Source organism: Pantoea sp. LS15 (assembly GCF_012241585.1).
In the GTDB taxonomy this organism is placed as follows: Bacteria; Pseudomonadota; Gammaproteobacteria; order Enterobacterales; family Enterobacteriaceae; genus Enterobacter.
In genome coordinates, this window is record NZ_JAAVXA010000002.1 from 344644 (window position 1) to 402314 (window position 57671).

The 57671-nt window shown below is 52.8% G+C and carries 52 protein-coding genes, 1 tRNA gene and 1 pseudogene; 23 read left to right on the forward strand and 31 right to left on the reverse strand.

Annotated features, from left to right (window positions below):
• Positions 1-53: 53 nt before the first annotated feature.
• The 7 genes and pseudogenes from HED65_RS05065 to HED65_RS05090 all read right to left on the reverse strand — a co-directional run bounded on the left by HED65_RS05065 (position 54) and on the right by HED65_RS05090 (position 4069).
• The gene (locus tag HED65_RS05065; RefSeq protein ID WP_114977683.1) at positions 54-539 is read right to left on the reverse strand and encodes an Hcp family type VI secretion system effector; all 486 of its coding nucleotides are present in this window, start codon (positions 537-539) and stop codon (positions 54-56) included.
• 13 nt (positions 540-552) lie between these two features.
• Positions 553-990 (reverse strand): hypothetical protein, encoded by a 438-nt coding sequence (locus tag HED65_RS05070; RefSeq protein WP_114977684.1) that lies wholly within the window; start codon positions 988-990, stop codon positions 553-555.
• Entirely contained in the window at positions 968-1360 is a 393-nt protein-coding gene (locus HED65_RS05075; protein ID WP_114977685.1) for a polymorphic toxin type 44 domain-containing protein, read from the reverse strand. Before HED65_RS05075 ends, HED65_RS05070 begins: the two co-directional genes overlap by 23 nt.
• Before the next feature lie 208 nt (positions 1361-1568).
• Positions 1569-1703 (reverse strand): annotated as a pseudogene (locus HED65_RS22625) (recombinase); the annotation flags it as partial.
• Positions 1704-1912: 209 nt separating this feature from the next.
• Positions 1913-1989: transfer RNA gene (locus HED65_RS05080), tRNA-Pro, on the reverse strand.
• Positions 1990-2061: 72 nt separating this feature from the next.
• Complete coding sequence (yejM, locus tag HED65_RS05085) at positions 2062-3822, reverse strand: LPS biosynthesis-modulating metalloenzyme YejM (protein WP_114977686.1); 1761 nt, start codon at positions 3820-3822, stop codon at positions 2062-2064.
• Positions 3823-3841: 19 nt separating this feature from the next.
• Positions 3842-4069, reverse strand: coding sequence for a YejL family protein (locus HED65_RS05090; RefSeq protein WP_014884596.1), 228 nt, complete (start codon positions 4067-4069; stop codon positions 3842-3844).
• Between the two features lie 134 nt (positions 4070-4203).
• On the opposite strand from HED65_RS05090, the gene yejK reads away from it, so the two are divergent.
• Positions 4204-5211, forward strand: coding sequence for a nucleoid-associated protein YejK (gene yejK / locus HED65_RS05095; protein WP_028016284.1), 1008 nt, complete (start codon positions 4204-4206; stop codon positions 5209-5211).
• A gap of 50 nt (positions 5212-5261) precedes the next feature.
• Here the strand turns inward: yejK and rplY are convergent, their stop codons facing one another.
• Both rplY and radD read right to left on the reverse strand, forming a co-directional pair.
• Positions 5262-5546, reverse strand: a complete 285-nt coding sequence (rplY, locus tag HED65_RS05100; protein WP_023312497.1) for a 50S ribosomal protein L25 — start codon at positions 5544-5546, stop codon at positions 5262-5264.
• Between the two features lie 125 nt (positions 5547-5671).
• A complete protein-coding gene (radD, locus tag HED65_RS05105) occupies positions 5672-7432 on the reverse strand; it encodes a DNA repair helicase RadD (RefSeq protein WP_114977687.1) in 1761 nt (586 codons plus the stop codon).
• Between the two features lie 151 nt (positions 7433-7583).
• Between radD and rsuA the strand changes: the two genes are divergently transcribed.
• The 3 genes from rsuA (at position 7584) to HED65_RS05120 (ending at position 10127) form a co-directional block, all read left to right on the forward strand.
• Complete coding sequence (gene rsuA, locus HED65_RS05110; RefSeq protein WP_028016286.1) at positions 7584-8291, forward strand: 16S rRNA pseudouridine(516) synthase RsuA; 708 nt, start codon at positions 7584-7586, stop codon at positions 8289-8291.
• A gap of 15 nt (positions 8292-8306) precedes the next feature.
• Positions 8307-9503 carry a Bcr/CflA family multidrug efflux MFS transporter gene (locus tag HED65_RS05115; protein ID WP_114977688.1) on the forward strand — a complete coding sequence of 399 codons (1197 nt, stop codon included), beginning with the start codon at positions 8307-8309 and terminating at the stop codon, positions 9501-9503.
• Positions 9504-9782: 279 nt separating this feature from the next.
• Positions 9783-10127, forward strand: coding sequence for a YejG family protein (locus tag HED65_RS05120; RefSeq protein WP_114977689.1), 345 nt, complete (start codon positions 9783-9785; stop codon positions 10125-10127).
• A gap of 3 nt (positions 10128-10130) precedes the next feature.
• Here the strand turns inward: HED65_RS05120 and yejF are convergent, their stop codons facing one another.
• The 9 genes from yejF to HED65_RS05165 all read right to left on the reverse strand — a co-directional run bounded on the left by yejF (position 10131) and on the right by HED65_RS05165 (position 21723).
• Positions 10131-11720 (reverse strand): microcin C ABC transporter ATP-binding protein YejF, encoded by a 1590-nt coding sequence (gene yejF, locus HED65_RS05125; protein ID WP_114977690.1) that lies wholly within the window; start codon positions 11718-11720, stop codon positions 10131-10133.
• Position 11721: 1 nt separating this feature from the next.
• Positions 11722-12747, reverse strand: a complete 1026-nt coding sequence (locus HED65_RS05130; protein WP_114977691.1) for an ABC transporter permease — start codon at positions 12745-12747, stop codon at positions 11722-11724.
• A complete protein-coding gene (locus HED65_RS05135) occupies positions 12747-13841 on the reverse strand; it encodes a microcin C ABC transporter permease YejB (RefSeq protein WP_114977692.1) in 1095 nt (364 codons plus the stop codon). Before HED65_RS05135 ends, HED65_RS05130 begins: the two co-directional genes overlap by 1 nt.
• 9 nt (positions 13842-13850) lie before the next feature.
• Entirely contained in the window at positions 13851-15656 is a 1806-nt protein-coding gene (locus tag HED65_RS05140) for an extracellular solute-binding protein (protein WP_114977693.1), read from the reverse strand.
• Positions 15657-15730: 74 nt separating this feature from the next.
• On the reverse strand, positions 15731-17287 hold the full coding sequence (gene pdeN / locus HED65_RS05145) for a cyclic di-3',5'-guanosine monophosphate phosphodiesterase PdeN (RefSeq protein ID WP_114977694.1): 1557 nt from the start codon (positions 17285-17287) through the stop codon (positions 15731-15733).
• A gap of 127 nt (positions 17288-17414) precedes the next feature.
• On the reverse strand, positions 17415-17984 hold the full coding sequence (mepS, locus tag HED65_RS05150; RefSeq protein WP_008500946.1) for a bifunctional murein DD-endopeptidase/murein LD-carboxypeptidase: 570 nt from the start codon (positions 17982-17984) through the stop codon (positions 17415-17417).
• Positions 17985-18399: 415 nt separating this feature from the next.
• A complete protein-coding gene (locus HED65_RS05155) occupies positions 18400-19113 on the reverse strand; it encodes a phosphatase PAP2 family protein (protein WP_114977695.1) in 714 nt (237 codons plus the stop codon).
• 33 nt (positions 19114-19146) lie between these two features.
• Positions 19147-20133: a CobW family GTP-binding protein gene (locus tag HED65_RS05160; protein WP_114977696.1), complete on the reverse strand. Its 987-nt coding sequence runs from the start codon at positions 20131-20133 to the stop codon at positions 19147-19149.
• Positions 20134-20256: 123 nt separating this feature from the next.
• Positions 20257-21723 carry a mannitol dehydrogenase family protein gene (locus HED65_RS05165; protein WP_114977697.1) on the reverse strand — a complete coding sequence of 489 codons (1467 nt, stop codon included), beginning with the start codon at positions 21721-21723 and terminating at the stop codon, positions 20257-20259.
• Between the two features lie 203 nt (positions 21724-21926).
• Here HED65_RS05165 and uxuA point away from each other — a divergent pair, with 203 nt between their 5' ends.
• Positions 21927-23117: a mannonate dehydratase gene (uxuA, locus tag HED65_RS05170; RefSeq protein ID WP_114977698.1), complete on the forward strand. Its 1191-nt coding sequence runs from the start codon at positions 21927-21929 to the stop codon at positions 23115-23117.
• Between the two features lie 34 nt (positions 23118-23151).
• On the opposite strand, the gene yeiP is transcribed toward uxuA, so the two are convergent.
• Complete coding sequence (gene yeiP / locus HED65_RS05175; RefSeq protein ID WP_008500940.1) at positions 23152-23724, reverse strand: elongation factor P-like protein YeiP; 573 nt, start codon at positions 23722-23724, stop codon at positions 23152-23154.
• A gap of 164 nt (positions 23725-23888) precedes the next feature.
• Here yeiP and HED65_RS05180 point away from each other — a divergent pair, with 164 nt between their 5' ends.
• Complete coding sequence (locus HED65_RS05180; RefSeq protein WP_032666680.1) at positions 23889-24143, forward strand: YkgJ family cysteine cluster protein; 255 nt, start codon at positions 23889-23891, stop codon at positions 24141-24143.
• Here HED65_RS05180 and setB read toward each other — a convergent pair.
• The gene (gene setB, locus HED65_RS05185; RefSeq protein ID WP_114977699.1) at positions 24140-25321 is read right to left on the reverse strand and encodes a sugar efflux transporter SetB; all 1182 of its coding nucleotides are present in this window, start codon (positions 25319-25321) and stop codon (positions 24140-24142) included. The two genes, HED65_RS05180 and setB, sit on opposite strands and share 4 nt — an antisense overlap.
• 361 nt (positions 25322-25682) lie before the next feature.
• Here setB and fruB point away from each other — a divergent pair, with 361 nt between their 5' ends.
• From fruB to fruA, 3 genes are read left to right on the forward strand one after another with little or no spacing between them, the layout of a single operon-like run.
• Complete coding sequence (fruB, locus tag HED65_RS05190) at positions 25683-26813, forward strand: fused PTS fructose transporter subunit IIA/HPr protein (protein WP_114977700.1); 1131 nt, start codon at positions 25683-25685, stop codon at positions 26811-26813.
• Positions 26813-27751: a 1-phosphofructokinase gene (gene fruK, locus HED65_RS05195; protein ID WP_014170919.1), complete on the forward strand. Its 939-nt coding sequence runs from the start codon at positions 26813-26815 to the stop codon at positions 27749-27751. Before fruB ends, fruK begins: the two co-directional genes overlap by 1 nt.
• Positions 27752-27767: 16 nt before the next feature.
• Positions 27768-29453 carry a PTS fructose transporter subunit IIBC gene (gene fruA / locus HED65_RS05200; protein WP_114977701.1) on the forward strand — a complete coding sequence of 562 codons (1686 nt, stop codon included), beginning with the start codon at positions 27768-27770 and terminating at the stop codon, positions 29451-29453.
• A 46-nt stretch (positions 29454-29499) separates the two neighbouring features.
• Here the strand turns inward: fruA and nfo are convergent, their stop codons facing one another.
• Together nfo and HED65_RS05210 are read right to left on the reverse strand one after the other, a co-directional pair.
• A complete protein-coding gene (nfo, locus tag HED65_RS05205; protein ID WP_114977702.1) occupies positions 29500-30357 on the reverse strand; it encodes a deoxyribonuclease IV in 858 nt (285 codons plus the stop codon).
• 64 nt (positions 30358-30421) lie between these two features.
• The gene (locus tag HED65_RS05210) at positions 30422-31468 is read right to left on the reverse strand and encodes a YeiH family protein (protein ID WP_114977703.1); all 1047 of its coding nucleotides are present in this window, start codon (positions 31466-31468) and stop codon (positions 30422-30424) included.
• Positions 31469-31565: 97 nt separating this feature from the next.
• Between HED65_RS05210 and yieE the strand changes: the two genes are divergently transcribed.
• The 3 genes from yieE (at position 31566) to cirA (ending at position 36261) form a co-directional block, all read left to right on the forward strand.
• Positions 31566-32432, forward strand: a complete 867-nt coding sequence (gene yieE / locus HED65_RS05215; RefSeq protein WP_114977704.1) for a DNA-binding transcriptional regulator YeiE — start codon at positions 31566-31568, stop codon at positions 32430-32432.
• A gap of 165 nt (positions 32433-32597) precedes the next feature.
• A complete protein-coding gene (locus HED65_RS05220; protein ID WP_114977705.1) occupies positions 32598-34067 on the forward strand; it encodes an amino acid permease in 1470 nt (489 codons plus the stop codon).
• A gap of 223 nt (positions 34068-34290) precedes the next feature.
• A complete protein-coding gene (cirA, locus tag HED65_RS05225) occupies positions 34291-36261 on the forward strand; it encodes a catecholate siderophore receptor CirA (RefSeq protein WP_114977706.1) in 1971 nt (656 codons plus the stop codon).
• 98 nt (positions 36262-36359) lie between these two features.
• Here the strand turns inward: cirA and fghA are convergent, their stop codons facing one another.
• Positions 36360-37187, reverse strand: coding sequence for an S-formylglutathione hydrolase (gene fghA, locus HED65_RS05230; protein WP_114977707.1), 828 nt, complete (start codon positions 37185-37187; stop codon positions 36360-36362).
• A gap of 138 nt (positions 37188-37325) precedes the next feature.
• Here fghA and HED65_RS05235 point away from each other — a divergent pair, with 138 nt between their 5' ends.
• The 7 genes from HED65_RS05235 (at position 37326) to mglC (ending at position 45520) form a co-directional block, all read left to right on the forward strand.
• Positions 37326-38474, forward strand: coding sequence for a YbfB/YjiJ family MFS transporter (locus HED65_RS05235; protein ID WP_114977708.1), 1149 nt, complete (start codon positions 37326-37328; stop codon positions 38472-38474).
• Between the two features lie 102 nt (positions 38475-38576).
• Complete coding sequence (folE, locus tag HED65_RS05240) at positions 38577-39245, forward strand: GTP cyclohydrolase I FolE (RefSeq protein WP_114977709.1); 669 nt, start codon at positions 38577-38579, stop codon at positions 39243-39245.
• A 19-nt stretch (positions 39246-39264) separates the two neighbouring features.
• On the forward strand, positions 39265-40422 hold the full coding sequence (gene yeiB / locus HED65_RS05245; RefSeq protein ID WP_114977710.1) for a DUF418 domain-containing protein YeiB: 1158 nt from the start codon (positions 39265-39267) through the stop codon (positions 40420-40422).
• A gap of 155 nt (positions 40423-40577) precedes the next feature.
• Positions 40578-41600, forward strand: coding sequence for an HTH-type transcriptional regulator GalS (galS, locus tag HED65_RS05250; protein WP_114977711.1), 1023 nt, complete (start codon positions 40578-40580; stop codon positions 41598-41600).
• A 295-nt stretch (positions 41601-41895) separates the two neighbouring features.
• Entirely contained in the window at positions 41896-42894 is a 999-nt protein-coding gene (mglB, locus tag HED65_RS05255; protein WP_008500923.1) for a galactose/glucose ABC transporter substrate-binding protein MglB, read from the forward strand.
• Between the two features lie 79 nt (positions 42895-42973).
• Entirely contained in the window at positions 42974-44494 is a 1521-nt protein-coding gene (mglA, locus tag HED65_RS05260; protein ID WP_114977712.1) for a galactose/methyl galactoside ABC transporter ATP-binding protein MglA, read from the forward strand.
• A gap of 15 nt (positions 44495-44509) precedes the next feature.
• Positions 44510-45520 (forward strand): galactose/methyl galactoside ABC transporter permease MglC, encoded by a 1011-nt coding sequence (gene mglC, locus HED65_RS05265; RefSeq protein WP_008500921.1) that lies wholly within the window; start codon positions 44510-44512, stop codon positions 45518-45520.
• 49 nt (positions 45521-45569) lie between these two features.
• On the opposite strand, the gene HED65_RS05270 is transcribed toward mglC, so the two are convergent.
• The 5 genes from HED65_RS05270 to HED65_RS05290 form a co-directional block, all read right to left on the reverse strand.
• Positions 45570-46958, reverse strand: coding sequence for a glutamine synthetase family protein (locus tag HED65_RS05270; protein WP_114977819.1), 1389 nt, complete (start codon positions 46956-46958; stop codon positions 45570-45572).
• Between the two features lie 121 nt (positions 46959-47079).
• Positions 47080-47799, reverse strand: coding sequence for an outer membrane permeability protein SanA (gene sanA / locus HED65_RS05275; RefSeq protein ID WP_014884561.1), 720 nt, complete (start codon positions 47797-47799; stop codon positions 47080-47082).
• A gap of 127 nt (positions 47800-47926) precedes the next feature.
• Positions 47927-48811 carry a cytidine deaminase gene (gene cdd, locus HED65_RS05280; RefSeq protein WP_114977713.1) on the reverse strand — a complete coding sequence of 295 codons (885 nt, stop codon included), beginning with the start codon at positions 48809-48811 and terminating at the stop codon, positions 47927-47929.
• Between the two features lie 129 nt (positions 48812-48940).
• Entirely contained in the window at positions 48941-49636 is a 696-nt protein-coding gene (locus HED65_RS05285; RefSeq protein ID WP_025756257.1) for a CidB/LrgB family autolysis modulator, read from the reverse strand.
• Positions 49633-50028, reverse strand: a complete 396-nt coding sequence (locus tag HED65_RS05290) for a CidA/LrgA family protein (RefSeq protein WP_049008205.1) — start codon at positions 50026-50028, stop codon at positions 49633-49635. The genes HED65_RS05285 and HED65_RS05290 overlap by 4 nt, the downstream gene beginning before the upstream one ends.
• 167 nt (positions 50029-50195) lie before the next feature.
• Here HED65_RS05290 and dusC point away from each other — a divergent pair, with 167 nt between their 5' ends.
• Both dusC and mdtQ read left to right on the forward strand, forming a co-directional pair.
• On the forward strand, positions 50196-51128 hold the full coding sequence (dusC, locus tag HED65_RS05295) for a tRNA dihydrouridine(16) synthase DusC (protein WP_114977714.1): 933 nt from the start codon (positions 50196-50198) through the stop codon (positions 51126-51128).
• Positions 51129-51273: 145 nt separating this feature from the next.
• Positions 51274-52692, forward strand: coding sequence for a multidrug resistance outer membrane protein MdtQ (gene mdtQ / locus HED65_RS05300; protein ID WP_114977715.1), 1419 nt, complete (start codon positions 51274-51276; stop codon positions 52690-52692).
• A gap of 9 nt (positions 52693-52701) precedes the next feature.
• Here the strand turns inward: mdtQ and HED65_RS05305 are convergent, their stop codons facing one another.
• Positions 52702-53274, reverse strand: a complete 573-nt coding sequence (locus tag HED65_RS05305) for a DedA family protein (protein WP_114977716.1) — start codon at positions 53272-53274, stop codon at positions 52702-52704.
• Positions 53275-53431: 157 nt separating this feature from the next.
• On the opposite strand from HED65_RS05305, the gene HED65_RS05310 reads away from it, so the two are divergent.
• Together HED65_RS05310 and pbpG are read left to right on the forward strand one after the other, a co-directional pair.
• Positions 53432-54019 (forward strand): Yip1 family protein, encoded by a 588-nt coding sequence (locus HED65_RS05310; RefSeq protein WP_008500904.1) that lies wholly within the window; start codon positions 53432-53434, stop codon positions 54017-54019.
• A 166-nt stretch (positions 54020-54185) separates the two neighbouring features.
• A complete protein-coding gene (gene pbpG, locus HED65_RS05315; protein WP_028016319.1) occupies positions 54186-55109 on the forward strand; it encodes a D-alanyl-D-alanine endopeptidase in 924 nt (307 codons plus the stop codon).
• Positions 55110-55149: 40 nt separating this feature from the next.
• On the opposite strand, the gene HED65_RS05320 is transcribed toward pbpG, so the two are convergent.
• Positions 55150-55704: a GNAT family N-acetyltransferase gene (locus HED65_RS05320; RefSeq protein WP_114977717.1), complete on the reverse strand. Its 555-nt coding sequence runs from the start codon at positions 55702-55704 to the stop codon at positions 55150-55152.
• A gap of 136 nt (positions 55705-55840) precedes the next feature.
• On the reverse strand, positions 55841-57565 hold the full coding sequence (dld, locus tag HED65_RS05325) for a D-lactate dehydrogenase (RefSeq protein ID WP_114977718.1): 1725 nt from the start codon (positions 57563-57565) through the stop codon (positions 55841-55843).
• Positions 57566-57671: the final 106 nt, after the last annotated feature.

Consider the following 57671-nt stretch of genomic DNA (forward strand, 5'->3'; position numbering starts at 1 on the left):
ATTAGGCTCGATGCCCCTTTATTTACTTTTCTTAATTGCCAATCATTTAACGTTTAAGCTGTTGGGCGTTCGTTCCATGCGTCTGTATATTGGATGTTCCCATCTTTATAAAGCCAGGTGATTTTTTCATAACGTAGTTGCACATTTTCCATGTGACCAGTACCGGGGCAATCTCTTGTGTCGTGCATTACTGGAGTGATGGAAATAACTTTTACTCTTTCCATTTTTATATTGAAATATTCAACTTCCTGACCTGCATCGTTGATATGGTAAAACTTAAATTCAGCACTTTGCAGTGTCTGACCAGTGGCAACGGCTTTGTAAAGGTAGGGGGATGCAGAATCAATTGCTTTAGTCAGGCTGAAAGCGGAATGTTTACGAGTTCCGGTTAGCTTACCTGTTGCCCCGTCCGTTGGGATGCAGAGATTATGAATCAGATCCCTAAGCTCAATACTTCCTTCACGGCCTTCAACATCTGAACCACCGCGGATCATAGCTCCGCCGTCATCTTTCAAAAATAGGTGAACTGGTACAGCCATTTATCTAACTCCTTTAGTCTCGCGTGCCGTTGGCTATGAGGTTGATAACGGGTATCACAGCGATCCCGTCTGTGTAGAACAAATCTGAATTTGTGAAGTTATAAATTTTCCCATTTACTTTCAGGTTTACAGTGTTTCCGTAACCTGTGGCCGTATATGAGTTGGTTTTTGCTTCCATGAATGGAGTCCGTTTTTTAAGTGCCTCCATAACATCGGAATCGCCTTCATCTTTATCAAGATAGAAGCGGTAAAAATCCGACACAGTGGCGTTACCTTCATCGTACTTTGTGACGTACAACCAAACGCTATCAGATAGCTTTTGCTTACTCACAAAAACTTCTTTCGGTGGGAGATTGAACCAATATTGATATACACAATAACCACCAACTATCAGGAGTAGGGCGGCTGTCAGCATACAGTGAAGGGTTTTAATAACCGATCTTTCTTGCATAATCGATACCTTGTCTTATCCAGAACTGATCATGTGGGTCATCACCGTGTGGTGCTTGCTGATACCAATGACCCCATTCCTTTCGGCTAGTTCCTGCATGTTCCTGAGCAAATCCAGCACCCATTAAAAGAATTTCGGCAGGTATCCCGGCAGCATAACCAATAGCCCCATAGTGAAAGTTACCAAAATTTTCTAGTTCAGGGTGATGTTGCTTATAATCCCACGGCCCACGATTTCTAACCTGATAGTAAAACCATTTGTAAGTCATTGGGTTAGCCATATCTCTAGACATGCCGTGAGCGCGAGCAATGCGCATATGGTCTAAAACTAACCCTATTCCCTGTTGAGGGAGGAAAGGTATAACAGCCATGTTAACCCTTTAATTTGTAAGTGATTAACAATCATACGCTTAATGTAATCAGAAAGTGGAGATAATATGTCTTGAAAAATTCTTAAAAATCAGAGCGTTTTAAGTAAAGGCAAACGATTATTTTAGATTTTCTACAGTGCGTAGCCCCTGAAATTTTCGACACATAGCGCAACCTGAGAGCAAAGGTCTTTGGTCACCGTCTTATGAATGCAGTGAATGCTCGAATTAAATAATCTGGTGCGATCTGTGTGGGATGCGAGACCTCTTTGCTCCGTTTTACCTGCCGTTCTGGTCTCTGGTGAACTACTTACGGACTAGCAACATTATCTCGACTGTGATCAATTCAACTGTCGGGCGATTGAAACTACATGTGGCTGGGCCGTTATTAACATCAGCTTGAATTCAGAAAGAAGGGATAGGTTGCTGGTAAACATGGACGGAAGAAACCAGTTATGTAGCATGTAAATATCGGTTTTTTTCCCCCATTATTCCCCCACACAAAATTTAGCCATAAAAAAACCAGCCCTAAGAGGCTGGTTTTCAATGTGTTTTTGGTCGGCACGAGAGGATTTGAACCTCCGACCCCCGACACCCCATGACGGTGCGCTACCAGGCTGCGCTACGTGCCGACGCATAAAAAGAATACTACTCGATTCCGTTTTGAATGCAAGGGAATCTGTCGCTAACTGGTTTATTATTAATCAGTTAGCGATGAAGCGCTTCTCATCCGTCAGGACCTGCAGCAGCAGGCTTAACTGTGGTTTCTGGTCTTTCAACCGTTCGCCCTGCAGGTTATACGTCTGATAATTTCCGTTGCTGTTCAGCACCAGCGTCAGCTTAGGCGTAGTCACCACCAGGGTGTTATTCCCGGCAGCCGTGACCCAGCTATGACGGCGCGCAGCACTGAAGAGATCCTGCCCCTGCGAATATTCGTTCGCTGGCGTGCTGACATGCAGCAGGCGTTGCATCAGCGTGGTCATCACGTCTTTATGCTCGGTGAGCGTAGTGATGCGCTGAGCTGGCGTGCCCGGCCAGTGGATCACCAGCGGAACCTGCAGATTCGGACGAGACCAGCTCATACTCTTCGTCTCATCACCTAACGGCACGCCATGACCCGCTGTCACGATCACTACGGTGTTGTCCAGCTTGCCTGACTCACGTAGCGCGTCAAGCACGCGGCCTATTTGTGAATCAACGTCACTGGCCGCGCGACTGTAGCGGCGCGTAAAGCCATTCTGGTTACTGTCGTTGAGCGTGGTACCGTTAAACGCAACCCATGAGAACCAACGGTTATCTTCCTGGGCGTAGCGTTGCAGCCAGTTTATCCATTGGCTGGCGGTCTGCGCATCGGACTGATTTTGTGCCGCCGGCAGTGAGAAATCAGACAACAGCGCCTGGCGGTAAAGCGGGCTGTTAAAGCCATCAGAGGAGAACAACCCTAACTGATACCCTTGCTGATTCAGCCCGGTGATCAGTGCCGCAGGCGTACGGGCAGACAGCACGCCGTCCATGTATCCAGCTGAGATGCCATAGAACAGCCCAAAGATACCCGCATCTGTAGAATTACCAGAGCTCATATGCTGGGTGAACGTGACGTTTTTACTCGCGAAATCGGCCAGAGCAGGCATCTGCTTCTCATAACGGGAATAGTTCAGGCCATCGACGGTGATCAGCAAGACGTTTTGCCCGCGACCCATATCGCGATAACGCAGATCGCTCAGAGGATACTGAACGCTTACCGCCTCAGGATTACCCTGTTCGATCAGACGGCGCTGGTACTCCTGCGCATCAAGCAGACCGTGTTTTTCGAGGAAACGACGGGCGGTCATAGGATACGAGAGTGGCAGGTTAGCGCGCTGCATGGTAATAGGGCGATAGAAGTTCGCATCCGCCCAGATATACATGATATGCGAGCTGATAAATGAGACAAAAAAGAGTGTGGCGACGGGTTTGGCGTAATGCCGCCGCCGGGTCAGGCTGCGAAGTTTTTGCCAGCTCCAGGTAGCAAACAGCATCTCAATCAGCAGAATGACCGGAACGCTGATAAACATCAGTTGCCAGTCACGGGCCGTCTCGTTTTGGTCGGGGTTAATCACCAGTTCCCAGACGATAGGGTTGAGATGGAGGTGGAAGCGGGTGAACACTTCACTGTCGATAATCAACAGCGTCATCCCTGCTGTTGCAAGGATGGTCGACAAGAATCGCATCAAACGCTGCGACATGACGATAAACGTCAGAGGGAACAGGATCAGCAGATAGGTGGCGAAAACCAAAAAGCTAAAATGACCCACAACACTTATCCAGGAGTAGATACGCCCGGTTAGCGTTGTCGGCCAGTCCGCGACAAACAGATAACGACAGCCAATCACCGTCGCTAACAGAATGTTGAACAGGGCAAACCAGTGCCCCCAGCTGACCATCTGGGAGACTTTTTCACGGTAGCGCTGACGATTCGTCACCATAAACTGTTGTTCGTATCCCTTAATGGGCCTGGTCGTTGCTGACGGATGACTGTAAAGCCTGGGCGAAAGATTTGGCGATCGCCTGACGCTGAGCCGGAGCAACGCTGGTATTGATAAGGTTGGTGACCATATTTCCCAAAACCATCAGGGAGAGATCGGTCGGCGTTTTATGTTTTTCCAGTACGTTAACCAGCTCACTGAGCAGCTGTTCAACGTGTTCATCACTGTAGCGGGAATGTTGTGGCATAAATCAAAATCAGTTTGTTGATGAAAGGGCAACATATTACCGTAGCAACAGCTTTTTTTCCCCTTTTTTATCTGTTGTTGCACACATGCCCTGGTGGTGGTTGAATACCGCCCGGTCTAAAAGGAGAGTTTATCATGAGTCTGGAAATCAACCAGATTGCCTTGCACCAGCTTATCAAGCGTGATGAGCAAACCCTTGAAGTGGTGCTGCGCGATTCGTTACTGGAACCCACGCCTACCGTTGTAGAGATGATGGCAGAGTTACACCGTGTCTACAGCGCAAAAAATAAAGCCTATGGCCTGTTCAGTGAAGAGAGCGAACTGGCTGATAGCCTGCGTCTGCAACGTCAGGGCGAAGAAGATTTTCTGGCGTTCAGCCGCGCCGCGACCGGACGTCTGCGCGACGAACTGGCGAAATATCCGTTTGCTGACGGGGGGATCGTTCTGTTTTGCCATTACCGCTATCTGGCGGTAGAGTATCTTCTGGTGACGGTGCTGAATAACTTAAGCAGCATGCGCGTGAACGAGCAACTGGATATTAGCTCGACACATTATCTGGATATCAACCACGCGGATATTGTGGCACGCATTGATTTGACCGAGTGGGAAACCAACCCGGAGTCGACCCGCTACCTGACTTTCCTGAAGGGGCGTGTAGGCCGCAAAGTGGCGGATTTCTTTATGGACTTCCTCGGCGCCAGCGAAGGGCTGAACGCCAAAGCGCAGAACAAAGGTTTGCTCCAGGCGGTTGATGACTTCACGGCAGAAGCCCAGCTCGATAAATCTGAGCGCCAGAACGTGCGTCAGCAAGTCTATAGCTACTGCAACGAGCAGTTGCAGGCGGGGGAAGAGATTGAACTGGAGTCGCTGTCAAAAGAGCTGGCGGGCGTCAGCGAAGTCAGCTTCCAGGAATTCACCGCGGATAAAGGCTATGAGCTTGAAGAGAGTTTCCCGGCAGATCGCAGTACGTTGCGTCAGTTAACCAAGTTTGCCGGTAGCGGCGGCGGGTTAACCATTAACTTTGATGCGATGTTGCTGGGAGAACGCATTTTCTGGGATCCGGCCACAGATACGCTGACCATTAAAGGAACGCCGCCGAACTTGCGCGATCAGCTTCAGCGTCGTACTTCTGGCGGTAAATAGCAGGCACAAAAAACCCCGCAGAAGCGGGGTTTTTCTCGACGAGTTTGCGATTACGCGCGAACGAAGTCGATGTGAGTCAGTTTTGGCTTGAACGCGTGACGCTGAACAGCCTGAACTTTCACTTTTTCTTCTTTACCGCCAACAACGATGGTCAGAACTTCGCTGTAGAATTCAGCTTTGGTCTGCAGGTTCCACAGTTTGTCGTGATCCAGTTCGATTGCAACTGGAGCAGCTTCGCCACCGTAAACGATAGCCGGGAACTTGTTAGCGTTACGCAGGCGGCGGCTCGCACCCTTACCCTGCACGTTACGTACTTCTGCTTCGATAGTAAACATTGATTTCTCTCTGTATTTAAAACCCTACTACAGGCGACCCAGCAGCAGGTGAGTGTTCTGCCTCACGGATGTGAAGCGGGCGGCATTTTATACTCAAATGCTCCTCACATCAATGAAAAGTCCGGTTAACCGCGCAATTCGTTGGCGCGACGAAAGCGGCCTTCATAGTCAAAGACCTTCTCACGGACCTGCCAGAACTGACCTTTCTTGCGAGCAACAACAAAATCCGGATGGCGCAGTAACGCCTGCTGGTGCACGATATCGGCCACGGTTATCCAGCGCAGAGGAACGCCTGGCCTACGGGTGTGCGGGCGAATAAAGAGTTGCTCGAAGGCCGTGCGTTGAGCGGGAGTTTGTACCCTGAAGCGCTCACTGACGTCCGCCCCGTCCTCATCGTAGTAAGTGATTTTTAACCACTCGCCTTTGTCATCCGCACCGGGCTGTAGTGCCATGCCTGAGCAGCGGAGTACCAGTGCATCTTTTAACTTCAGTGCCGCTTTTAGCATGTCGTCAGGATCGACCAGTACCGTGTCACATTCCCGGCAGCGGCGTGCGGCAATGTCATTTTCGGCGTTGCATTGTGGGCAGTTCTTGAAGCGGAAACGGAAATCGCACTGCTCGCGATGCCCTTCGTCATCTTCAAACCAGCCCTGACAGCGGCGACCAAAATGCTCAATTAGCGTACCGTCGGCGGTGGTTTTACCCCAGAAAGTGTTGGCAAAACCGCAGGCAGGACAAAAGACCTGTACCGGCACATTGTCGCTTTTTCCTTTTGGTGTGCCCACTTCCGGGGAGTAGAGATCGTGAGGGTTACCGGCGTAATCGAGGATCAGGCAGTCGGTTTTACCGGGGGCCAGACGCAGGCCGCGGCCGACGATCTGTTGATACAGACTGACCGATTCGGTCGGACGTAAAATAGCGATCAGATCGACATGTGGGGCGTCAAAACCGGTGGTTAATACCGACACGTTAACCAGATAACGAAACTGCTGGGCTTTAAAGGCGTCAATCAGGCTGTCGCGTTCCGGGCCTGGGGTCTCGCCAGTAATTAATGCCGCGTCGTCAGGGGGCAGTAACCCGGTAATTTCTCGCGCGTGCTCAACGGTGGCGGCAAAGATCATCACCCCTTTACGTGTCGCGGCGAACTCCTCAATCTGGCTAATGATGTGCGGCGTAATGCGCTTTTGTTTTTTCAGTTCATGATTGAGGTCAGCCTCGCTGAATAGCCCGTTACTCTGCGCCTGTAATCGGCTGAAATCGTACTGTACCACGGGCATATCCAGCCGTTCAGGCGGCGTCAGGTAACCGTGTTTAATCATGTAGCGCAGCGGAAGTTCATAGATACAGTCCCTGAACAGCGCTTTTTCATCACCACGCACCATACCGTGATAATGAAAGCGATAGATCCAGCCTTTACCCAGACGAAACGGCGTGGCGGTCAGGCCGAGCAGACGTAAGTGAGGATTCACCTCTTTCAGGTGTGTAAGGATTTGCTGATACTGACTGTCGTCGTCATCGCTGATACGGTGACACTCGTCAACAATCAGCAGCGAAAATTCACTGCGAAACAGGTCAAGGTTGCGAGCTACCGACTGCACGCTGCCAAAGACCACTTTACCGTGGCTCTCTTTACGCTTTAGTCCGGCGGCGAATATGTCGGCTTCCAGTCCAAGGGCGCAATATTTGGCATGGTTCTGCGCGACCAGCTCTTTAACGTGCGCCAGGACCAGCACGCGACCACGGGCCAGACGTGCCAGTTCGGCGATGACCAGGCTCTTGCCTACGCCAGTCGGAAGCACAATCGCCGCGGGTTCACGGTGTTTACGGAACCAGGCGAGGGTGGCGTCGACGGCTTCCTGCTGATAGGGGCGAAGTGTAAAAGTCATGGGGTCTCGGTTTCATTATTCCGCACATAGTATGCCACGAAACTTTTTCCCTTGAGTGGCGCAACCAGACCATTATACTGAACCGTTCCAGACTGCTTCTTTTTCGGACGTACTGTTCGACTTCCAGCACCATTAAGGCTAAAAAGATTTCATGCGACTTGATAAGTTTATCGCTCAGCAACTCGGCGTAAGCCGCGCTATTGCCGGGCGTGAAATTCGCGCCAGCCGCGTTACCGTGGACGGCGACATTGTGAGAGACAGCGCTTTCAAACTGCAACCTGACCATCAGGTTGAGTATGACGGCAATCCGCTGACCCAGCAGCATGGCCCACGCTATTTCATGCTCAATAAGCCGGAAGGCTATGTCTGTTCAACGGACGATCCAGACCACCCGACAGTGCTCTATTTCCTCGACGAACCGGTTGCGCACAAGCTGCATGCCGCTGGTCGCCTGGATATCGACACCACCGGACTGGTACTGATGACTGACGACGGGCAGTGGTCGCACCGTATTACCTCTCCGCGCCATCATTGCGAGAAAACCTATCTGGTGACGCTGGAGTCTCCGGTGGCGGATGACACGGCAGAGCAATTCGCCAAAGGCGTTCAACTGCATAATGAGAAAGATCTTACCAAACCTGCTGTACTTGAGGTGATCACCCCGACCGAAGTTCGTCTGACCATCAGCGAAGGGCGATATCATCAGGTAAAACGGATGTTTGCTGCAGTGGGGAACCACGTTGTCGGCTTGCATCGTGAGCGGATTGGTGCGATTGAACTCGATCACGACCTGGCGCCAGGCGAATACCGCCCGTTAACGGAAGAAGAGATCGCCAGCGTCGGTCTGCCTTCGCATTAATCTCAGGAGAACTCTGTGACCACCAGGCCACACTCGTCGTTCAAAATTGTCTTCATTCTTGGCCTGCTGGCCATGTTGATGCCGCTGTCTATCGATATGTATCTGCCTGCGCTGCCGGTTATTGCCGCGCAGTTTGGTGTACCAGCAGGCAGCGCGCAGATGACACTCAGCACCTATATACTCGGCTTTGCTCTTGGACAGCTGTTTTATGGCCCGATGGCGGATAGCCTGGGACGCAAGCCTGTTATTCTGGGTGGGACGTTAGTCTTTGCGGCCGCGGCAGTTGCCTGTGCGCTGGCGCAGACCATCGATCATCTGATTATCATGCGCTTCTTCCACGGTCTGGCAGCTGCAGCGGCAAGTGTGGTGATTAACGCTCTGATGCGCGATATCTACCCGAAAGAAGAGTTCTCCCGCATGATGTCGTTCGTGATGCTGGTGACGACGATTGCACCTCTGGTGGCCCCGATGGCGGGTGGTGCGGTGCTGGTGTGGTTTAGCTGGCATGCGATTTTCTGGATCCTGGCGCTGGCCGCGCTGCTGGCCTCCGCGATGATTTTCTTCTTTATTGATGAAACGCTTCCCGTCGAGCGCCGTCAGAAATTTCACACCCGCACCACAATAGGCAACTTCGCCTCACTGTTTCGCCACAAGCGTGTGCTGAGTTATATGCTGGCGAGTGGGTTCAGCTTCGCCGGGATGTTCTCCTTCCTGAGCGCCGGGCCGTTTGTTTATATCGAACTGAACCATGTTTCACCGCAGCACTTCGGCTATTACTTTGCGCTTAACATCGTCTTCCTGTTCATCATGACCATCATCAACAGCCGTTTTGTCCGGCGGGTGGGGGCACTGAACATGTTCCGTGCCGGGCTGTGGATCCAGTTTGTGATGGCGATCTGGCTGGTGGTTAGCGCGGTTCTGGGCGTGGGCTTCTGGGCGCTGGTGGTGGGGGTGGCGGCCTTTGTCGGCTGCGTGTCGATGGTATCGTCGAATGCGATGGCGGTGATCCTTGATGAATTCCCGCATATGGCGGGAACGGCATCGTCACTGGCAGGAACCTTCCGCTTTGGTATTGGGGCGATTGTCGGGGCGTTGCTTTCTATGGCTACCTTTACGACGGCCTGGCCAATGTTGTGGGCGATGGCTTTTTGCGCAACCAGCTCCATACTCTTCTATCTTTACGCAAGTCGGCCGCGAAAAGCGGCTCACTAAAGCACAGAGAAGGCCCGACAGGGCCTTTTTTGTTGATGCATATCAACCAAACTCACGTTCACACACCCGGTGTTTGTTTCTTTTATGTAAAATCTATTTATGTAAAAAGTCACATCATTGTATTCAAAAAGGTTGAGTTAGATCGCAGAAACGGGTACATATAGCGCCGACGCAAGCCTGGATACCTATAAAAAAGCGCTGAATAGTGCAGGTTAGCGATGATGTGTTACTATAAATGTAAATAAATTGTGAAGTAAATTTTGCTTCCGGGGATCGAACGTGAATACATTACAACTCTCCATTGTCCATCGCTTGCCCCAGAGCTATCGCTGGTCAGCGGGTTTTGCAGGTTCGAAAGTTGAACCGATTCCGCAAAGTGCCGCGGGCTGCGATAATTGTCTGGTTGCGCTCAAACTGCTCAGCCCGAGCGACGAAGACGCATGGCCGGTTATGGAACGCTTAAGCCAGGCGTTGACGGATATCGAAGTAGACAGCTCTGTACTGGAGTGCGAAGGTGAGCCGTGCCTGTTTGTTAAAAGTCAGGATGAATTTGCCGCGACCTGCCGCCTGAAAAATTTTGGCGTTGCTATTGCGGAGCCTTTCTCTGGCCAGTATCCATTCTGAGCACTAGTCTGCTGACAGCAGCTGGCGCGTGTAGCTCTGCGTTGGCGCAGTAAATACGCGCTGGCACTCCCCCTGTTCGACCACTTCTCCCTGTCGCAACACAATTACCTGATGGCATAGCGCCCGAACCACCTGTAAATCATGGCTGATAAAGATATAGGCCAGCCGATGTTTTTCCTGTAACCCTTTGAGCAGTTTCAGGATCTGCGCCTGGACGGTTCTGTCCAGAGAGGAGGTCGGTTCATCCAGAATAATCAGTTCCGGTTTCAGGATCAGCGCACGGGCAATGGCGATACGCTGACGCTGCCCGCCAGAGAATTCTGCCGGATAGCGGTGACGGGTCTCGGGATCTAAACCGACTTCGGCCATCACCCGCATAACCTCCTGTTCCCGCTGTTGGCCATTCAGGCTGGGCTGATGAACACGCAGACCCTCTTCAACGATCTGTAACACGCTGAGCCGTGGGTTAAGCGAGGAGTTGGGATCCTGAAATACCACCTGCATACGAGGGCGTACGGGAAGCATCTGGCGTCGATTCCAGAGATGCAGTGGCATGTTGTCAAAGAGGATCTCGCCCTGAGAAGCGATTAAGCGCAGCAGCGCCAGGCCGGTGGTGCTTTTACCCGAACCGGATTCACCTACCAGTCCCAGAGATTCCCCCGGACGCAGAGAGAAGCGGATATTTTTCAACACCGGATTCTGGTCGACGACGCGCCGCAGAATACCTTTGCGAATGGGAAACGAGACGGACAAATCGTCAACACGCAACAGCGGTATGCTGTCAGCTGGCAGCGGAACCGGGTCGCCAGAGGGTTCACTGTCGAGCAGGCGCTGGGTATACGGGTGTTGTGGCGCGTTTAACAGCGTGGACGCGACATTCTGCTCGACACATCGCCCGTTTTGCATCACCGCAACGCTGTCGGCCAACTTTTTCACGATACTCAGGTTGTGCGTGATAAACAGCAAACTCATGTTCAGCTCGTCACGCAACTCGCGCAGCAGCGTCAAAATTTGCGCCTGCACCGTCACGTCCAGCGCCGTTGTAGGTTCATCGGCAATCAACAGTTCTGGTCGCGTGAGCAGGGCCATGGCGATCATCACACGCTGACGTTCACCGCCGGAAAGCTGATGCGGAAAATCATTCAGCCGTTTGGCTGCATTGCGTATGCCGGTTCGTTCAAGACAGTCCAGAATTTCCCCGCGCGCGGCTTCTTTGCGCATCCCCCGGTGCAGGGACAGGACTTCATAGAGCTGTTTTTCCAGGGTGTGAAGGGGGTTAAGAGAAACCATCGGTTCCTGGAAAATCATGGCAATCTTATTACCGCGGATTGCGCGCAGCGTGTGTTCGTCAGCGTGCAACAGCGAGCTGCCGTGAAACAGAATGTCTCCTTGCGGGTAGCTCACGGGCGGAGACGGCAGCAGACGCAGGATGGAGAGCGCTGAGACGCTCTTGCCTGAACCTGACTCACCCACCAGCGCCAGCGTTTCACCGCGCTGGATCTGGAGTGACAAGTCGGTGACGACGGTGCGCATCTCACCCTGTGTTGAAAAAGCAATCGACAGGTTATCAATACTGAGAAGGGGCTGCGTCATCTTATACCGCCTTGTTAGGATCGAAGGCATCGCGCACGGCTTCGCCAATAAAAATCAGTAGCGAAAGCAGCACGGCCACAGAAAGGAAGGCGGTAATACTCAGCCACGGCGCCTGTAGGTTGTTCTTGCCCTGTAACAGCAACTCGCCGAGCGACGGGGAACCCAGTGGTAACCCGAAGCCAAGAAAATCCAGCGAGGTAAGAGTGGTGATGGAGCTACACAGAATAAAAGGCAGGAAGGTAAGCGTGGCCACCACGGCGTTAGGCAGCATATGGCGGAAAATAATCCCGCGGTCGCTCACGCCCAGCGCCTGCGCGGCGCGAATATAGTCGAAGTTGCGGGTGCGCAGAAATTCCGCCCGCACGACACCCACCAGCGCCATCCAGCCGAAGAGTACGGTGATACCTAACAGCCACCAGAAGTTTGGCTGTACCACACTCGACAGCAGGATGATCAGAAACAGTGTCGGCATGCCTGACCAGACTTCAATAACACGCTGGCCCCACAGGTCTATTTTTCCACCGTAATAGCCCTGAACCGCGCCGGCCACGACCCCCATCACACTGGAAAACAGTGTCAGCATAAGTCCAAACAGAAGCGATATCCGTGTGCCATAAAGGATACGCGCCAGGACATCGCCACCGTTGGCATCCGTTCCCAGCCAGTTTTGTGCAGAGGGTGGGGAAGGGAAGGGCGCTGTGGTGGCAAAGTTAATGCTGTTTGCGCCAAAACGCACCGGTGCCCAGATAGCCCAGCCATGTTGCTCAATTTGCTGGCGAAGCCACGGGTCCTGATACTCCGCAGGTGTTGCAAACGGGCCACCAAAATCGCTTTCACTGTAATTAGCGAGAACCGGTACATACCAGCGGTCGTTAAAATGCACCAGCAAAGGCTTGTCGTTGGCAATCAACTCAGAGCACATGCTTAAAATAAACAACACGGCAAAAATCCACAGTGACCAGTAGCCGCGGCGGTTGTGGCGAAAACGGGCCCAGCGGGCCTGGTTTACGGGGCTTAAACGCGACATTAGCGGCCCTCAAAATCAATTCGGGGATCAACCAACGTATAGCTGATATCACTGATGATATTCAGCAGCAGGCCAATCAGGGTGAAAATGTAGAGTGTGCCAAACATCACCGGATAATCGCGCGAGACGGTGGCTTCATAGCCCAACAGGCCCAACCCGTTGAGTGAGAACATCACCTCGATCAGCAGTGAACCGGTAAAAAACATACTGATGAACGTGGCAGGAAATCCGGCAATCACCAGTAACATGGCGTTGCGGAATACGTGTTTCCACATAATCTGCTTCTCACTCACGCCCTTGGCGCGGGCAGTGACGACGTACTGTTTTCGAATTTCATCAAGAAAGGCGTTTTTGGTCAGCATGGTCAGAGCCGCAAACCCGCCAATAACCGTTGCCAGAACCGGTAGCGTGATATGCCAGAGATAGTCGGTGATTTTCTGATACCACGGCAGGGTACTGAAATCGGCGGAGACTAACCCTCGCAGCGGGAAGATATCGAAATAACTCCCCCCGGCAAAAAAAACAATCAGCAGGACGGCAAACAGAAACGCCGGGATGGCATAACCGATGATGATGAACGTGCTACTCCAGATATCGAAACGGCTGCCGTTATAAACGGCTTTACGGATCCCGAGCGGAATCGAGACCAGGTAGATAATCAACGTTCCCCACAACCCCAGCGTGATTGACACTGGCAGGCTTTGCTTAATCAACGATAAGACTGATGCACTGCGAAACAGGCTATCGCCGAAATCAAAGCGAATATAGTCCCAGAGCATTTTGAAATAGCGCTCGTGAATGGGTTTGTCAAAGCCATAGCGGTGGGTGATCTCGGCGATCACTTCAGGATCCAGCCCACGCCCACCGCGATAATGACTTTCACTGATATTCCCTACACCGGTTCGCGCATGGCTCGCGCCCATTCCTTCGCCACCACCGCCGGGCATGCCGCCGCTATTACCAAACTCGATGGCGGCAATAGCCTGATCAACCGGGCCGCCAGGCGCGATTTGCACGATAAAAAAGTTAATCGTGATGATGGCCCACAGGGTCGGGATGACCAGCAGCAGACGGCGGATAAGATAGGCACCCATGATGATTCCTTATCGTCGCTCAGCGGGGAGTCTGGCGGCTTTGTTGACGTCATACCACCAGGTATCGAAGCCCAGTGAATAGACAGGGCGTACGGAAGGCACGGAGAACTTGTCCCAGCGAGCAAGACGATCTTCACCCATATACCACATCGGAAGCATGTAGTAGTTCCAGGTTAAGACCCTGTCGAGCGCCTGCCCGAGCGGCAGGAGCTTTTCTTTATCCCCCTGCGCCGCCACTATTTTCGCAATCAGTGCATCAATCGCCGGGCTTTTTACCCCAGGGGCATTATATGAGGAGTCGATGTAGCTGGAGGCCCATGAAATTTGCAGATCGGAGCTTGGCCACGGCTGTGCGGGCCACAAGCGCTGCATCATGTCGTAATCGCGGCTGCGCATGCGATTGGTAATCTGCGCGTTATCAACCTGGCGAATGTTCATGGTTACGCCCAGCCGCTCAAGGTTGTGCTTAAACGGCAGTACCCACTGATCGTTGCCCCCGGACGAAAGCAGCAGTTCAAAGCTGAGAGGCTTACCCGTTTTGGCATCAACACGCTTTTGATTCTTCAGGGGCCAGCCCGCGTCATCCAGCAGCTTGCTGGCTTTCAGCAGGTTGGCTCGGTCATAGCCGTCACCGTTCGACACGGGCGGCTGAAACACCGAGGTGAACACTTCCGCGGGGACTTCCGCTTTCAACGGTGCCAGCAGGACCAGTTCGTCGGCTTTCGGGTAGTCACGCGCGGCATATTCCGTGTTCTGGAAATAACTGTTCGCACGGCTGTAGGCACCGTAAAACAGCGCTTTGTTCATCCACTCAAAATCAAAGGCCAGGGAAATCGCTTCCCGTACCCGGCGGTCATTAAATACCGGACGCTGAATATTAAATGCTAGCCAGCGCGTGTCCTGGGCGGATTCATTTTTGTGTTCATCTTTAACGATGTAACCTTTCGCGAAATTTTTCCCGATATACCGTGTGGCCCAGTTTTTGGCGCTGCTCTCAACGCGCAGATCGAAGGCACCGGCTTTGAATGCTTCAAATGCTACGTTATCGTCGAGGTAGTAATCATAACGAAGGGTGTCGAAATTCCAGCGACCGCGGTTGACTGGCAGATTTGCCGCCCAGTAGTCTTTGACACGGGAATAGACCACATATTGCCCCATTCGCCAGTCGGTGATGCGGTAAGGACCGCCTGCCAGAGGGGGAGTCGAGAGCGGGTCGCTCAGTTTGTGATCTTTCCAGAACGATTGAGGCATAACAGGTAGCGAGAACAAGCTGAGCATGTTCTCTTTGTTCGGTTCGCTCAACGCAATGCGCACGGTAAGCGGCGCGATGGCGCTGACTGACGCGCCTTTATATACAATGCGGAACTGGGGAACACCTTCGGTCATAAACTTGTGAAAGGTGAACGCGACGTCACTGGCCTTAACCGGTGAACCATCGTGAAAACGTGCCCGAGGGTTTATCGAGATTTCAGCCCAGGCAAAGTTATCCGCGTAACGCACGTTATCAGCAATCAGCGGATAGTAGCTGCCGGGCTCATCATCAGACGTGACAAAAAGCGTATCGTAAAGCGATTCCGTTCGTGCTGCCGCCACGCCACGCAGGGCGTAGCGGTTGAAGTTGTCGAACGTGCCCGTGGCGGAAAGTGTTACCTTCCCGCCTTTGGGGGCGGCCGGGTTGACGTAATCGAAGTGTGTAAAATTAACCGCGTATTTCGGCTCGCCAATCACCGCGAATGCGATGTTTTCTTTGATGGTTTGCGCCTGGCTTGGCAGGCTCATGAATACCAACAACAGCAACATGAAACGCATAAACATCTCGCGGCGGCTCCCTCTTTTACAGACCGGCTCAGTTAAGCTGAATAATAAGTGACGCCACAGGTAATGTGAAATTATTCACCGCCGGGGGAAACGTCAGGCCGCCATTTGCGAAATTGATCCAGGGGCATCGGGCGGCTAATCCAGTATCCCTGCAGGAAATTGACGCCATGTTCGCGTAGCCATGCAGCCTGTTCCGGCGTTTCAACACCCTCCGCGACGGTCGACATATTCAGGCGTCTGGCCAGTGTCAGCACAGCATCAAGCACTGGTGAGGTGACGGTTTCTGTACCAATCGCGTTAACGAAACCCCGGTCGATTTTGAGATAGTCCATGGTGAAATGCTCAAGGTAAATCAGCGCACTATGGCCTGTACCAAAATCATCAATGGCTATTTCAAACCCTTCATTGTGTAACCATTCAAAAAGATTGTTGGCTTCCCGGTGGTTAAGCATGTCGCGCTCGGTGATTTCCAGCACGATCTGGAAGTGATCTGGCGGCAGTAACGCTTTGAAGGTGAGCATATCGTCTTTGAAGCTTTCCGCATGCAGATGCCCTGGCGCAATGTTGATGCCCAGTTTTGCGCCCGGTGGCAGCACGGTCTGTAACGCTGGTGCATCGCGAATGATGAGATCAAAAAGATGCAGCGTCAGCGGAACGATCAACTTCTGTGCTTCGGCAAAATTGATAAAGGCGTCAGGCGGAATTTCACCCATGGTCGGGTGTTTCCAGCGCATCAGCACCTCGATGCCGCGCATTTTCAGCTCTTTTGCGTCCACAACAGGTTGATAGACCACGTAGAACTGACCGCGCTTTATGGCGCTTAAAATTTCTTTGCCCGGATTCAGCCGTATGCTGAGGATATAGTAGTTGAGCGATCCGGCGGCAATACCGCATACCAACCCAAAGAACAGGGCAAAAAGGATGTCATCGCTGGTCCAGGCGTCCGCATACAGTTTAATGGTCAGGGGGACGTCTTTCAGCGTGGCGATGCGGCTCGGCGCTTCACCTAAATCAAGCGCTTTGACCAGCTTGCTGGACATCGTCGTTAGCGCATAATCGCCAATGATAATGGCTATGCCTGCGAACTGGTCCTGGCGTGCTGTGTAGAGCAGATAAGGTGCCAGATTGATATTCACCGAGGTGAACACACCGCCATCTTTTACTAACGGGTTGCGGTACCAGATGGCAATCGCGGGCTTGTTGGGCAGCATGGGAGTGCCCGGAAGCAACGCCATATCGATCTGCTTATTGATGTGCAGCTCGGGTATCAGCTCCTCCATCGGGACATTCATCGGGCCTGTGGCGGAAGAGCAGAACGCGATTTTGTCCCTGACCAGCAGGAAGGCGCGCACGTTGAGGCTAAAGGCTGCGCGTGAGGTCAGTTCTGCATTGACGTCATGGCAATTGTTCAACGTGAGCGGCTGGAGGATGTCGATAGAGGTTTTTAACTCTCCAAAATAGCTCTCCATATAGAGGCTAATATCTTTGATCAGGGTGTCGAATTTAACGTCCCGCTTGTGGTAGCTCCAGAAAAATTGCAATGACCCCAGGAGCAGGGCAGTGATCAGGCCGGTGATAATACTGAGGATCAGTATCTTGCGATTACTGGAGAAGTAGCGGGTGAACATAGACGTTGTGGTTCCTGAATTGCCGCTGAATGTATTCAGTGTAACGGGCAAAAAAAAACACCGCCGAAGCAGTGCTTTTTTTCATCATATCGCCAGCCAAGGGATAACCAACGATACAATTTCCATATTAACTGCGGGTCAGTACGCGGCGCGCTTCGTTGTAGCGTTTTTTCCAGTACGGTTCGTTCATGCTGGAAATGGTCACACCGCTGCTGGTGGAAGCATGTACAAACTGGTCATTACCAATGTAGATGCCAACGTGTCGACCTGTAGAACCTGCGCGGAACAGAACTAAGTCACCGGTGCGCAGTTTGGTACGCGAAATCGACTTGCCCATCTCCTGCTGTTCGTACGTCGAACGCGGAAGATCTAACCCGAATTGCTCACGGAAAGTACGCTGTACAAAACCGGAACAATCAATACCTGTTTTAGTGCTGCCGCCAAGACGGTAACGCACGCCTTTCCAGTCAGCATACTGGTCCATAATGCGGGACTTCACGTCCAGATTACGTACCATATTTTCAAATTCATCCTGAGAGGCTTGCAGTGACGAGGAATCTTCCATTCCCACAACACGCGTCTCAGGATGCATATTCTTTGCGGTGTTCGATGTACTACATGCAGATAACAGTACCGCGACTGCTATCGCCGGGATCCCCCGTAAGATATATCTCAGAAACGGTTGAGATTTGACCATTTTGTTTATTTTCCCTTGAAGTCCTTAACGACAAATATCGTTATAAAAATGCCAAACGTGACGAGACTAATTATCTGTTCACATTGAGACAATTCTTTCTGCTCACATTTGTGGCACAGCGCACAAAATTATGCGCCAGCGAAATAATTATCTCTATGGGGCAAAACGAGTTCGAGATTAACCGATTGCCTGGGGTATTGCGAGTAAAAAAAGCCTTTTTTTTATAAGAAATTGTGATACAGAAAGTAAAAACATGTAATTGCTCAAAATACCGGCAGATCCGCTGCGTTATCGCGTAATTGATTCATTTTTATCATGAATGTGATGACAGGAATATGACAAAGCGAAAAGATCGCGGTGGGAGACCCGTCAGGGATCATGTCGATCCCTGATAGCTAACGTTAATTTAGGTTAGTTATTTGTTTAATTGTTGTTGCGCTTTTCCGGGAAGATAGCGATCAAACAGCGCTATTATCCCGTCGCTCAACGGTGTCATCAAACACCACGGCAGGGCAATCAGCACAACGGAGAGCGAACCGACAGCAATATCGGTGAACCAGTGGGCACCAATCATTACGCGTGGAAAAGCAAAAACCACAAAAATAATCAGGGCTATTGCGAAGGCTTTTCTGCCGAAATAACGAAGCATAACTGCGGAAAAAATAAGCAGCATCATGCCGTGATCCCCAGGGAAACTGTCCTTCGAGGCATCTTTTGTTGGAATATGCAGCAATTCACTGACACGATAAATATCGCTGAAGAAGAGCGTGGGGCTGGAGCGCTTAACCGGAATAATCGCCGTTGCCAGCTGGTTAATGACCACGGCAAACAGTAGCATCACCAGACCGATGATCATAATACGCCGACGCCCCGCTTTGTCCTCTTTCAACCAGAAGGAGAGCATCAGGCAGCCCATTGCCAGCAACGAGAAACCGTCGAAGGCGCGGTTATTGGTGATAGCGACCAGCCACAGGAAGGCATTGCTCTTCACCAACTCCTGATTGAAGAAGTGAAAGATTGCAGAATCCAGCGGGAACCAGAAACCATGATTCGCCGGGATATACCAGGAGAAAAAGAGCGCCAGACCGGCGACATTAAGCAGTAATATCAGGGGAAATCGAGTCGTCATAACGTTCAACAGAGAGTGAAAACAGGGGCAACGTTAGCCGCCCGAACTTAAACGAAGCTTCAACAGGCTGGACTGCAGGGCATTCCAGTCGGCGTTAACCGCACTAATTAACTCTATTCGGCTGTCCGGCGGGGCGACATTTTGCGTTTCAATGAAGAAATCTTCACCCTGACGGTTGATCCGTACCAGCCCGTCTGGTGTGCGCATGATCCCTTTAACGCGATCGACCGGAGCAAGTCTGGCCCACTCAAGGATCCCGATGGTGTCAAAAACGGTATCTGCATCGAAGATCCATCCACAGGCCTGATACCCCTGACCACTATTCAGATTACGGCGCCAGCGCTGGTGTTCCGGCAGGCTGAGGGCAGCCAGACCCTGTTTCACCGGATGGCTATGGGCATGTTCTGCACTGGCCGGAAGTTCCGCTATGTTCAGACGAGGAAGATCAAGCAGGGCGCTATCAATCCTCCCCTGAGTGGTCTGTACCCGTTGACGATTACCGCCGAAATGTTGCCACCACGCGTCCAGCGCGGCCTGGCTTTCAACCGTCGCGCGATCTTCTTTATTGGCAACGATAATGTCTGCTGAAGCGAGTTGATCGCGGAAGTTCTCGTTAGCCACCGCTTTATCATCCAGAAGCTGGCGAGGGTCAAGCAGGCACAGCGTGGCGCGCAGATCAATCCACGGTTCGTAAACCGGTGCAGTCAGTAAATCAAGGATCTGCTTCGGGTGACCCAGCCCGGTGGGTTCAATCAGCAGGCGATCGGGTTTGCCCTGACGCAGCAGCGTATTGAGTCCTACCTGCATGGGTAAACCATTGACGCAGCACATGCATCCGCCAGGGATCTCTTTGATCATCGCACCGCTGTCTGACAGTAATGCGCCGTCGATGCCCACTTCGCCAAATTCATTGACCAGTACGGCCCATTTCTCGGCTGGATCTTTATTCGCCAGCAGGTGAAGAATTGACGTGGTTTTACCGCTGCCGAGAAAACCGGTGATGAGGTTGGTTTTGGTCACGTGCGCTCCAGAAGAGAATTGTGATGCTATAACAATTATCTCTTATCCTGGCGAAAAAAGGGCGCAATGAGAAGGGGAAGGGCGAACGGAGGTACTCTCCGTTCGTGTTAAGCGCAATAATCGTTAAAGATTTAACGTTTCAATAACAGCCTGACGTGCACCGTGGCGGGCAATGCGCTGATAAGCCTGACTAACAGCCTCGACAAAAACGCTATTTTCCACGAGGTCGTGACCAAAGACCTCGCTCAGCCCCAGCAGAGCGCTGACGCGTTCGGTGTCGTTGCTGGCAACAACAAGCGCACGGATTTTATCGCTGAGGGGATCGCGGACATCAATTGTGTTTCCGCGTTCGTCAGTCCCGCTGACATAGCGGATCCAGCCAGCCACGCCCAGAGCCAGCAATGGCCAGGTGGTTTTTCGCTCAAGATGGATACGCACCCCATCCAGCATTCGCTGAGGCAGTTTCTGGCTACCATCCATTGCAATTTGCCAGGTACGGTGCTGCAAGGCCGGGTTAGCAAAGCGTTCAAGCAGGCTATCGGCGTATGCGGTGAGATCGACATCCTTAATGCGTAATGTTGGCGCCTGTTCGTTCAGCATGAGCCGACGGGCGGCTTCGCGGAACGCTGTGTCCTCCATACATTCATTAATATGGGCGTAGCCCGCGAGATACCCCAGATACGCCAGGAAAGAGTGGCTGCCGTTGAGCATGCGTAGTTTCATCTGCTCCCAGGGCAGAACGTCCTGCACCATCTGGACGCCTGCCACTTCCCACGCCGGACGTCCGGCGACAAAGTTATCTTCGATCACCCACTGAATAAACGGTTCGCAGCTGATGGCGCATGGATCTTCAACGCCGAGTGCTTCGGTGATTTCTGCCAGTGAGGCCTCTGTTGCAGCAGGAACAATCCTGTCGACCATGGTTCCGGGAAAACTCACGTGGCTATCAATCCACGCAGCGAGTGCCGGAGAGCGTTTTTGCGCCATGCCCAACACGGCATTTTTCACCACATGGCCGTTGTCAGGGATATTGTCGCAAGAAAGCACGGTAAAAGCAGGTAAGCCGCGCTCACGGCGACGATGGAGTGCTTCGACAAGGATCCCCGGGGCGGAATGCGGCTCAGATGGATTTTCCAGGTCGTGGATAATCCGCGGGTTTTGCAGATCCAGTTTACCGGTGGCGGGATCGATGCAATAACCTTTCTCCGTGATGGTGAGCGACACAATGGCCACCTGAGGTTCACAAAATTTCTCAATAATGGCAGGCAGAGAGTCCAGCTTTGCGTTCAGGCATTCATGTACGGCGCCAATAATGATTGGCTGATTCCCCTCAGCACCTTTCTCCAGAACGGTAAAGAGATGATCCTGCGCACGCAACTGACCCATCAGCACATCACCGCTAAACAGGCTTATCTCACAAATCCCCCAGTCGCCGCCTTTTTCATTCAGCACCCGGTTTGTTAACAATGCCTGATGCGCGCGGTGAAACGCACCGAAGCCAAAATGGACGATGCGGGAGCGTAATTGCTGACGATCGTAGCGGGGTTGCTGAACATGAGCAGGAAGGGCGGTGGAGGCAATTGTCTTCATGAAATACACACCTGATTAACCATTAATTAACAATGCCAGTGTAAAGTTATATGACAACAAATAAAATTGGTGAGCCGTAATTATCACTGTTCTGTGAGTTCGATCAATCAATGTGTGGCGGTGTATTGACCCTTCATGGTAAACATGTATGGTAGTCGTCATCGCATTAACACATATTGGTATAACAACTTGAGGGGTGGGCAATGGAACAAACCTGGCGTTGGTACGGGCCGAACGATCCGGTTTCTCTTGATGATGTGCGTCAGGCTGGCGCAACGGGGGTCGTCACGGCACTGCATCATATTCCTAACGGCCAGGTATGGCCGGTTGATGAAATTCAAAAGCGTCAGGCGCTGCTGGCAGAGAAGGGGTTAACCTGGTCTGTGGTGGAAAGCATTCCGGTTCATGAAGATATCAAAACCCATACAGGGGAGTACCAGACCTGGATTGCCAACTATCAGCAGAGTATTCGCAACCTCGCGGCATGCGGCATTGATACGGTGTGCTATAACTTCATGCCTATCCTGGACTGGACGCGCACTGACCTTGAATATCAGATGCCGGACGGTTCAAAAGCACTGCGTTTCGATCAGATTGCTTTTGCGGCATTTGAACTGCACATTCTGAAACGTCCTGGTGCCGAAGCGGATTACACCGCTGAAGAGCAGCAGCAGGCGCGCGCGTGGTTTAACGCCGCCAGTGACGCGGACATCGAAAAGCTGACCCGAAATATCATTGCTGGTCTGCCTGGTGCGGAAGAAGGTTATACGCTGGATCAATTCCGTGCGCGTCTGGCGGAATATGGCGACATTGATAAGCATCAGCTTCGTGAAAACATGGCGTACTTCCTGCGCGCGATTGTACCCGTCGCAGAAGAAGCGGGCGTTCGCCTGGCGATACATCCGGACGATCCTCCGCGTCCTATCCTCGGCCTGCCGCGTATCGTTTCAACCATTGAAGATATGCAGTGGCTGAAAGAGACGGTAGACAGCATCTACAACGGCTTTACCATGTGTACCGGCTCCTACGGCGTGCGCGCGGATAACGATCTGGTGCGGATGATTGAAACCTTCGGCGATCGTATTCACTTTACTCACTTGCGCGCGACCTGTCGTGAAGAGAACCCCAAAACCTTCCACGAAGCAGCGCACCTTGGCGGTGATGTGAATATGGTCGCGGTGGTGGATGCCATTCTGGCGGAAGAAGTACGTCGTAAGCAGGTTGGCGATGTGCGTCCTATTCCATTCCGCCCGGATCACGGGCACCAGATGCTGGACGATCTGCGTAAGAAAACGAACCCAGGTTATTCGGCAATCGGTCGTCTGAAAGGGATGGCGGAAGTGCGCGGCATAGAGCTGGCGCTGAAGATGACGAAGTATCCTGAATTGCTGTAAAAGAAAAACCCGGCGCAAAGCCGGGTTTTTTGTGTTAGTCAGCGCGACCCATATAACGTTTTTCTTCGATATGGATGCGAATTTTCTCGCCTGCAGACAGGTATTCAGGGACCTGAACAACCAGACCGGTAGTCAGGGTAGCCGGTTTGTTGCGGGCGCTTGCAGATGCGCCTTTGATACCTGGTGCAGTTTCAACGATTTCCAGATCGACGGTCTGAGGCAGTTCCAGCGCCAGCAGCACACCATCCCAGGTCAGAACCTGCATGTCTGGCATACCGCCTTCAGGAATAAACAGCAGCTCTTCTTCGATCTGATCTTTCGTGAAGATATACGGGGTGTAATCTTCTTTATCCATGAACACGTATTCGTTGCCGTCGATATAGGAAAAATCGACATAGCGACGGGTCAGGGTCACGGTATCAACGATATCGTCACCTTTAAAACGCTCTTCAACTTTCAGGCCGGTACGCACATCGGCGAAACGCATTTTGTACAGCGTCGCTGCACCACGGGCGCTAGGTGCCTGAATATCGATATCTTTCACAATCAGCAGTTTGCCGTTGTAATTCAGTACCATACCTTTCTTAATTTCGTTCGCTCTTGGCATTGCAGTAATCCTGTATACGGAAGGTAAAAAATATCGCGCCAAATTACTCGTGCGCGGCCTTTCAGGCAAGAGGAATTCGTGGCTTTTGCTATCAATACGCAAAAGGTGTTACTGTGCGCGCGATGCCCGACTGCGCGGGCCTTCGTCAGCGAAAGAGAGCGTTTATGGATTGTCGTCCAGATTGCGGCGCGTGCTGTACCGCACCGTCCATTTCAAGCCCCATTCCAGGAATGCCAGAGGGCAAGCCTGCCAATACCCGCTGCGTTCAGCTCTCTGAAACTAACCTGTGTATGATCTTTGGTTCGCCCCTGCGCCCGAAGGTTTGCTCCGGACTTCAGCCAACAGCCGAAATGTGTGGCAGCACGCGAGCACAGGCGATGACGTATCTGCTCGAGCTGGAATCGCTCACCGCACCTTAAACGTCTTTAATTCGTGTCAGACAGCCAATCGTCAGCGTGCACATCACCAGCGCAATCCAGAACACCGTGTGATAGTTCCAGATTTCTGCAACGACCCCGGCCATTGAACCAGCGATAATCCAGCCCACACGGGTGGTATTAGTATAAAGGGTCGTGGCTGAGCCTGCCTGACCCGGCATCAGATCCTGGAAATAGAGCATGCCAATCCCGGCCAGAATGCCAATATAGATAGCGTTCAGCAGCTGTAAAGCCAGCAACAACCCCGGCGTATGTACCGTCAGCATACCGATATAGAAAAGCAGCCCGGCGCCAGCGGCGATACGCATCAGAAAACGCTTACCGAAGCGCTTAGCGTAATAGCCTGCGATGAGCATCGTCGGGATCTCAAGCCCGGCCGCTGTCCCCATCATGATACCTGCCAGCTTTTCTGGCAGATGCAGCTCATCAATAATAAACAGCGGCATATTGATGATATACAGGCTGTTAGTGCCCCACATCAGGGTACAGATAACAAACAGGAGCAGAGCATCGCGGCGGTTACGGCGTGGCGCTTCCAGCACACCCGTTGCCACTTTGGGCTCTTTACGCATTGACGGCAGAAAGAACCACACCAGCACGCCACATACCACAAATGCGACAGCCGCACTAAGGTACATCACCGTAAAACCAAACCCCATCGCCAGCGCGTAAGCCAATGGGGGGCCGATCACCCATGCCAGCGACACCTGAGCACGCAATACCGAGCTGAACATCACCGCTTCACGCCCGGTATGGTCAGCGTGCTCGCGGGCAAGCGCGAACATCTGTGGGTTAGCCGTCGAACCAAAGCTACTCAGGAATACCCCGATGAACAGCAAAATGAAATAGCTGCGGTTCCAGGCAAACAGAACGCAGGCGAGCACCCCCAGCAGACAGCAAAAGACAATCAGGCTTTTACGATCACCTTTTCTGTCGGAACGGCCCGCCAGAAACTGACTGACCAGAATGCCGATGATGGCGCTTCCGGTAAAAAAGAAGCCCACCATGGCCGGACGAGCGTGAACCTCATTGGTCAGAAATAAGCTCAGCGTCGGCGTCTGTAACGCACCGGCAATACCCGTAAAAAAGGCAACAATCAGGAACGCTGCTGAAGTTAAATCAAAGGGTTTTGGCGAGGTGGCCGCGGGGGTGTTATGCATGTTTTATAATTAACGAGTAACAGAGAGAGGCGGAGTTTACGCTGGCAGTCATTAAATAAACAGAGGGTGCGGTCAATTACGCCACGAAAAATCAAAATGGCATTTCAACTTACATACGGTCTGGCTGACCTTAGCTGAAACTGACTTGCTGAACTTCAGCAAAATTCAGCTGAACGGAGAAGAAATGTGCTGTATCTCTAAATTCTGAGATCAGAAATACGAGTTTACTTGCAAGGCATTGCAGAAAGCGCAAGACTTTTTGAAACGTTTCAGCGCTATCTTGTTTTAACAAACGGAGCAGGCTAGCGCATTTTTTCTCATTAAGGCTGAAACGATTCAAGTTCAGCAGGAGAGGAGAACCATGTTCCAGTTATCTGTTCAGGATATCCACCCGGGCGCACAGGCCGGGGATAAAGAAGAGGCTATTCGCCAGGTTGCCGCTGCCCTTGTGCAGGCGGGTAATGTCGCGGATGGCTATGTAAATGGCATGCTGGCGCGCGAGCAGCAAACCTCTACCTTCCTCGGTAATGGGATCGCCATTCCGCACGGTACAACAGACACCCGCGACCAGGTGTTGAAAACCGGGGTGAAGGTTTATCAGTTCCCGCAGGGTGTTCTCTGGGGTGACGGTCAGGTGGCGTATGTGGCCATCGGTATCGCTGCCAGCAGCGACGAACACTTAGGTCTGCTGCGTCAGCTGACGCATGTCCTGAGCGATGATTCCGTCGCTGAACAGTTAAAGTCAGCAACGACAGCTGAAGAGTTGCGCGCCTTGCTGATGGGCGAAAAACAGAGTGAAGCGCTGAAACTGGATAATGAAACGCTGACGCTGGATGTCGTCGCCTCCGATCTGGTGACACTCCAGGCGCTGAATGCCGGTCGCCTGAAAGAAGCCGGTGCAGCAGATGCCACATTTGTGACGCGCGTAATCAATGATAAGCCGTTGAATCTCGGTCAGGGTATCTGGCTGAACGACAGTGCTGAAGGCAACCTGCGTAGCGCTATCGCAGTGAGCCGTGCGGCTAATGCGTTTGACGTCGAAGGCGAGCGTGCGGCCATGCTGCTGACCGTGGCGATGAACGATGAACAGCCGGTTTCCGTGCTGAAGCGCCTGGGCGATCTGCTGCTGAATAACAAAGCTGAAAAACTGCTGAACGCGGATGCGGCGACGGTGCTGGCTCTGCTGACCAGCGATGATGCGCTGACTGACGATGTTCTAAACGCTGAATTTGTGGTGCGTAACGAACACGGCCTGCATGCCCGTCCAGGTACCATGCTGGTAAATACCATTAAACAATTTGAAAGTGAGATCACCGTGGCCAACCTTGATGGCACAGGTAAACCGGCCAACGGCCGTAGTCTGATGAAAGTTGTCGCGCTGGGCGTGAAGAAAGGTCACCGTCTGCGTTTTACCGCACAGGGTGCGGATGCTGAACAGGCGCTGAAAGCGATTGGCGACGCCATCGCGGCAGGTCTGGGGGAGGGCGCATAATGAGCAGACGTGTTGCGACTATTACGCTGAACCCGGCTTACGACCTGGTGGGGTTTTGCCCGGAGATTGAGCGCGGCGAAGTAAACCTCGTGCGTACCACTGGCCTGCATGCTGCGGGTAAAGGGATTAACGTCGCGAAAGTGCTCAAGGACCTTGGTATTGATGTCACCGTGGGTGGATTCCTCGGTAAAGATAACCAGGATGGTTTCCAGCAGTTGTTCAGCGAGCTGGGCATTGCCAACCGTTTTCAGGTTGTTCAGGGCCGCACCCGTATCAACGTCAAGCTGACGGAGAAAGACGGCGAAGTGACCGATCTGAACTTCTCTGGTTTCGAAGTGACGCCGTCAGACTGGGAGCGTTTTGTTAACGATTCTCTGACCTGGCTTGGTCAGTTCGACATGGTGTGCGTCAGCGGTAGCCTGCCGTCCGGCGTCAGTCCGGAAGCATTTACCGACTGGATGACGCGCCTGCGCAGCCAGTGTCCATGCATTATTTTTGACAGTAGCCGTGATGCACTGGTCGCGGGACTGAAAGCGTCGCCGTGGCTGGTGAAACCTAATCGCCGCGAACTGGAGATCTGGGCCGGTCGTAAGCTGCCAGAATTAAAAGATGTGATTGATGCTGCCCATGCGCTGCGCGAGCAGGGTATCGCCCACGTAGTTATCTCTCTTGGTGCAGAAGGAGCGTTGTGGGTTAACGCTTCTGGCGAATGGATCGCCAAACCGCCGTCGGTCGATGTTGTCAGCACCGTCGGCGCAGGGGATTCAATGGTTGGCGGCCTGATTTATGGTCTGCTGATGCGTGAATCCAGTGAACATACTTTACGTCTTGCCACCGCCGTTGCTGCCCTGGCTGTAAGCCAGAGCAATGTCGGTATTACCGATCGTACCCAGTTAGCCGCGATGATGGCGCGCGTTGACTTAAAACCTTTTAACTAACAGCAGGAGAGGAATAATGAAAACGCTGCTGATCATTGACTCCGGTCTCGGACAGGCTCGCGCCTATATGGCGAAGACCTTGCTGGGAGCGGCGGCGAACAAAGCACATCTCGAGATGATTGATAACCCGGGCGATGCCGAACTGGTCATTGTTCTGGGCGATAAAATCCCGGCTGACAGTGCGCTGAATGGCAAAAATGTGTGGCTGGGCGATATTAATCGTGCGGTGGCACACCCGGAACTGTTCCTGAGCGAAGCGAAAGGTCACGCGTCTGTTTACAGCGCACCTGTTGCTGCGGCACCGGTTGCGGCTTCTGGACCAAAACGCATTGTTGCGGTGACGGCCTGTCCTACAGGGGTAGCTCATACCTTTATGGCGGCTGAAGCCATTGAAACCGAAGCGAAAAAGCGCGGCTGGTGGGTAAAAGTTGAAACCCGCGGCTCCGTTGGTGCCGGCAATGCCATTACTCCAGAAGAAGTGGCTGAAGCCGATCTGGTGATTGTGGCGGCGGATATCGAGGTGGATCTGGCGAAATTTTCAGGTAAGCCGATGTACCGCACTTCGACAGGTCTGGCACTGAAAAAGACCGCTCAGGAGTTTGATAAAGCGCTGGTCGAAGCGAAGCCTTATCAGGCAACGGGTACCAGTCAAAGTGCGACGGAAGGTAAGAAAGAGTCAGCAGGCGCCTATCGCCACCTGCTGACCGGTGTTTCTTACATGCTGCCGATGGTGGTTGCGGGTGGTCTGTGTATCGCGCTGTCATTCGCATTTGGTATCACCGCATTTAAAGAGCAGGGGACGCTGGCTGCTGCTTTAATGCAGATTGGTGGGGGTTCTGCGTTCGCGCTGATGGTGCCTGTGCTGGCGGGCTTTATCGCCTTCTCCATCGCTGACCGTCCGGGTCTGACGCCTGGTCTTATCGGCGGTATGTTGGCGGTGAGCACGGGTTCTGGTTTTATCGGCGGTATCATTGCCGGTTTCCTGGCCGGTTACGTTGCGAAGCTGATCAGCTCGAAGCTGAAACTGCCGCAGAGTATGGAAGCGCTGAAACCGATTCTGATCATCCCGCTGATTTCCAGCCTGGTGGTCGGTCTGGCAATGATTTACCTCATCGGTAAACCTGTTGCGGGTATTCTGGCGGGTCTGACCCACTGGCTGCAAACCATGGGTACCGCGAACGCGGTTCTGCTGGGTGCAATCCTCGGTGGCATGATGTGTACCGACATGGGTGGCCCGGTGAACAAAGCGGCGTACGCCTTTGGTGTTGGCCTGTTGAGTACCCAGACCTACGCACCAATGGCTGCCATCATGGCGGCAGGTATGGTGCCTCCTCTGGCTCTCGGTCTGGCGACGATTGTTGCCCGCCGTAAGTTCGATAAAGCCCAGCAGGAAGGCGGAAAAGCGGCACTGGTCTTGGGTCTGTGCTTCATCACCGAAGGGGCGATCCCATTCGCGGCTCGTGACCCAATGCGTGTGCTGCCGTGCTGTATCGCGGGTGGTGCCGTGACTGGTGCAATCTCGATGGCAATTGGCGCGAAACTGATGGCTCCACACGGTGGTCTGTTTGTTCTGCTGATCCCAGGTGCAATCACCCCGGTTCTGGGGTATCTGATGGCGATTGTTGCTGGTACGCTGGTGGCGGGTCTGTCTTATGCCGTGCTGAAACGTCCGGAAGCGGAAGTGGTCGCGAAAGCCGCCTAAGCGGTAAACAACAAAAAAGCCGGGTTGCATTTGCACCCGGCTTTTTTTATGCCATTTGTTCTGCGGTCTGCTGCGCCTTCAACCAGGCAATCTCTTCGGCCCAGATATCGGGGTTGATGGTTTCCAGCACCATCGGAATGCCGTCGAAGCGGGCGTCCTGCATGATAAAGCGAAACGCATCGTGACCAATATTGCCTTCGCCCAGACTGTGGTGGCGGTCAACGCGGCTGCCAAAGGCGCTTTTCGCATCGTTTAAGTGCATTCCGCGCAGGTACTTAAAGCCAACGATGAGCTCGAACTCTTCAAATGTGTTTTTCGTTGCTTCGGTTGTGCGCAGATCGTAGCCAGCCGCAAAAGCGTGGCAGGTATCAATACACACGCCGACACGGGTTTTATCCTCAACACCGTCGATAATCGCCGCCAGATGTTCGAACTTAAAGCCGAGGTTGCTACCCTGACCGGCAGTGTTCTCAATCACCGCGGTGACACCTTTGGTTTTATCCAGCGTGATGTTAATAGATTCGGCAATGCGCGCCAGACAGGCATCTTCATCAATTTGCATCAGATGACTCCCAGGATGGAAGTTCAGCAGCGTCAGCCCAAGCTGTTCGCAGCGCTGGACTTCATCAAGAAACGCCTCGCGGGATTTTTCCAGTGCCTCTTCAACCGGATGACCGAGGTTGATTAGATAGCTGTCGTGGGGAAGGATTTGGCCCGGCCCGTAATGATATTTCTCGCAGGCGGCTTTGAAATCATCAATCACGTCTGTGGTGAGCGGTGCAGCGCGCCACTGGCGCTGATTTTTGGTGAACAGGGCGAAAGCGGTCGCCTCGATTTCGGCGGCGCGAATGGCGGCATTCGCAAGGCCACCGGCAGCGCTAACGTGCGCTCCAACATATTTCATAAAGGGACTCCTGTTAACCCGAAATGCTTATGATAGCGGGTTAACAGGAGAAGGATGTAGTGGTTTATGCCATCAGGCTATGGACCACAAGGTTAATCGCACCACCGCCGACAATCAGCCAGACAAAGAGTACCAGCGCCATCAGCAGCGGTTTTGCTCCGGCTTTTTTCAGCGCGCTGACGTGAGTTGTCACACCCAACGCCGCCATCGCCATCGCCAGCAGTACGGTATCCAGCGTGACCAGCATATCCACTACCGCTTTGGGCAGGAGGTGGAAGGAGTTAAAAATCGCCACCACGATGAACAGGATCGCAAACCACGGAATGGTGATTTTACTTTTCTGATTACTGCCCGCTGGAGCCAGCTGTTTTACCCGTGCTGCCAGGAAAATCAGGAAGGGTGCCAGCATCATCACGCGCAGCATTTTGGCAATTACCGCCGCGTTTTCTGCATCCGGGCTAATGGCGTGACCCGCTGCCACCACCTGCGCGACTTCATGTACGGTCGAGCCGATATAGATGCCATAGGTTTCCGGGCTAAACCAGTGGGCTACCAGCGGATACATAGCCGGATAGAGGAAAATCGCCAGCGTACCGAAAATCACCACCGTCGCCACTGCAACTGTCACTTTACTGGATTCGGCTTTAGCGACAGGCTCTGTTGCCAGCACCGCTGCTGCACCACAAATACTGCTCCCTGCACCGATTAACCAACTGGTTTGCTTATCCAGCCCAAAGACTTTCTGACCAATAAAACAGGCCAGTAAAAAGGTGCTGGTCAGGGTCAGGACGTCAATAGCAATCCCGCTGACGCCGACATCGGCGATTTGCGAAAAGGTAAGACGAAAACCGTAAAGAATGATCCCGAGGCGCAGCAGGTGCTGTTTGGCAAAAATTACGCCGCCATCACAGGATTTCCAGATATGTGGGTAAACGGTATTTCCCACGACCATGCCGAGCAATATCGCCAGTGTTAAGGCGCTAAAGCCTGCTCCAGCGATGGCTGGAATGCTGCCGCCCCATAACGCGACGCCGGTTACCACTGCGCTGAGCGCAAGACCCGGCACGAAGTGCCACAATGTACGATGATGCTGTAAGGTGAGTTCTGACATAACCTTCTCCTTTGTCTGGCTAAAGACTACGCCGCTCTGGTTTAAAAATAAAATTGATTATATACTTATAATTAATCTATATAAGTGGTAAGCAACCATGCACATTACATTGCGTCAGCTGGAAGTTTTCGCCGAAGTGCTGAAGAGTGGGTCGACGACACAGGCCTCACAGATGCTGGCCCTCTCTCAATCCGCGGTCAGCGCGGCATTGACCGATCTCGAAGGACAACTGGGTGTTCAGCTTTTCGACAGGGTTGGGAAGCGGTTAGTCGTCAACGAACATGGTCGTCTGCTCTACCCGCGTGCTTTGGCATTGCTTGAACAGGCTACCGAAATCGAACAGTTGTTCCGTGAAGACAACGGTGCGATCCGCGTGTTTGCCAGTAGTACGATTGGGAACTACATCCTTCCGGAAGTGATCGCCCGCTACCGTCGGGATTTCCCGACCCTGCCGCTGGAGATGAGCGTTGGCAATAGCCAGGATGTCATCAACGCAGTGATCGATTTTCGTGTGGATATCGGTCTTATTGAAGGACCCTGCCACAACGTTGATATCATTGCTGAACCCTGGCTGGAAGATGAACTGGTGGTGTTTGCTTCCCCGGCTTCGTCTTTGCTACAGGGCGAAGTCACGCTGGAAAGACTGGCGCAGGCACAGTGGATCCTGCGTGAACAGGGTTCGGGCACGCGCGAAATCGTCGATTACCTGCTACTGTCCCATCTGCCCCAGTTCCAGTTGGGGATGGAACTGGGCAACTCCGAGGCGATTAAACATGCAGTGCGTCATGGTTTAGGTATTAGCTGCCTCTCCCGGCGGGTCATTGCCGAACAGCTTGAGACGGGGTCGCTGGTCGAAGTCCCCATTCCGCTGCCGAAACTGGTGCGCACGCTCTGGTGTATCCATCATCGTCAGAAGCATCTTTCCAGCTCTTTGCAGCGTTTTCTGCGCTACTGCGAGATGTAATCTTCCCCTCTCCTCAACGGGGGAGAGGGGAAAGACCCGATTTCTGCGTTGCTTATAATCCTGGCCGAGTCATGAAGCTCTCTTATAACTGCCTATTTCTGCCGGAAGGAACGCGGATCGTCTGCTACAATCGCGCCTCATTTATTAAATGGACAGCATTTTCACATGGTTTCAGAAATTAAAACCACAGAAGCGCCCACGCTACGTCGTGAACTGAAGGCGCGTCACCTGACGATGATCGCCATTGGCGGTTCCATCGGTACAGGTCTTTTCGTTGCGTCTGGCGCAACAATTTCGGCAGCAGGCCCGGGTGGGGCACTTTTCTCTTATATCCTGATTGGCCTGATGGTTTACTTCCTGATGACCAGTCTGGGCGAACTGGCCGCGTACATGCCGGTATCCGGTTCGTTTTCGACCTATGGTCAACAATACGTTGAAGAAGGCTTTGGCTTCGCGCTGGGCTGGAACTACTGGTACAACTGGGCTGTAACGATTGCTGTTGACCTGGTTGCTGCACAACTGGTGATGAACTGGTGGTTCCCGGATACGCCGGGCTGGATCTGGAGTGCTTTGTTCCTGGCCGTTATCTTCCTGCTGAACTACATCTCCGTTCGTGGTTTTGGCGAAGCGGAATACTGGTTCTCTTTGATCAAAGTGGCAACCGTCATCATCTTTATCGTCGTCGGTGTGGCGATGATCGTTGGTATTTTCAAAGGCGCAGAACCTGCCGGGTGGAGTAACTGGACGATAGGCGATGCACCGTTTGCTGGTGGTTTCTCGGCCATGATCGGCGTGGCAATGATCGTCGGCTTCTCCTTCCAGGGCACAGAGTTGATTGGTATCGCCGCGGGTGAATCAGAGAACCCGGAGAAAAATATTCCACGTGCAGTCCGTCAGGTATTCTGGCGTATCCTGCTGTTCTATGTGTTCGCTATCCTGATTATCAGTCTGATCATTCCGTATACCGATCCGAGCCTGCTGCGTAATGATGTGAAAGACATCAGCGTCAGCCCGTTCACGCTGGTCTTCCAGCACGCCGGTCTGCTTTCTGCCGCGGCAGTGATGAATGCCGTGATCCTGACAGCAGTACTTTCAGCCGGTAACTCCGGTATGTATGCATCGACTCGTATGCTCTATACCCTGGCATGCGACGGTAAAGCACCGCGTATTTTCTCAAAACTGTCGCGTGGCGGTGTTCCGCGTAACGCCCTGTATGCCACAACGGTGATTGCCGGTTTGTGCTTCCTGACCTCAATGTTTGGCAACCAGACGGTATACCTGTGGCTGCTCAACACCTCCGGTATGACGGGCTTTATCGCCTGGCTGGGAATTGCCATTAGCCACTACCGTTTCCGCCGTGGTTACGTCAAGCAGGGGCTCGATATTAACAACCTGCCGTATCGCTCAGGGTTCTTCCCGCTGGGTCCCATTTTCGCCTTCATTCTGTGCCTGATTATTACTCTGGGTCAGAACTATGAAGCGTTCCTGGCGGACACCATTGACTGGGGCGCCGTTACGGCAACCTACATTGGTATTCCGCTGTTCCTGGTAATCTGGTTTGGCTACAAACTGACGAAAGGAACACACTTCGTTCGCTACAGTGAAATGGAATTCCCGGAACGATTTAAAAAATAACCGCACGTCCTCTCTTTCAGCCCGCTCATTCGAGCGGGCTTTTTTATTCCCGCACGCTGAAACAAAGATATATTTCTTAACAATTTAATTGATAATAATTATCGTTTGCTTTATCGTTATCAAAAATAAGCGTGTCACCGACCCACCGCAGATGTGGGCGGCATGGAAGACGCGTGAGCAATGATGATTTGATTTAGTTGTATTTACCTCATGGAGATATGGAATGTTTAGGTTGAATCCCTTCGTCAGGGGAGGACTTTGTGCGTCCGCAATGTCCCTGGCACTGCCTGGTATCGCAGCGGAATCCGGAGAAACAATGGTTGTAACGGCATCCGCGACGGAGCAAAACCTGAAAGACGCACCGGCAAGCATCAGCGTGATTACCCAGGAAGATTTGCAGCGCAAGCCCGTTCAGAACCTGAAAGATGTGTTACGGGATGTGCCGGGCGTTCAGCTCACGAGCGAAGGGGACAACCGTAAAGGGGTAAGTATTCGCGGACTGGACAGCAGCTACACGTTGATCCTGATCGACGGCAAGCGCGTCAACTCCCGCAACGCCGTATTCCGTCATAATGATTTCGATCTCAACTGGGTGCCGGTTGACGCCATCGAACGCATCGAGGTGGTGCGCGGACCGATGTCTTCTCTTTATGGCTCCGATGCGCTGGGCGGCGTGGTGAACATTATCACCAAAAAAATCGGGCAGAAATGGACGGGCACTCTGAGCGCCGATTCAACGATTCAGGAACATCGCGATCGTGGAGACACGTATAACGGACAGTTCTATACCAGTGGTCCGCTGGTGGACGGCCTGCTGGGCCTGAAAGCCTACGGTAGCCTCGCGAAGCGTGAGAAAGACGGTCAGCAGAAATCCTCTACCACGGCGAGTGGTGAAACACCGCGCATTGAGGGCTTTACCAGCCGCGATGCCAATGTGGAGTTCGCCTGGACGCCGTCTGAAAATCACGATTTTACGGCGGGTTACGGTTTCGACCGTCAGGATCGTGACTCAGATTCTCTCGACAAAAACCGCCTTGAGCGTCAGAACTACTCCCTGAGCCACAATGGTCGCTGGGGCGTCGGCAACAGCGAGCTGAAAGTTTACGGCGAGAAAGTAGATAACAAAAACCCGGGCAACAGCAATCCGATCACGTCCGAGAGTAATGCGGTGGACGGGAAATACGTGCTGCCGCTGGGCGAAATCAACCAGTTGCTGACCTTCGGCGGCGAATGGCGTCACGATAAGCTGAAAGATCCGGTTAACCTGACAGGCGGCTCCAGCAGCAGTACGTCGGCAAGCCAGTATGCCCTTTTCCTTGAAGATGAGTGGCGTCTCTTTGAACCCCTGGCGCTGACCACTGGCATCCGTATGGACGACCATGACACCTACGGTGACCACTGGAGCCCGCGTGCATACCTGGTCTACAACGCGACCGATACCGTAACGGTGAAAGGGGGTTGGGCAACAGCGTTTAAAGCGCCGTCGCTGCTGCAGCTCAGCCCGGACTGGGTCACCGGCTCGTGCCGCGGTGCCTGCGAGATTGTCGGTAATCCGGATCTGAAACCTGAAACCAGCGAGAGCTTCGAATTCGGTCTGTACTACAGTGGGGAAGAGGGTTGGTTAGAGGGCGTACAGGCTAGCGTCACCACCTTCCAGAATAATGTGGATGACCGCATCAGCATCAACCGTACCGCCAATGTTAAACAGGCGCAGAGTTACCCTAACTACGTTGGTCTGAATGCGGACGGTGAGCCTATTTTCCGTTATTACAACGTCAACAAGGCGCGCATCCGCGGGGTGGAGACCGAGCTGAAATTCCCGCTGGCGGAAGACTGGAAAGTGACGCTGAACTACACCTATAACGATGGTCGTGACATCAGCAATGGCGGCAACAAACCGCTGTCCGATCTGCCGTTCCACACTGCCAACGGTACCGTTGACTGGCAAGCGACCCAGGACTGGTCGTTCTATGTTCAGGGTAACTACACCGGTGAGAAACGCGCGCTGACCAGCAGTGCACCAACGCCGGGTGGCTATGTGATCTGGAATACGGGTGCGGCGTGGCAGGCGACGAAAAGCGTGAAGCTGCGTGCGGGTGTACAGAACTTGCTGGATAAAGACCTGAGCCGTGACGATTACAGCTACACGGAAGATGGCCGTCGCTACTTTGTGGGCGTGAATTATACGTTCTGATGTAACCTTTATGCCCGGTAGCGCTTCGCTTACCGGGCCTGTAAACCCGCGAATGTAGGCCCGGTAAGGCGACACCGCCACCCGGCAATTGCGCACACTTACCCAAACAAATGCTCCGCATGGAAGCGGAGATGATCCTCAATAAAGGATGCGATGAAGTAATAACTGTGGTCATATCCCGACTGAATGCGTAGCGTCAGTGGCCAGTCCTTCTGGCGTGCGGCTTCTGCCAGTACCGCAGGTTGTAACTGCCCGGCGAGGAACTGATCGGCATCACCCTGATCGATAAGCGTTGGAATAGCGTCTTCGGTCTTGCTGGCCAGCATCAGTGAGCAGCTATCCCACGCCTGCCACTTTTTCGCGTCATCACCCAGATAATTTGCGAATGCCTTCTGGCCCCACGGCACCTGAGTAGGGTTCACAATGGGTGCAAATGCCGACACACTGACGTATTTTCCCGGGTTTTTTAGCGCCATTATCAGCGCCCCGTGTCCACCCATGGAATGTCCGCTGATGGCGCAACGGTTGCTTACTGCAAACTCAGCCTGAATCAGTGCGGGCAACTCATCACGAATGTAATCATACATACGGTAATGGTTTGCCCAGGGTTGTTCAGTCGCGTTCAGATAGAAGCCGGCTCCTTTGCCAAGGTCGTATCCTGCATCGTCAGCCACATCATCCCCACGCGGGCTGGTGTCAGGCATGACCAGCGCAATGCCTAGCTCAGCTGCAATTCGTTGTGCACCTGCTTTAGTGGTGAAGTTTTCGTCGTTGCAGGTCAGGCCTGAAAGCCAGAACAAAACCGGCGGATTTTCCGTCGGCGGCAGGAAAATGCTGAACGTCATGGTGCAGTTCAGGACGCTGGAGTCGTGCCGCCAGCGCTGCTGTCGACCTTCAAAACAACGGTGCTCTTCGAGCAGTTCCATGCAAGGCTCCTTAATGAGAATGCGTATTCATAAAAACCATAATATAGCCTTTTCATTGACCTGTGAGTAACTTTCACTTTCGCCAGGCGACGAGATGCTGCATCATAAATTTACTTTTTTTTAACAATTGGAGCGGTCATGGCGCTGCGTATTGCGCTCAGTGGGTTTGTCGTTCTGGTGGTGGCGATGGGGATAGGGCGTTTTGCTTTTACACCTCAGGTACCATTGATGATTGCCGCCGGGCAGCTCACGCTAACCAGCGCGGGCCTGGTGGCGGCGATGAATTATCTGGGCTATCTGGTGGGTGCATGGGATGCAATGCGTGCGCATCGCTTCGTTGAAACACGCCTCTGGCTTGGTATTACTGGCGCGGTCGCGTTGACGCTGCTCTCCGCCGCGGCGGATAACGCCATCGTGCATGGGCTGCTGCGCTTTGTGATTGGCTGCATGAGCGGCTGGTCTATGGTGCTGATTGCGGCATGGACAAACGAGCGTCTGGGGCAGTTGGGCAAACCGGGTCTGAGCGCTGCCGTATTTGCCGGGCCAGGCGCGGGCATTGCCCTGAGCGGGCTACTCGCCGTCTATATCCAGGCGAAATCCCTCTCGGCCGGAGCGGCATGGCAGATCTACGGTGTACTGGCGCTGGTGCTGATTGCCCTGGTGGCACGCTACCTGCCGCGATCCGGGCAGCTCCATCGACCAGGTACCGCGCCAGAGCCGCTGGTGCTGACGGCGGATTTAAAGCGCCTGGTCTGGAGCTACAGTCTGGCCGGGTTTGGTTATATTCTTCCGGCAACCTTTTTATCGCAAATGGCAGCAGTGCGTTTTCCCGGCAGCCTGTTTGCCCAGTTTGTCTGGCCGATTTTTGGTATCGCTGCTGTGGTGGGCATTGCGCTTAGCATTCTATTGCGCCACACCTCAACGGCTAACAGAAGGCTGGCTATTGTGCTGTGGTTGCAGGGAGCTGGCGTGCTGGCGGCCTGGCTGCTGCCGGGGATTGGCGGGTTGCTGACAGGCGGACTGCTGGTAGGCGGCGGATTCCTGTGTGCGGTTCAGCTTTCGTTACTTTATGGCCGCGAGCTGGCCCCGGAGCATACGCGTTACATGGCAGGCCTGCTCACCACGGGTTACGCCATTGGTCAGTTGATTGGTCCGATGACCTCGGCGTTATCAACCTGGCTTACCCATCGACTGGAGCCTGCGCTGGGGTTGGCGGGTATCGCGTTGTTTGTTGGCGGTGCCCTGGTCTGGAATCGTCACGCCGAAAGGCAACAGCAATTGCAATAATTATCGTCGTGAATACTGGATTATGTGCGCGGCCTCACGCACAATGAGCGCATACTTTTGCCACAACGAGGGCAAAAGACGCCACACCTGCAGGAGAACAAAATGTCATCACTCAGTAAAGAAGCTGCCCTGGTCCACGAAGCCCTGGTTGCGCGCGGTCTTGAAACGCCACTGCGTCCGCCCGTTCAGGAAATGGACAATGAAACCCGCAAGCGTCTGATTGCCGGTCATATGACCGAGATCATGGAGCTGCTGAATCTCGATCTGAGTGACGACAGTCTGATGGAGACGCCGCACCGCATCGCGAAAATGTACGTCGACGAAATTTTCTCAGGCCTGGATTACGCCAACTTCCCGAAAATCACCGTCATCGAAAATAAAATGAAAGTGGATGAGATGGTAACGGTACGTGACATCACGCTGACCAGCACCTGTGAACACCACTTCGTGACTATCGACGGTAAAGCAACTGTGGCGTATATCCCAAAAGATACGGTGATTGGTTTGTCGAAGATTAACCGCATCGTGCAATTCTTTGCTCAGCGTCCACAGGTGCAGGAGCGTCTGACGCAGCAGATCCTGACCGCGCTGCAAACGTTGCTGGGGACCAATAACGTGGCCGTTTCTATCGACGCGGTGCACTACTGCGTGAAAGCGCGCGGCGTGCGTGATGCCACCAGTGCGACCACCACCACGTCGCTGGGCGGTCTGTTTAAATCGAGCCAGAACACCCGCCAGGAGTTCCTGCGCGCAGTGCGTCACCACAACTAAGTCTTACAGGGCAGGGACCATGGAGCGAAACGTCACGCTCGATTTTGTTCGCGGCGTCGCCATTCTCGGTATCCTGCTGCTTAATATCAGCGCCTTCGGTCTCCCGAAGGCGGCTTATCTCAATCCTGCGTGGTATGGCGACATCACGCGCAGTGATGCCTGGACCTGGGCGATCCTCGATCTCTTCGCGCAGGTTAAATTCCTTACGCTGTTTGCCCTGCTGTTTGGCGCTGGTCTGCAACTGCTCCTCAAGCGCGGTACGCGCTGGATCCAGTCGCGTCTGACGCTGCTGGTTCTGCTCGGGTTTATTCACGGCCTGTTCTTCTGGGACGGCGATATTCTTCTCGCGTATGGGTTAGTCGGGCTGATCTGCTGGCGTCTCATTCGCGATGCGCACAGCGTAAAAAGCCTGTTTAACACTGGCGTGATGCTCTATGTCATGGGGCTTGGGGTACTTTTGCTGCTGGGGATAATCTCTGGCGAAGCGACGAACCGTTCCTGGATCCCGGATGCCGCTAACCTCCAGTACGAACAATACTGGAAGCTGAAAGGTGGCACGGAGGCGATAAGCAATCGTGCGGATATGTTAGGCGACAATCTGCTTGCGCTGGGGGCGCAATATGGCTGGCAACTGGCGGGGATGATGCTGATGGGCGCGTCATTGATGCGCACCAGCTGGCTGAAAGGCGAATTCAGCCTGCGTCACTATCGTCGCACGGGTGCCGGGCTGGTCCTGCTTGGCGTGCTGATCAACCTTCCGGCGGTGATTGCGCAGTGGCACCTCCACTGGGATTACCGCTGGTGTGCTTTCCTCCTTCAGGTACCGCGCGAACTGAGCGCGCCGTTCCAGACCATCGGTTATGCGGCGCTTATCTATGGCTTCTGGCCAACGCTTTCTCGCCTGTGGATTGTTAGCGCAATCGCCTGTGTGGGTCGTATGGCATTGAGCAATTACATTCTGCAGACCCTGATATGCACCACACTTTTCTATCGCTTTGGTCTGTTTATGAAATTCGACCGCCTGGCGCTACTGGCGTTTGTTATTCCGGTCTGGGTGGTTAACCTGGCGTTTTCTGTTATCTGGTTACGTTATTTCCGCCAGGGCCCGCTGGAGTGGATGTGGCGTCAGTTAACCGCACTTGCTTCAGGGATATCATTAAGAAACACATCCAGATAACGATCTGGATCACAATCATTAACAAAACGGATGTAAGCGTTTTCATCTGTGTGAGCTTCTTCACGTAGTCCCCTTTCTCTCGCTGCCAAAATAGCCACCTTGCTAAACACAGGGGGTGTCTGTGAGTTGCTGCAATCCTTTGAAGGATGGTGAATATGATCACCATTCGTGACGTCGCCCGTCAGGCGGGTGTTTCCGTGGCTACCGTCTCGCGCGTGCTGAATAACAGCGCGCTTGTCAGCCCTGAAACCCGCGAAACTGTAATGAAAGCCGTGACCCAGCTCGGGTACCGGCCAAATGCCAATGCCCAGGCGCTTGCGACGCAGGTCAGCGACACCATCGGCGTGGTGGTCATGGATGTCTCAGATGCCTTTTTCGGCGCGCTGGTGAAAGCGGTAGATGTGGTCGCCCAGCAGCATCAGAAATATGTGCTGATAGGTAACAGTTACCATGAGGCGGAAAAAGAACGCCATGCTATTGAAGTATTGATTCGCCAGCGCTGTAACGCCTTGATTGTCCATTCAAAAGCACTGAGCGATGAAGAGTTAACCGGTTTTATGGACCAGATCCCAGGTATGGTGTTAATCAACCGCATCCTGCCTGGTTATGCCCATCGCTGCGTCGGGCTGGATAATGTCAGTGGTGCAATGATGGCCACGAAAATGCTCATCAACAACGGGCATCAGCGGATCGGTTATCTGGCCTCGAGCCATCAAATAGAAGATGACACGTTGCGGCATGAGGGGTGGCAAAACGCCCTGAAAGATCATGGCATTACGCCATCAGAATGCTGGGTGGGGACCGGTACACCGGACATGCAAGGCGGCGAGGCGGCGATGGTGGAGCTGCTGGGTCGTAATCTGCAACTGTCTGCGGTGTTTGCCTATAACGACAGCATGGCGGCAGGGGCACTGACGGCACTGAAAGATAACGGCATTGCGGTGCCACAGCATTTATCGCTGATTGGCTTTGATGATATCCCGATTGCCCGTTACACCGACCCACAGCTGACAACAGTGCGCTATCCCATTGCCTCCATGGCAAAACTGGCGACTGAGCTGGCGTTACAGGGCGCGGCAGGGCAGCTGGATCAAGGGGCAACACACTGTTTCATGCCGACTTTAGTACGCCGTCATTCTGTCGCTGCCCGGCAAATTGTGGTTCCGATCACTAACTGATTACATGAGGTGGTGTAACCGTTTTCAATCTGTGAGTAAATTCACAGTATCTTAACAAGGCGCTGACTATGATGTCAGCGTTTTAGGGGCTGAAACGCTATGTAACAGTGATTATTCACTTTCACTATAGCCAATGTGCCGCAAACAACGAATAAAACGCATTTCTGGAGCGTTACCGAACACGGAAGATAGAAATTTTATAAGTGAACTTCGGCGGTCAGTAACGTTTTATTAACACCCGCCTGCCGATCGTTATTCACAAGAACTACCCTGCATAAAAAAAACCGGAGATACCATGAATAAGAAGGTGTTGACCCTGTCTGCTGTAATGGCAAGCATGCTTTTTGGTGCAGCAGCGCACGCTGCGGATACCCGTATTGGTGTGACCATCTATAAATACGACGACAACTTCATGTCTGTTGTGCGTAAAGCGATTGAGAAAGATGCTAAAGCAGCGCCAGATGTTCAGCTGCTGATGAATGACTCCCAGAATGACCAATCCAAACAGAACGACCAGATCGACGTTCTGCTGGCGAAAGGTGTGAAAGCACTGGCAATCAACCTGGTTGACCCGGCTGCAGCAGGCACAGTTATCGAAAAAGCGCGCGGCCAGAATGTGCCAATCGTCTTCTTCAACAAAGAACCTTCCCGTAAAGCGCTGGATAGCTATGATAAAGCGTATTACGTCGGTACCGACTCCAAAGAGTCCGGCATTATTCAGGGCGATCTGATTGCTAAACACTGGGCGGCGAACCCGAACTGGGACCTGAACAAAGACGGTCAGATCCAGTTCGTTCTGCTGAAAGGCGAGCCAGGCCATCCAGATGCTGAAGCCCGTACCACTTACGTTATCAAAGAGCTGAACGATAAAGGCCTGAAAACCCAGCAGCTGGCGTTAGATACCGCAATGTGGGATACCGCTCAGGCGAAAGATAAGATGGACGCGTGGCTGTCTGGCCCGAATGCTAACAAAATCGAAGTGGTTATCGCCAACAACGATGCGATGGCAATGGGTGCGGTAGAAGCGCTGAAAGCACATAACAAATCTTCCATTCCTGTATTCGGTGTGGATGCGCTGCCAGAAGCACTGGCACTGGTTAAATCGGGTGCGATGGCTGGTACCGTGCTGAACGATGCCAACAACCAGGCGAAAGCAACCTTCGATCTGGCGAAAAACCTGGCCGACGGTAAAGGCGCTGCTGATGGCACCAACTGGAAAATTGACAACAAAATCGTTCGCGTACCTTACGTGGGCGTAGACCAGTCCAACCTGGCTGAGTTTATCGGTAAATAAGTAATTAGTACTGTCTTCACTGGGCGCAACTTGTTGCGCCCTTTTATAACGCGATATGCGAGGCCAACAAGGTATAATTATGGTCAGCACAACTACTCAGTCGTCCGGTGAATACTTGTTGGAAATGAACGGTATCAACAAGTCATTTCCCGGTGTTAAGGCACTCGATAATGTTAATTTAAAAGTTCGTCCTCACTCTATTCATGCTTTGATGGGGGAGAACGGTGCAGGTAAATCAACATTATTAAAATGTCTTTTTGGGATCTATCAAAAAGATTCTGGCAGCATTCTTTTTCAGGGGAAAGAGATCGATTTCCATTCAGCAAAAGAAGCACTGGAAAACGGTATCTCGATGGTTCACCAGGAATTAAACCTGGTGCTACAGCGTTCAGTCATGGATAACATGTGGTTGGGGCGTTATCCAACCAAAGGTGTCTTTGTCGATCAGGACAAAATGTACCGCGACACCAAAGCGATTTTCGATGAGCTGGATATTGATATTGATCCGCGCGCACGTGTAGGGACATTATCTGTATCTCAAATGCAGATGATCGAAATTGCCAAAGCATTCTCCTATGATGCAAAAATTGTCATCATGGACGAACCAACATCGTCATTAACGGAAAAAGAGGTTAACCACCTTTTTACCATTATTCGTAAACTCAAAGATCGCGGCTGCGGTATTGTGTATATCTCCCATAAAATGGAAGAGATCTTCCAGCTCTGTGATGAGATTACCATTCTGCGCGACGGTCAGTGGATTGCCACTCAGCCTCTCGAAGGGCTGGATATGGACAAGATCATCGCCATGATGGTAGGCCGCTCGCTGAACCAGCGCTTCCCGGACCGTGAGAACAAGCCGGGTGAAGTGATCCTTGAGGTGCGTAACCTGACTTCACTGCGTCAGCCATCCATTCGCGATGTCTCCTTCGACTTGCATAAAGGCGAAATTCTGGGGATCGCAGGGTTGGTCGGTGCCAAACGTACCGATATCGTGGAAACCCTGTTTGGTATCCGTGAGAAAGCGGAAGGCACCATTACGCTCCATGGTAAGAAAATCAACAACCACAACGCGAACGAAGCCATTAATCACGGTTTTGCGCTGGTGACAGAAGAGCGTCGTTCTACCGGTATTTATGCTTATCTGGATATTAACTTTAACTCGTTAATTTCTAACATTCGCAACTATAAAAATAAAGTTGGTCTGCTGGATAACTCCCGCATGAAAAGCGATACCCAGTGGGTAATTGACTCCATGCGTGTTAAAACACCTGGCCACCGCACACAAATTGGTTCGCTTTCGGGCGGTAACCAGCAGAAAGTTATTATCGGTCGTTGGTTATTAACTCAGCCAGAAATTCTGATGCTGGATGAACCGACCCGCGGTATTGACGTTGGTGCGAAATTCGAAATCTATCAACTGATTGCTGAACTGGCGAAAAAGAATAAAGGGATCATTATTATTTCTTCCGAAATGCCGGAATTGTTAGGGATCACAGACCGTATTCTGGTTATGAGCAATGGTCTCGTTGCCGGTATTGTTGACACCAAAACGACAACGCAAAACGAAATTTTGCGTTTAGCGTCTTTGCACCTTTAAGATCAGGGGCTCCTCATGAGTGCGTTAAATAAAAAAAGTTTTCTCACTTACCTGAAAGAAGGCGGTATTTACGTTGTTCTTTTAGTCCTGCTGGCTATCATTATTTTCCAGGACCCTACGTTCTTAAGTCTGCTGAACCTGAGTAACATTCTGACCCAGTCATCCGTGCGTATTATCATCGCGTTGGGCGTGGCGGGGCTGATTGTGACCCAGGGTACTGACCTTTCCGCAGGGCGTCAGGTTGGTCTTGCTGCGGTTATTGCAGCCACTCTGTTGCAGTCGATGGAAAACGCCAACAAGGTGTTCCCGGAAATGGCAACCATGCCGATTTTCGTGGTGATCCTGATTGTCTGTGCCATTGGCGCGGTGATTGGTCTGATTAACGGCATCATTATCGCTTATCTGAACGTGACGCCATTCATCACCACGTTAGGTACGATGATCATCGTTTACGGTATAAACTCCCTGTACTACGATTTCGTCGGTGCGTCTCCAATTTCTGGTTTCGACAGCGGCTTCTCGACCTTTACGCAAGGGTTTATCGCGCTGGGCAGCTTCCGCTTGTCGTATATCACCTTCTATGCGCTGATTGCGGTGGCCTTCGTCTGGATCCTGTGGAACAAAACCCGTTTCGGTAAAAACATCTTCGCTATCGGTGGTAACCCGGAAGCGGCGAAAGTCTCCGGCGTAAACGTTGCTCTGAACCTGCTCATCATCTATGCCCTGTCTGGTGTGTTCTACGCCTTCGGCGGGATGCTGGAAGCGGGCCGTATCGGCTCTGCAACCAACAACCTCGGTTTCATGTATGAGCTGGATGCGATCGCAGCCTGTGTGGTGGGTGGCGTCTCCTTCAGCGGCGGTGTGGGTACTGTGCTCGGCGTGGTGACCGGTGTGATTATCTTTACCGTGATCAACTACGGTCTGACCTACATCGGTGTGAACCCTTACTGGCAGTACATCATCAAAGGCGCCATCATCATCTTCGCGGTTGCGCTGGATTCCCTGAAGTACGCACGTAAAAAATAATGGCTTCCTGCTTCATCCGGCCCGCTCTTTGAGCGGGCTTTTTTATTCTTCACGCCAGATTCGACTCCTCTTTGGTCACGATACTCTCAAACCAGTCGAGTTCAGCAAGCTTGCAGGCGATCCACTGTTCGGAAAAAGCCTCGCCCAGGCTGTTGGTGAGATACTGACAGCGGGCAAATGTCTCAATGGCTTCCTGCTGAAACAGCGGCAGAACCGGGTCATCCTGTTGCGGTTCTGGTAAATCTTCTTCGTCGATGTTTTCCAGCCCGTACAGCATCCCGCTCAGGATGGTGGCTGCCACCAGATATGGATTCGCATCGGCCCCGGCCAGTCGGTACTCAATACGACGGTTGTTTTCATCCGAGCAGGGAATGCGCAGTGCAGCAGAGCGGGTGTTATAACCCCAGGAGTTAAATAAGGGTTCTGTCAGGTTTTTACGCAGTCGGCGAAACGCGTTGACGCCCGGAGCAATCACGGCGATGGAGGCTGGCATTAGTGCAAGCTGGCCCGCGATGCATAAACGCATCATGCTATTAAGCTCATTCCCTGGTGAGGCAAAGACGTTTTTGCCTTGGCTATCGTTCAGACTGAAGTGGAAATGCAGGCCGCTGCCGGACTGCTGACTGAACGGTTTTGCCATAAAACTGGCCTGCAGGCCATGCTGTTCAGCCACGTATCGGGTCAGACGTCGTAGTGCCAGCACGTTATCACACACTTCGACGACACGATGGCTATGCTTCAGGTTTAACTCGAACTGGCCGGATTCAGCTTCGGCCACGATCCCGGTCAGAGGAATGCGTTGAAGTTGAGCCAGCTGTTCCAGCTCGTCAAACAGCGCTGCGTGTGCTGTCGAGGTATCCATATGAAAGCAGCCCTGATTCTGTGGATCCAGTGTTTCCAGGCCCGTCAGGTAGAACTCAATTTCCGGGGCAATCACCGGGAATAGCCCGTGCTGGTGGAAACGGGCAAGGACATTTTGCAGTATCACCCGTGGTTCAAACGGGCAGGGCTGGCCGTCGCTGTCTTTCATCGTCAGCAGGATCTGCGCGTTGTGCTGTGGATCTTGCGCAGAAGGGCACAGGGAACCGGCGACGGGGACGCACAGCCGGTCTGGCTCATCATGAAGCGGGGTGGAAATTTTGCCTTTCTGGCCCATGGAATAGACGGAGAGAGGAAAATAACAGCCTTTTTCCAGCGTCAGCATGCTTTCCACTGAGAGCCGCTTACCGCGCATAATGCCATTGATATCGTTCAGGTAAACATCAATATGTTTTGTTTGCGGATAACGCTCCAGATAATCCGTGACCTCCATCGGGATACTGTGCTGCATCGCCTCAATTTTTTCATCCAGCCAGAGGCCTGAATTGAGCGCCGTCGGGAGAGATAAGCCCGGGAAGTTAAAATACGGACGGAGACTTTTCAGGAAAAACGCGTTCATGATTGAGTTCATAGTCATTCTTCAATGAAGCCATAGCGGCAGTGAACTCAGCGTAAAAGAGCCAGCGTAAAGGCGGGATAAAAAGCGTCAGGTCCGGCGTAAAGAAAGTATAAAGGTGATGCTATTTTTTCTCTTTCTTCTGCATATCAAGCAGTTGTTCAGGTGTGACGGCCGGGTAACCCTGCGCATCTTCCGGCACTTCATGCATCGCCGGGATCGGCACCAGCGGGCCTAAAAAACGCGGTTCGCGTTTGAAAATGTACAGGTCTGCCAGCGCGCCAAAACGGGCACCAAACTCGCGAACACGCACGCTCAGCATATCTTTTGGTGACGGTACCGCGTAGCACTGCGCCTGTATGCCCATATGCAGGGCGATAAACAGCGCGCGCTCGCAGTGGAAGCGCTGGGTGATGATGATGAAGTCGTTGGTATCGAAGACTTTACGCGTGCGCACGATGGAGTCCAGGGTGCGGAACCCGGCGTAATCAAGCACGATATCTGCAGGGTCGACGCCAGCGGCGATCAAATCCTTACGCATCGTCACCGGTTCGTTATAGCTTTGCAGGGCATTATCACCGCTTAACAGCAGGTAATTCACTTTGCCACTGTTGTAGGCGTTCAGTGCGCCCTGAATTCGGTAACGGTAGTACTGATTGATCACACCGGTGCGGTAATACTTGGCCGTACCGAGTACCACGCCCACCTGGCGGTAGGGCAGGTCCTGCAGGTCATCAAAGATATAGGGGGCGGTTTTCCAGCTCATCCAGCGATCGAGGCCCAGCACGATCAACAGCAGTATGCCGACCAGGACAGACAGGCTGTAAAAAACGCGCTTTAACATGCAGATGGCTCGTTCCGAAGATGAAATTTAACTCAGGCTACTTTACCCGCCTGGTTAGCGCAAGAAACAGCGACTCAACTGAGGGGTTTTTCAGCAACGTGGCGGGCATTTCTGCCCGCCGGAAGGATTACGCGAGCAGTACGCGGTCAATTGTTGTGCAGCCCAGCGCTTTTAACGTGGCAGCGGTAGCATCCCACTGAATCAGTGGCGCATCGGCAATTTCTGCCAGAATGGCGCGCTGAATATCAGGATAGTCATAGCCATTCAGGCTCAGCAGGTTGAGTGCGCCCTGCAGCGGTGGCAGCGTTGGGTTAAAGGCGGCGTTTTCGGCATAGCTGCCGCTAAAGATACGACCATCCCGACACTGCAGTGCGACACCGCTAGGGGATTTGCTGTATGGTGTGTGACTTTTGTTGGCAGCGCGAATGGCTGCCTGAGCCAGGTCATCACCGGACAGGGCAAAACCGTGGTCTTGCTCGTCCATCAGCAGTGTTTTGATCTCAAGATCTTTCGGGCCAAAGGCATCAGGCAGGTAATCCCCCAGCGTATGCGGTGCGCGGCCAGGCAGGTTAATGCGCAGTTGCAGCCCGCTGTTCAGCTCATTCATAAACTGACGGCAGTGACCACACGGCGTGTAGTTAACGGTGATGGCGTTCAGCGCTTTTTCACCACGCAGCCAGGCATGGCTGATGGCGCTCTGCTCAGCGTGAACAGTCTGTTGCATGGTCGCGCCCAGAAACTCCATATTTCCGCCGAAGTACCATGTCCCGCTGATGCCGCGCGCAATGGCCCCGACGTTGAAGTGGGAGAGGTCAGCACGCGCACAGGCGGCAGCCAGTGGCAGCAGAGCAAAAGCCAGCGCGTCTTCGTCCAGTCCCGTTGCTTGTTTCAGCATCGTGACCTGCTCCGCCGTCAGCAGGGCGGGGAAATGCTCATCCGCCAGAATCGGGGTCAGAGCGGTTTGCAAATTCTCGGCAAGCTGGGCGAAAGCAGCTTGAAAACGTGGATGCATTGCGTTTGCCTCATAAAGGTTAATGGATCGGTAGTTTACGGAGCAGATGGGGCTTTATATGTGATCCAGTTCTCAATATGTATGCAACTTATGAAATCAAAATGAAATTTGCGCGACGCATCGCAAATTTTAGCCCATTACCGCCAGAATCAGCGGGAAAATGAACGGGGCCAGCAGGGAGGTGATGATCCCGCAGATGACCAGCGCCAGTGAGCTAAACGCCCCTTCCTGATAATCCAGTTCTGCACAGCGGGCTGTCCCCAGTGCGTGCGAGGCGGTGCCCATCGACAGCCCACGTGCAGCTTTCGTATGAATACGCATCGCGTTCAGCAGGGTGTGGCCAAACACAGCACCCAAAATACCAACGAAAATCACACACATGGCGCTGATGGCTGGGATCCCTCCAAGGCTACCGCCCACCGCCATCGCAATTGGCGTGGTGACAGATTTTGGCAGGATGGAGGCCGCGATTTGTGGGGACGCTCCCATCAACAGTGCTACCGACGTCCCGGTAATCATTGCCACCAGACTGCCCACAAAGCAGATCGTTATGATGGACTTCCAGCGAGCGCGGATCTGGTGAAGTTGCTCATATAAAGGAAAGGCGAGTGCCACAACGGCGGGCTGTAGCAAATCATTCAAAATTTTACTGCCGGCAAAGTAGCGTTCGTAGGGAATGCCGGTGAGCAGCAGGAATGGAATAATCACCACCATGGCCACCAGCAGTGGATTCAGCAGCGGCATTTTGAAACGTGCGGCAAGTTTGCGTGCGGCGAAAAACACCACCAGGGTTAACGGTAGCGACCACCAGATATTGGCTATCATTTTTTTGTTTTCTCCCCGACAACTTTACGTTCACCATGCACCAGATGAGAGCTCCAGCTCACGACCAGGAAAACCACCAGCGTACTGACCGCACAGGAGACAACGATCGGGCCGAACTGGGCTTTAAGCAAATCAAAATACTGCATGACCCCGACGCCGATAGGCACGAATAGCAGCGCCATATAGCGAATAAGGACGAAGCAGCCAGGGTTGACCCACTTTGCGGGTAGAATTTGCAACGCCAGTAAAACAAACAGGATTAGCATACCGATAATGCTACCGGGGATCGTGATGGGCAGTAGCGACGCGATGAAAATCCCGGCATACAGGCAGGCATAAATCAGGACGAATGCACGCAGATATTGCCAGATAATGTTCAATGATTTGCTCATGGAGAGAGTCCTTGCTGAAACGCATTCATCATACAATTAAACCTGAAAATGTGCCATGGATCACATCATGAATTTTGAGCATACCAGACATTCCAGAATGGAACGTCGGGCTTTCCACATACATACAGAGCAGATACTATAGCGCGTCTTTTTTCACAGGTACTGATATGCGTGTTTTACTGGCCCCAATGGAAGGCGTGCTCGACTCTCTCGTGCGCGAGCTTCTGACCGAGGTGAACGACTACGATCTCTGCGTGACGGAGTTTCTGCGCGTGGTCGATATGTTGTTGCCAGTAAAATCCTTCTACCGACTTTGCCCCGAGCTGTACAACCAGAGCCGTACCTCCTCCGGTACGCTGGTACGTATTCAGTTGCTCGGTCAGTATCCTGAATGGCTGGCGGAAAACGCTGCCCGCGCGGTCGAGCTCGGGTCTTACGGGGTGGATCTCAACTGCGGCTGTCCGTCGAAGCTGGTGAACGGCAGCGGCGGTGGGGCGACACTGCTGAAAGATCCAGAACTCATTTACCGTGGTGCGAAGGCGATGCGTGAAGCTGTGCCTGGGCATTTACCGGTGACGGTAAAGGTGCGTCTGGGCTGGGACAGCGACGCCCGGCAGTTTGAAATTGCCGATGCTGTACAGCAGGCCGGTGCCACGGAGCTGGTGGTGCATGGCCGCACGAAAGAAGATGGCTACAAAGCCGATCGTATCAACTGGCAGGCCATTGGTGAGATCCGCAAAAGGCTGACTATTCCGGTTATCGCCAACGGCGAAATCTGGGATTACGAGAGCGCGCAGGCGTGTCTGAAAGAGACGGGCTGCAATGCGGTGATGATTGGCCGCGGGGCGCTTAACGTACCTAACCTCAGCCGGGTGGTAAAATATAACGAACCGCGAATGCCGTGGGCAGACGTCATCATGCTGCTGCAAAAATACAGTCGTCTGGAAAAACAGGGTGACACCGGGCTATATCATGTCGCGCGAATTAAACAGTGGCTGAGCTATTTGCGCAAAGAATATAGCGAGGCGTTGGGGCTGTTTCAGGAGATCCGCACACTACAAACGTCTGGCGATATCGCGCGGGTTATTCAATCAAAATAATAAATATGAATATTTAATTAATTCATTTTCTGAATATTTTTCCGATTATGTAAATGTATAACAATTTTCCCATTGCCACGCATTCCTAAAAAAATAAACAGCATTAAGCGTAAGTTTCGCCTTTATTTTTTGAATGTGTGGCGTAATGAAACGTTCTCTTATTTTATCTCTGAGTTTCCCCCTTGCTTTTATTCTGATGGCCTGTGCGCCGGAACATACCACAGTATCTCCCCTGAAAACGCAAGCAGTGACAGCATCGGTTAATACAACACTCCATCCTTCAGCATGGCCGAAAAATGAGTGGTGGAAAGACTATAACGATCCTGAGCTTAATTCGCTGATTGCCAAAGCGCTGAATGACGCCCCGGATATGCAAATCGCCCGCCAGCGTATTACGCTTGCCGAAGCTCAGGCAAAAGCCACAATGGCTGCAGACGGTCCGCAAATTGATTTTTCAGCTGATGCAGAACGCCAGAAAATGTCTGCTGAAGGGCTCATGGGACCCTTTGCGATTACCGACCCGGCGGCAGGTACTACCGGGCCGTGGTACACCAACGGCACCTTTGGGTTGACCGCGGGCTGGGATCTCGATCTGTGGGGGAAAAATCGCGCGCAGGTTGAAGCCCGTATAGGCCGAGTGAATGCGCAAAAAGCGGAGCTGGAGCAAACCCGACAGCTGCTGGCCAGCAGCGTGGCCCGGCTCTACTGGGAGTGGCAAACTCAGGCCGCTATGCAGGATGTCCTCGTCCAGATCAAACATGAACAGGACAATATTATTGGCGCCGACCGCGAATTGTATCAGCACGGGATCACCTCTTCCGTGGAAGGTGTCGAAACGGATATCAACGCCAGCAAAACCGAAGAGAACCTGGCAGAAGTTAACGGGAAGATGAAAGCCGTTGAGGCGCGCCTGGTTGCGCTAACGAATTCCTCCACTGTAACGCTTTCGCGGCATGCACTGCCAACGGTCGATGCCTCGCTACCGTCGACGCTGGGGTATGAACTATTGGCGCGTCGACCGGATCTGCAGGAGGCACACTGGTATATCGACGCTTCTATGAGCGAAGTGGAGGTGGCCAGAGCGGCTTTTTATCCTGATGTGAATCTGATGGCGTTCTTACAGCAGGATGCGCTCCACCTGAGCGATCTGTTTCGCTCTTCAGCGCAGCAGATGGGGGTGACAGCGGGGCTGACCCTGCCGATTTTCGACAGCGGTAGACTGAATGCGAACCTTGATATTGCCCAGGCGCAAAATAATCTCTCGGTCGCCAGTTACAACAAAGCGGTAGTGGAGGCAGTTAATCAGGTGGCACGTACAGCCAGTGAAGTCGAAACCCTGATGATGAAAAATCGCCAACAGCAGCAGGTCGAAAATGATGCGGCGCGGGTTGTGGCTCTGGCGCAGGCACGTTTTAGTGCGGGTATCATTGCGGGCTCACGGGTCAGTGAAGCCAGAATACCGGCACTCAAAGAACACCTCGCCGGGTTGATGCTGAAAGGTCAGTATATTGACGCCACGCTGCAGCTGACGTCGGCACTGGGTGGCGGCTATCATCATGGCTGAAAGGGGTCATCAATCCTCATCGCGGGTTTTTTCGCGATGCTTGAGCCACAGCCGTACTGCAATCACCGCCACAACCACCAGAATTAACCACGCCCAGTGCTTCAGGTGCTGGTCAAGGTTATGCAGCCATGGACCAATCACTTCGCCACCAACGTAACCGAGCGTCGTAAAGATAAGCGCCCAGGCAATCGCGCCAAGAATATTGAGCGGCAGGAAAATTTTCGGCGGCAGATGGCTGGCACCTATCAGTATCGGGCCGATAATTCGAAAGCCGTACATAAAGCGTGTGCCAATGACGAACAGATAGGGATGACGCTGGATCAGTCTTTGGGCACGGCGAATTTTCTTGCGATGTTTCGTAAAACGCTTCAGGAGCCCTGGTCCGAAACGCAGTCCCAGAAAGTAGAGCAGCTGGTCGCCAATCATCCCCCCCAGGGCGACTGCGGCGACGACCAGCGGGAATTTCAGTAAACCCTGATGCGCGGCGACGCCGCCTAACAATGTGATGGTTTCGCCTTCTGCCACGCTACCAACGACCAGCGCGGCGTATCCATATTGCTCAATAAGATTGTTGATATCCATTACGTAAACGTCATCTCCCTCGGTATACCTCCGTTAATCATATACCCCATGAATCAACAGCGGGGAAATCAACGGAAATTTCCTGCTGTACATAAAATAATCTAAAGCCTGCATTATACTTAAAGTATCACTGACGGACCGACAACAAGGGGGCTCTATGAACCATGTCTGGGGACTTTTCTCCCATCCCGATCGTGAAATGCACGTCATCAAAAGTGAGAATGAAACCGTCTCGCATCATTACACGCACCATGTGTTGCTGATGGCCGCGGTGCCGGTAATATGCGCTTTTATCGGAACAACTCAAATTGGCTGGAACTTCGGGGATGGCACCGTGGTTCAGCTTTCATGGTTTACCGGGCTTTATCTGGCCATCATCTTTTATGGTTTGATGCTGGCGGGGGTTGCCGTCATGGGGCGTGTCATTCACTGGATGGCGCGTAACTACCCGCAACGTCCATCGCTGGCGCACTGTATGGTCTTCGCCGGATATGTCGCGACCCCGCTGTTTTTAAGCGGTATTGTTGCGCTCTATCCACTGGTCTGGTTGTGCGCGCTGATCGGTACCATTGCCCTCTTTTACACCGGTTATTTGCTGTATCTGGGGGTTCCAACCTTCCTGAATATCAATAAAGAAGAGGGCCTGAGCTTCTCCAGTTCAACACTCGCCATCGGTGTGCTGGTGCTGGAGGCGTTACTGGCGCTGACGGTAATTCTTTGGGGTTATGGATACCGTCTCTTCTAAGTTCACTGCATTGCTGGCGTAAATGCCAGCAATGCAGCATCTGCTCACGATTATCCGCTGGCGACAAAGCGCGGTGACGGCTATGATGCCGAAGCCAGCCTGTGTTTACCATCGACACAGGCGGTGTACGTCATTACGTGCGTGAATAATTATCAGAAGTCTCACCATGCTGAAATTCCGAGTCTCTTTACTTAGCCTGGCACTGTTGCTGGGGGCGTCTGCTGCCGTGCCAGCCATCGCCAAAACGCCCGCGGTGACCGCCGCTGCTGCCCAGCCACAAATTGCCTCCGGCAGTGCGATGATTGTTGATCTCAACACCAATAAGGTCATTTACGCCAGCCATCCGGACCTGGTGCGCCCGATTGCCTCCATTACCAAATTAATGACCGCGATGGTGGTGCTTGATGCACATCTGCCGCTGGACGAAAAACTGAAAGTGGATATTAGCCACACGCCGGAGATGAAAGGAATTTATTCCCGCGTGCGACTGAACAGTGAAATCAGCCGTAAAAATATGCTGCTGCTGGCGCTGATGTCATCTGAAAACCGCGCTGCAGCGAGCCTCGCTCACCACTATCCGGGCGGCTACGACGCATTTATTCGTGCGATGAATGCGAAAGCCAAATCGCTGGGGATGAACAATACGCATTATGTTGAACCGACAGGTCTGTCGATTAACAACGTCTCCACCGCCCGCGATCTGACAAAACTGCTGATCGCCAGCAAACAGTACCCGCTGATTGGTCAGCTCAGTACCACCCGTGAAGAGACGGCGACGTTTGCGAACCCAGCCTATACGCTGCCGTTCCGTAATACTAACCATCTGGTTTACCGGGATAACTGGAATATCCAGTTAACGAAAACCGGTTTTACTAATGCCGCGGGACACTGTCTGGTCATGCGTACGGTCTTTAACGGCAAACCGGTAGCGCTGGTGGTGATGGATGCCTTCGGCAAATACACCCACTTCGCGGATGCTAGCCGACTGCGTACCTGGATTGAAACGGGGAAAGTGCAGCCTGTTCCGGCTGCGGCATTGACGTATAAAAAGCAGAAAGCTGAACAGATGGCTACGGCGCAGAACGACTGAGCCACCTGTCACGCCGGGTGGCGGCTTCGCCTTACCCGGCCTACTCCGGTAGCGTCCAGTCCCCATCGTTGAGTGGACGCTGCATAATCACCGTATCCCGCCAGTCGCCTTTCTTGTATCCCACGCTGCGTAACTGACCGACAATCTCAAAGCCGTGTTTTTTGTGCAACCGTAACGAACCGGGATTATTACTGCCATCCCCCACAACGGCAATCATCTGACGCCATGGACCTTGTTCGCAGCGCGCAATCAGCGCACTCATTAATGCAGAGCCAAAACCGCGTCCGGTGGTGCTGGCATCCACGTAAATTGACTCTTCCAGAGTATAGCGATAGGCGTGTCGCGGGCGGTAAGGTGTGGCATAGCAATAGCCCACAACGATGCCGCGATAAAGAGCGATAAGCCATGGTAAACCGTTCTCTGCCACACCTTTCATACGTTGACGCATTTCATCAATGGTGGGGGGAACTTCTTCAAATGATGCACGCCCGTGAAGCACATGCCAGGCATAGATGGCCGCGATGGCATTCACATCATCGGGAAGGGCATCGCGCACTTCCAGTTCGGTTTCGGATAAAACATCAACAGCCGACATGATGTACCTGCTCCTCGTTATAGAATGCCGGAGAAACGTTTCTCCGGCGTCAGACAGTTACTCTATTACGATTAAGGAGCGCTTAACAATCTCTCAAATTTGGCTGTAGGAATTAATCAGAAGCTTGCGTAATCTGCTATTCCGTGTCGGTACTCTCTTTCCAGTATTTCTTCCGCGTTGTTTTACCGATACCGGGGTTCATGCTGTTTGTAGGGTCATTCTGGCGATAAAACTGCTTAAGTGCGTCAGGGGCTTTATAAAGATGACCGACGTTGTGTTCCGCAGGATATTGTGCGCCACGTTCACGCAACAGAGTGAGCATCTGCTCTTTCAGTTCGTGCGCATCGACCCCTTTTTTAACGATGTAATCCTGATGGAAGACGTAGCACATAAAGTGGCCATAATAGAGCTTGTGTACCAGCTTGCTGTCGATCTCTGGCGGCAGGTGTTCAAACCACTCGGTATCGTTGCGTCGCAGGGCGATATCCAGCGCCAGAATATCTTCCACCTCTTCTGAATGCACCGCCTGATAACGGATGGCGGCACCCGCAGCGGCAAAACGGTGCAGGAAGGCTTTGCTGCCTTCTTCAGGGGTACAGGCAAAGAAATCCCCGTCGGCGGTTTTGAAGAATTCGCTCAACCAGGTCTGCGCCTCGGTAATCCCGTCACCGGCCATTTTCAGCAGTAAATGGTGTTCATATTTGTCGCGCCAGGTTTTCATCCGCTCCGGTAAATGCGCCGGGAAGACGTTGCCTAACTTCTGCATAAAGCGATCAGTGAAGTGAGGTTTAAACAGCGACACTTTCTCCAGCATCGCATCGGTGCGGCCCTTCATCGTGAAGAAGAACGGCATTTTGTCGGTGCCGAGCTTGTCGATCATCAGGAAGGTGTCTTTGCCGTAGCGCTCGGCAATGTCGTAAATATCCCGGTGCATATATTCGCCCGCCACGGGCAGGTGCGTGAATTCACCCAGAATATGGCGACGGATCTCGGTCAGAACCTCAGGCTGATTGGTACCGATGTAAAACACCTGTTGTTTTTTCTCTGCCGGGAATGTGTCGAGGCGTACCGCAAAAACCGCCAGCTTACCCGCGCAGCCAGAAGATTCAAACAGGCGATCCGGATCGGCGTTGTAACGGGCTGGCGTATCGGCTTCGATATCCCTTACGCGGGTAACGTAATCGTGATCGTGTGCATGACGGCCATCGTGCTGAACGTCTTCATCTTTAACGCGATCATCGTCAAGTTTGCTGAGGATTTGTTCCGGCGTAACGCCCAGATCAATCCCCAGATGGTTAACCAGTGTCAGTTTGCCGTTTTCGTCAATACGGGCAAAAAGCGACATCTCGGTATAAGCGGGACCACGCTGTACCAGTGAGCCGCCGGAGTTGTTGCAGATCCCACCGACAACCGAGGCGCCAATGCAGGACGAACCGATCACCGAGTGCGGCTCACGACCCAGCGGCTTAAGTGCTTTTTCCAGGGAGTAGAGCGTTGTACCAGGGAAGGCGAGCACCTGCTCGCCTTTATCCAGCAGGTGTAATTTGTCGAGGCGCAGGGTGCTGATGATGACAATGTCACGATCGTAATCGTTGCCATTCGGCGTTGAGCCTTCGGTCAGGCCGGTATTGGCCGCCTGCATTAAAATAATCTTGTCTGCGGTGACGCAGGCGCTCAGCACGCGCCACAGTTCCAGCAGCGTACCGGGGAAAACCACCGCCAGCGCCTCGCCCTGACCGGAGCGAAACCCCTTACGGTAGCGGGCGGTTTTGGCCGGGTCGGTAAGCAGGTGAGAGGAGCCAACCAGGCGCGACAGTTCGTTGATAAACGTCGTGTTATTGTGAGTTTGAACAGAAGACATCTTCCACTCCTTGTGGTGGGGCAAATTTCTCGCTGTAAAGCATAGCGCGATTAACTGTTAAGCGGTCGAGTATTCACGAGAAAAATCAGAGAATAACCCTGCAACG

Bases quoted from the DNA above. Each gene is read 5' to 3' on its own strand.
- HED65_RS05065 (WP_114977683.1), bottom strand. From the start codon at position 539: ATGGCTGTACCAGTTCACCTATTTTTGAAAGATGACGGCGGAGCTATG.
- HED65_RS05070 (WP_114977684.1), bottom strand. From the start codon at position 990: ATGCAAGAAAGATCGGTTATTAAAACCCTTCACTGTATGCTGACAGCC.
- HED65_RS05075 (WP_114977685.1), bottom strand. From the start codon at position 1,360: ATGGCTGTTATACCTTTCCTCCCTCAACAGGGAATAGGGTTAGTTTTA.
- yejM (WP_114977686.1), bottom strand. From the start codon at position 3,822: ATGGTGACGAATCGTCAGCGCTACCGTGAAAAAGTCTCCCAGATGGTC.
- HED65_RS05090 (WP_014884596.1), bottom strand. From the start codon at position 4,069: ATGCCACAACATTCCCGCTACAGTGATGAACACGTTGAACAGCTGCTC.
- yejK (WP_028016284.1), top strand. From the start codon at position 4,204: ATGAGTCTGGAAATCAACCAGATTGCCTTGCACCAGCTTATCAAGCGT.
- rplY (WP_023312497.1), bottom strand. From the start codon at position 5,546: ATGTTTACTATCGAAGCAGAAGTACGTAACGTGCAGGGTAAGGGTGCG.
- radD (WP_114977687.1), bottom strand. From the start codon at position 7,432: ATGACTTTTACACTTCGCCCCTATCAGCAGGAAGCCGTCGACGCCACC.
- rsuA (WP_028016286.1), top strand. From the start codon at position 7,584: ATGCGACTTGATAAGTTTATCGCTCAGCAACTCGGCGTAAGCCGCGCT.
- yejF (WP_114977690.1), bottom strand. From the start codon at position 11,720: ATGACGCAGCCCCTTCTCAGTATTGATAACCTGTCGATTGCTTTTTCA.
- HED65_RS05130 (WP_114977691.1), bottom strand. From the start codon at position 12,747: ATGTCGCGTTTAAGCCCCGTAAACCAGGCCCGCTGGGCCCGTTTTCGC.
- HED65_RS05135 (WP_114977692.1), bottom strand. From the start codon at position 13,841: ATGGGTGCCTATCTTATCCGCCGTCTGCTGCTGGTCATCCCGACCCTG.
- HED65_RS05140 (WP_114977693.1), bottom strand. From the start codon at position 15,656: ATGTTTATGCGTTTCATGTTGCTGTTGTTGGTATTCATGAGCCTGCCA.
- pdeN (WP_114977694.1), bottom strand. From the start codon at position 17,287: ATGTTCACCCGCTACTTCTCCAGTAATCGCAAGATACTGATCCTCAGT.
- mepS (WP_008500946.1), bottom strand. From the start codon at position 17,984: ATGGTCAAATCTCAACCGTTTCTGAGATATATCTTACGGGGGATCCCG.
- HED65_RS05155 (WP_114977695.1), bottom strand. From the start codon at position 19,113: ATGACGACTCGATTTCCCCTGATATTACTGCTTAATGTCGCCGGTCTG.
- HED65_RS05165 (WP_114977697.1), bottom strand. From the start codon at position 21,723: ATGAAGACAATTGCCTCCACCGCCCTTCCTGCTCATGTTCAGCAACCC.
- uxuA (WP_114977698.1), top strand. From the start codon at position 21,927: ATGGAACAAACCTGGCGTTGGTACGGGCCGAACGATCCGGTTTCTCTT.
- yeiP (WP_008500940.1), bottom strand. From the start codon at position 23,724: ATGCCAAGAGCGAACGAAATTAAGAAAGGTATGGTACTGAATTACAAC.
- HED65_RS05180 (WP_032666680.1), top strand. From the start codon at position 23,889: ATGGATTGTCGTCCAGATTGCGGCGCGTGCTGTACCGCACCGTCCATT.
- setB (WP_114977699.1), bottom strand. From the start codon at position 25,321: ATGCATAACACCCCCGCGGCCACCTCGCCAAAACCCTTTGATTTAACT.
- fruB (WP_114977700.1), top strand. From the start codon at position 25,683: ATGTTCCAGTTATCTGTTCAGGATATCCACCCGGGCGCACAGGCCGGG.
- fruK (WP_014170919.1), top strand. From the start codon at position 26,813: ATGAGCAGACGTGTTGCGACTATTACGCTGAACCCGGCTTACGACCTG.
- fruA (WP_114977701.1), top strand. From the start codon at position 27,768: ATGAAAACGCTGCTGATCATTGACTCCGGTCTCGGACAGGCTCGCGCC.
- nfo (WP_114977702.1), bottom strand. From the start codon at position 30,357: ATGAAATATGTTGGAGCGCACGTTAGCGCTGCCGGTGGCCTTGCGAAT.
- HED65_RS05210 (WP_114977703.1), bottom strand. From the start codon at position 31,468: ATGTCAGAACTCACCTTACAGCATCATCGTACATTGTGGCACTTCGTG.
- yieE (WP_114977704.1), top strand. From the start codon at position 31,566: ATGCACATTACATTGCGTCAGCTGGAAGTTTTCGCCGAAGTGCTGAAG.
- HED65_RS05220 (WP_114977705.1), top strand. From the start codon at position 32,598: ATGGTTTCAGAAATTAAAACCACAGAAGCGCCCACGCTACGTCGTGAA.
- cirA (WP_114977706.1), top strand. From the start codon at position 34,291: ATGTTTAGGTTGAATCCCTTCGTCAGGGGAGGACTTTGTGCGTCCGCA.
- fghA (WP_114977707.1), bottom strand. From the start codon at position 37,187: ATGGAACTGCTCGAAGAGCACCGTTGTTTTGAAGGTCGACAGCAGCGC.
- HED65_RS05235 (WP_114977708.1), top strand. From the start codon at position 37,326: ATGGCGCTGCGTATTGCGCTCAGTGGGTTTGTCGTTCTGGTGGTGGCG.
- folE (WP_114977709.1), top strand. From the start codon at position 38,577: ATGTCATCACTCAGTAAAGAAGCTGCCCTGGTCCACGAAGCCCTGGTT.
- yeiB (WP_114977710.1), top strand. From the start codon at position 39,265: ATGGAGCGAAACGTCACGCTCGATTTTGTTCGCGGCGTCGCCATTCTC.
- galS (WP_114977711.1), top strand. From the start codon at position 40,578: ATGATCACCATTCGTGACGTCGCCCGTCAGGCGGGTGTTTCCGTGGCT.
- mglB (WP_008500923.1), top strand. From the start codon at position 41,896: ATGAATAAGAAGGTGTTGACCCTGTCTGCTGTAATGGCAAGCATGCTT.
- mglA (WP_114977712.1), top strand. From the start codon at position 42,974: ATGGTCAGCACAACTACTCAGTCGTCCGGTGAATACTTGTTGGAAATG.
- mglC (WP_008500921.1), top strand. From the start codon at position 44,510: ATGAGTGCGTTAAATAAAAAAAGTTTTCTCACTTACCTGAAAGAAGGC.
- HED65_RS05270 (WP_114977819.1), bottom strand. From the start codon at position 46,958: ATGAACGCGTTTTTCCTGAAAAGTCTCCGTCCGTATTTTAACTTCCCG.
- sanA (WP_014884561.1), bottom strand. From the start codon at position 47,799: ATGTTAAAGCGCGTTTTTTACAGCCTGTCTGTCCTGGTCGGCATACTG.
- cdd (WP_114977713.1), bottom strand. From the start codon at position 48,811: ATGCATCCACGTTTTCAAGCTGCTTTCGCCCAGCTTGCCGAGAATTTG.
- HED65_RS05285 (WP_025756257.1), bottom strand. From the start codon at position 49,636: ATGATAGCCAATATCTGGTGGTCGCTACCGTTAACCCTGGTGGTGTTT.
- HED65_RS05290 (WP_049008205.1), bottom strand. From the start codon at position 50,028: ATGAGCAAATCATTGAACATTATCTGGCAATATCTGCGTGCATTCGTC.
- dusC (WP_114977714.1), top strand. From the start codon at position 50,196: ATGCGTGTTTTACTGGCCCCAATGGAAGGCGTGCTCGACTCTCTCGTG.
- mdtQ (WP_114977715.1), top strand. From the start codon at position 51,274: ATGAAACGTTCTCTTATTTTATCTCTGAGTTTCCCCCTTGCTTTTATT.
- HED65_RS05305 (WP_114977716.1), bottom strand. From the start codon at position 53,274: ATGGATATCAACAATCTTATTGAGCAATATGGATACGCCGCGCTGGTC.
- HED65_RS05310 (WP_008500904.1), top strand. From the start codon at position 53,432: ATGAACCATGTCTGGGGACTTTTCTCCCATCCCGATCGTGAAATGCAC.
- pbpG (WP_028016319.1), top strand. From the start codon at position 54,186: ATGCTGAAATTCCGAGTCTCTTTACTTAGCCTGGCACTGTTGCTGGGG.
- HED65_RS05320 (WP_114977717.1), bottom strand. From the start codon at position 55,704: ATGTCGGCTGTTGATGTTTTATCCGAAACCGAACTGGAAGTGCGCGAT.
- dld (WP_114977718.1), bottom strand. From the start codon at position 57,565: ATGTCTTCTGTTCAAACTCACAATAACACGACGTTTATCAACGAACTG.